A 57,671-nucleotide genomic window follows, 5' to 3' on the forward strand; every position below is an offset into this window, starting at 1 on the left:
GCACCCCGGTGTGCCTATGTTGGCGATGCGGTAATCATATTGGCATTTTGGCGCGAGCTCTTTGTTCGTTTCCTGCCGGTAGTTTGGCGCTGCCTGAATCAGTCTTTGCAGATACGGAGTGTTTTCGCTGCAGGTGTCAATAGCATAGATTTTTGCGAAACGATCATACCAGTTCAGGATAAAATCAGGCTCGTGAATAATGGCTCTGCTGCCCGTTGGCGTGGATCGTTTGGTTTCGCAGAGAATGGCCACATCAAATGGCATTGATAATATAATGGCGTCTGCAGGTGTGTTTTGGTTGATCCATTCATGCATGCGCGTCAGGTCTGATTTCGGATAATAAGGTCCGACCATGTATTTTCCCGCCCATGATTTTCTGATGATGCCCGGTACACTGTAAACAAATAGCGATTGCCAGATGACGACGCCAAAAAGTAAAATCAATACGACAGGCTGGTACGGATTTATTTTTAGGAAGCCGGATAAGAGTTTTCCTGCATAACCGGCAATGATAACCGAAGCAAAAAACGATATCCAGATGGTAGTTTTAAACCATTGTAGTTTATAAATGGTATTCCAGTGGAACAATTCGGTGGTACAATAATAAACAACGCAGCCACCAACGATAATGCCAAATAACGTGGCAAACAGCCGGAACTTTTCATTCCTGGTTACAGCCAGCAACCCAAGTGTCACAACGATAAGGCTGATGCTTTGCAGGTAGTTTTTAAGTGGAAAAGCGCTTGCTTTATAATGGCCTGAATAAATGCCGGTGAGAATTTGGTAAAACCGTGGCATATCTGCATTTGCATGCGGCATAAAAAATTGCCTGTAGAATATTGGGATGAGCATATACGCTCCGGCAAGCAGGTATCCTGTTGATATTTTTCCGACGCTTTGCCATTTTTTACTGGTTGGCAGCAAGGCGATCAGCAAGACGATAATACCGTAAAACTGTAATCCCTGCAGTAGCTGATAAAGAGTGGCAAAGCCTATAAGCACACCGGCGGTAAAATATTTCTCCCTGAGAAAATAATAAAAAGCCGCAACACAAAACGCAGAAGAAAATACAGAACAGGTAAGCTCGTAATCTAAGATTTCGTTACCGCCAACTGTCCAGCTGTGCAGGAAGATCAATAGGAGAACCGGAGAGATGTAAGCGGAGTATGGGTCTTTGAAAAAGAATGCTGTGATCTTTCGCGTGTAAGCAACAATGCAGAACGTGCAAATCAGGTAAAATGCGAAACATACCGTCGCGACTGGAAACAAATGCGAAAAGAAACTGATCGTGTTTACGTAAATCTCCCGGATCGTGAAGCGTGTAGTGGCTGGTACGGTGAAATAATCGTACGGATACAATTTGGGGTTCAGCTTCTTAAAGACCTGCGGTAAATGCTCTTCCAGATCACCCATTCCATACCGGTATCCATTCAGGAAAATGGCGGTTATGGTAAAGAAGAAGTTCCATAACAGATCTCCCAAATATTTTTGAAACTTATTGCCGGCGGTAAAATTGGTCACGTACGGATTTTCGTTTACTGATAACTGTTGCTGAAAACATACTGGATAATATTGGCGCCCATTTGCAGCGCAGCCAGATGTTTTTCCGGAGGATCGCGGTGTACGTCAAAGTCTTCCCAGCCATCGCCAAGATCACATTCCCAGGTATAGAAACACACCAGGCGTCCTTTGTAAATTAATCCAAAGCCTTTCGGAGGTTTGTTGTCGTGCTCGTGAATTTTAGGTAAGCCGTTCGGGAAATTATATTTCTGATGATAAATAGGATGAGTGAACGGAAGTTCCACCAAAGTCAGTTCCGGAAATACTTTTTTCAATGCCGGACGAACATAAGGATCCAAACCATAGTTGTCATCGATATGCAGAAATCCGCCAGCTTCTAAATACTTGCGCAGATTTTGTGCCTCAGCTTCTGAAAGATCCCAGCGGCCGTGGCCGGTCATATGCAAAAACGGATAGTTGAAAATATCAGGACTGCCGACTTCTACCTGTCCTTCCTGCGCCTGCAGATTGGTGTGTAGTTGCTGATTGCAGAATGCAGCCAGGTTTTTGAGTGAAGTAGGATTAGCATACCAGTCGCCGCCGCCATTATACACGAGCAGGCCCAGTTTCATAGGTTGAGCCATCGCACCGATGTGCAGCAGACAAAAGAATAGGATGAGTTTAAACAGTTTCATTACTGGATCATGTTAAAATAAGCACATGCCGCCATAGCTGCCGTTTCCGTGCGTAATCTGTTTGCACCCATCACAATTGGCTGGCAACCTTGCGTGATACATAAAGCTACTTCTTCTGGCGTAAAATCCCCTTCCGGACCAATAAATATTAAAGTTTCTTTATGAGGCTTCATTCTTTCGGCGATAGAAGTGCGTTCTTCTTCGCTGATGCAATGGGCAATGAATTTTTGTTCTACTGCATTAAAGCGTTTCAGGATGGCGGGAAGTTCAGCCGGCTCTGATAATTCCGGTAAATAATACTGTTGTGATTGTAACATCGCCGAGATAAGAATATTCAGCCAGCGGTCATGGCGGAAACGTTCACGTTCGCTGCGGGTCGCCATTAATGGAATGATAGCGGTTACACCAAGTTCGGTCGCTTTTTCCAGCAACCATTCGTTGCGGCTTGTATTTTTTGTAAATGCAACGGCCAGATGGAACTGAGTTGTTGCAGGTTGAAATTTTTTAACCTCATTAAGTATTACGCTACACTTTTTCTTTTGCGCGTTCGCGACGGTTGCAGTTGCAAGAATTCCTTCACCATTGGTTAATCTCAGTTGCTCGCCGTTTTCCATCCGCAAAACCTGCACGATATGTCTTGCTGTATCTTCCTCCAGCCAGATTTCCGCGCCCTTCGTCATTGTTCCCTTGTGAAAAAAAATAGGTGTTGTAATCGCCATGGGGGAAAGTTACATTTTTTTCTGGCGCGAGAGTTAGCGNNGCTGCGCTAACTCTCGCGCCAGGCCAGTATAGGATATAAAAAAGCGATCCGCCACAAATATAGTGGGGATCGCTTTTTATGTTTTTCAGCGTTCAGCTTTTGGCGTTCAGCTTTATGCTTTTAAACTATTTAGCAGCGCTAAAACGTTTAGCAACTTCATTCCAGTTTACTACGTTCCAGATTGCGCCCAGATAATCAGGACGTTTGTTCTGATATTTCAGGTAGTAAGCGTGTTCCCAAACATCGATACCGAAGATAGGCGTACCTTTTACTTCAGCGATATCCATCAGTGGATTGTCCTGGTTAGGTGTAGAAGTTACTTCCAGTTTGCCGTCTTTTACGATCAGCCAGGCCCAGCCGCTACCGAAACGGGTCGCACCTGCAGCATTCATTTTTTCTTTCAGACCATCCAGTGAACCGAAAGCAGCGTTGATTGCATCTGCCAGTTCGCCTGTTGGTGCACCGCCGTTAGGGCCCAGTACTTCCCAAAACAGAGAGTGGTTATAATGACCGCCACCGTTATTGCGTACAGCAGCAGGGTATTTAGAAATATTAGCCATGAGATCTTCCAGAGAAAGATTTTCAGCATCCGTACCAGCGATCGCCTTGTTCAGGTTATCAACATAAGCCTGGTGGTGCTTGTCATGGTGGATTTGCATGGTTTGCGCGTCAATATGCGGCTCCAGCGCATCAAATGCATATGGTAATGCAGGAAGAGAGTGTGCCATAGTAGTTAGTTTTTTAAATTTTTAGAAGCTCAAAGTTAATCGGCAACGACGTAACACGCAAAATTGAAACTGCCAATGCCTGTATTTATAACAAGAAAATCATGCCCGGGTTGCAGGTATGAGCATTTTTTCGCTTTTAACCTTGCCCGTTTTTTTGCGTCTTACTACATTTCACGACCGCTACGCTATATGAATAATCGGTGAAATTCCGCGTCAGTTCTAGTTATGGCGGTCGCGCAGCTACTTTATCTGCGTATATTTGAAAAGCTTTTTTAGCAAACAAGACTGCATGAGTTTACCTTCACTGTCACTTCGCAGGCCCGTACTGGCAATAGTGTTAAATATCATTATCATCATTTTTGGTGCTATTGGTTTCCACTTTCTGGGCATTCGCGATTATCCGTCTATTGATCCGCCGATCATTAACGTGCGCACTTCGTATGCGGGCGCCAACCCCGATATTATTGAGTCTCAGATTACCGAGCCGCTGGAGAAATCCATTAATGGTATCGCAGGTATCAAAACAATCTCGTCTACGAGTACACAGGGCTCCAGTAATATCACGGTAGAATTTAACCTTGGTACTGATCTTGAAGCCGCTGCGAATGATGTGCGCGATAAAGTATCCCAGGCGGTAAGAAGTTTGCCGCAGGATGTGGATGCGCCGCCGGTAGTAAGTAAAGCGGATGCCAATGCACAGGCTATTCTTTCCATGACGGTGCAGAGTACCACCAAAAATGTGATGGAATTGTCCGACTATGGAGAAAACGTGCTGGTAGAAAAGTTGCAGACTATTCCCGGGGTGAGTAGTATCCAGATCTGGGGACAACGGCGTTTCTCTATGCGTCTCTGGCTTGATCCTGTGCGAATGTCCGGTTATGGTATTACGTTTCAGGATGTTCAGAATGCACTCAATAATCAAAACGTAGAATTGCCTTCCGGTAAAATTTCCGGCTATCATACGGAGCTTTCTGTGCGCACATATGGACGTTTGCTAACCGAGCAGGATTTCAACAGCCTGATTGTAAAGAACGTGGATAGCACGGATATTCACCTGAGAGATATTGGCGAAGCCGTTTTAGGTCCGGAAAATGAAGAAACGGCGCTGAAGGAGAGTGGCGTTCCGATGATCGCTTTGGCGGTAATTCCGCAGCCAGGGTCAAACTATGTGGCCATTGCCGATGAATTTTACAAGCGTTATGATCAGCTGAAAAAAGATATTCCGAAGGATTTCAAAGTAGATATTGCACTGGATAATACAGCATTCATCAAAAAATCAATCGATGAAGTAGAGGAGACTTTGATTGTGGCGTTCTCGCTTGTGATCATCATTATTTATCTCTTCTTCCGCGACTGGCTCATTGCCTTCCGGCCATTGATCGACATTCCTGTGAGTTTGATCGGTGCATTTTTCATCATGTACATTATGGGCTTTACCATCAATATCCTCACCCTGCTAGCCATCGTATTGGCAACGGGTTTGGTGGTGGATGATGGTATCGTCGTCACGGAAAATATCTTTAAGAAGATAGAGCAGGGCATGGATAAACACCGGGCTGCACGGGAAGGTAGCGAGGAGATCTATTTCGCCGTTATCTCTACTTCCATTACGCTTGCGGTTGTATTCCTGCCGATTGTGTTCCTGCAAGGTTTTACCGGTCGGTTGTTCCGAGAATTTGGTATTGTAGTTGCCGGCGCTGTATTGATCTCCGCATTTGTATCCCTCACATTGACGCCGGTGCTCAACGTACTCATGACGCGCGATGTGCATAAACCATCTAAGTTTTATGTAAAAACGGAGCCATTTTTTACAGGAATGGAGCGCGGCTATAAAAAGATTCTGGTGTGGATCATGCGCCGGAAATGGATGGCACTTGCAGCTATGGGAGCTTGTTTTGCGATTATCTACCTTATCGGTGCCAATATTAAAAGCGAATTGGCGCCGCTGGAAGACCGCAGTCGTTTTAGCTTTCAGGTAACAGCGCCGGAAGGTACATCATACGATGCCATGGATAAATACATGGATAAGGTTGTAAACATGCTGCTCGATAGTGTTCCGGAAAAACAGATTATACTCTCCATCACCGCGCCGGGCAATGGCGGCACAGGTGCGGTGAACACGGGTCGTGGTAACGTAAGGTTGGTAGAACCAAATATGCGCAGCCGCACACAGAATGACATCGTGCAGGTAGTAAACCGTAATTTTCAGAAACTAAACTTTGGACGTGCATTTGCCATTCAGGAACAGACCATCGCGGTACAACGCGGCGGTAGTGCTTTCCCGATTGCATTTGTGCTGCAGAATATCGATTTTGATAAACTCACTGTGGCGCTACCGCAATTTCTTGATGAAGCCAACCAGAATCCGGTGTTCCAGGGTGTGGATGTAGATTTAAAATTTAATAAACCCGAGCTGACCATTACGGTAGATCGCGCGAAAGCTTCTCAATTGGGCATTTCCGTTCAGGATGTTTCGCAGACGCTTCAATTTGCGCTGAGTAACGGCCGGCTTGGTTATTTCACCATCAATGGTAAACAGTATCAGGTAATCGGCCAGGTGTTACGTGCCTACCGCGATGCGCCGCTTGACTTGAAACAATATTATGTGCATACCAGAAGTGGTCAGGCTATTTCGATAGATAATATTGTGCAGATTAAAGAGACAACCAGTCCTTCACAGATCTATCACTACAACCGTTACAAATCGGCGACAGTATCGGCCAACCTTTCTCCGGGGCATACCATCGGCGATGGTATCAAAGCTATGCAGGCGATTTATGCCAAGCTACAGCAGAAAGGTGTGATTGATGACAGCTTTACGACATCATTGGCCGGTTCTTCACAAGACTATGTGGAAAGTTCTTCCAATACTTCATTTGCATTCTTGCTGGCGTTGGTATTGATTTATCTGATTCTCGCGGCACAGTTCGAAAGTTTCATTGATCCGCTGATTATCATGCTCACGGTTCCTTTGGCAATTGCCGGTGCCCTGCTGTCCTTGTCTTTATTTGGGCAAACGCTCAATATCTTTTCTGAAATCGGTATGATCATGTTGATCGGTCTGGTAACCAAAAATGGTATCCTGATCGTTGAATACGCCAATCATATCAGGGAGAAAGGAGCGCCGAAAACAGAAGCAGCCATTTACGCGGCTTCCATGCGCCTTCGCCCGATTCTGATGACCAGTCTGGCGATGGTATTTGGTGCCTTGCCGTTGGCGCTTTCGTTGGGTGCGGCTTCTACCAGCCGTATTCCGCTCGGTATCGTAATTGTTGGCGGCGTCATGTTTTCGCTGGTGCTTTCATTGGTGATTGTACCGGTAATGTACACCTTCTTATCACGCAGAAAAACGGTGGTGCCTTCTGCGATTGAAAAACTGAATGACTAAAAAAGAATGAGGAAAATATTTCTGATCATATTAGCGCTGATTTCCGGAATGGCTGTACGGGCGCAAGAGCGGCTTACGTTGCAGGATGCGATTGCACGTGCATTGGAGTACAACTTCGATATCCGGATGGTGACTGTTTCTAAACAACAGGCCACTGCTAACAATACGGCAGGTAATGCGGGTATGTTGCCGAATGTTTCCGGATCGGGTGCATTGAACGGCGGGAGTACCAATACCTATTCCGAACTTGCTGCCGGCGGCACGCAGGAACGTAAAGACGCACGTTCATCTTCTTACCAGGGCAGTCTTAATGTGAGCTGGACATTATTTGACGGGACAAAAATGTTTCTCGTTAAAAAACAATTGAATGAACAGGAGGATTACGCGGATCTGGCGTTGAAAGCACAGGTACAAACGACGATTGCACAAGTGATACAGGCCTATTCACAATTGGTTTATCAATATCAGCAACGGGTAGCTATTGATACAGCTTTGTCGCTGGCAATGGTGCGTATGAATTTATCGCAGGCGAAATTTGAAACTGGCGCTTCACCCAAAACGGATTGGTTGCAGGCGCGGGTAGATTACAATGCCCGTCAATCTGATTCCATGTATCAGGTGGCCAATATCAATGCTTCTTTTGGTACGCTCAATGTATTGATCGGTGTAGATGCGTATACTAACTGGATCGTAGATGATACGTTGATTTCTGATATGAGAATGGAGCCGAAAGATAAAGACTTGCTGAAAGATGTAAATTTTGGCCTGGCTGCAGCGCGGAAGTATGTAGACATCTCCAACCTCAATGCTAAAATTCAGAAGACTTATATGTTGCCTTCACTGGTTGCCAATGGCGGCTATAACTACAGCCGGAGTACCAGTCAGACAGGTTTTGCGCTCTTTACGCGTGCTTATGGTCCGAATGGATCGTTGAACCTGAATGTGCCAATCTTTCAGGGAGGTAATTTGCGTCGTCAATCGAAAGTAGCGTCTTTACAGGCTTTCAGAGATGAACTGAATTATGAGAAACAGGAAACAGATTTTGGACGCCAATACCGTACGGCCTGGAATACCTATGTGCTGGCTGTTGGCGCTTATAAACTAGAGTCTGAAAACATTAAATACGCAGAGGAGAATCTGTTTATTCAGAGAGAACGTTTTCGCGTAGGAATTGCCACCACACTGGAAGCCCGCCAGGCAGAGAATGATTATGTAACTGCATTGGTGAGATTATACACTACTGCTTACAATCTCAAACTCGCAGAAACCGGTGTAATGGCGCTGGAGAATGGGCTGGTGAAGTAGGTGAATGGGCAATGGTGAATGGTCAAACCTGAAACGTCAATACTCGTGTTGTTGTAAGACGATTTTTATTACTCATGTCATTGTGACGAACGAAGTAAGCTGCACAAAAACATAATACACGTAGCGTACGTCATGCCGACGATAGGAGACATCCCGCGGAATGTAGACTGTACAATCCCACGGGTCATCCTGATAAGAAGGGGGATCTGATTTCGCGCAGGGAAAAATTAATTGTTATACAGGCGCAAAAACTACACTGGCGCGAGAGTTAGCGTAGCGCTCTCGTGTCTGAAAATTTCGCCAGTCTCCTGACTGGCGCAGTGTGCTTAAGTCACTTAAAAATAGTAGCAATGTCGATGAACGGAGCGTCGCAACTATGTTTAAGCGGAGTGAGTGTTGTTTGCTGCAAAGGCCTGTTTGAGTCCTTCAATGATGCGAGTGCAAGAGGTCAGTCGGGAGACTGACATGTAAGCTCAGACACGAGAGCGCTACGCTAACTCTCGCCAGCGAATAAACACAAATCAGCTATCAGGCATAAAAAAAATCCCCGACGGTACCGTCGGGGATTTTTCACTAAATATGTTTCTTAAAGTATTCCAATGTGCGTTTCAGACCTTCTGCGCGATCTACTTTCGGCTCCCAGCCAAGAATAGATTTTGCTTTGGTAATATCTGGCTGACGTTGTTTCGGATCATCTTGCGGCAGTGGTTCGTAAACAATTTTCGATTCAGAACCACAAAGCGCTACCACTTCTTCTGCAAACTGCTTCAGCGTAATTTCTGCCGGATTACCGATGTTGACAGGTTGTGTATAATCTGACATCAGCAAACGATAAATACCGTCAACGAGGTCATCTACATAACAGAAAGAACGTGTTTGAGAACCGTCACCGTAAACTGTTACATCTTCACCACGCAGCGCCTGGCTCATGAATGTTGGCAGTGCACGACCGTCATCGAGTCGCATACGCGGACCGTAAGTGTTGAAGATACGGATGATGCGGGTCTGCACACCGTGGAAGTTGTGATAAGCCATCGTCATGCTTTCCATGAAACGTTTTGCTTCATCGTATACACCACGCGGACCAATCGGGTTTACATTACCCCAATATTCTTCCTGCTGCGGATGCACCAGCGGATCGCCATACACTTCAGAAGTAGAAGCTACGAGGACGCGCGCGCCTTTGGCTTTTGCAAGACCCAGGAGATTGTGCGTACCCAGTGAACTTACTTTGAGCGTCTGGATTGGCATTTTCAAATAATCGATCGGGCTTGCCGGAGAAGCGAAATGCAAAATGTAATCGATCTCACCCGGAACGTGTACAAATTTGGTTACATCATGATTGTAAAAAGTAAATTCTTTCAGCGGAAACAGGTGTTCAATATTTTTGATATTGCCTGTCAGGAGATTGTCCATCCCTATCACCTCGTAGCCTTCTGCCAGGAAGCGATCACAAAGATGAGAACCTAAAAAACCGGCGGCTCCGGTAATCAGTACACGTTTTGCCATTCGTTTATTTTATTTTTTTAATGTTTTATAAGCTTCCTCTAGCTCCTCCAAAGGAGGAGTACTCCCATTGCACGGTTCATTGTTATTTTGGTGACAAATGTAACAAGCTGTTTTGATAATTGACAATTATTCATGTTATCCAGAAATAATGTAGAGACGTAGCATGCTACGTCTCTACAAATATTGTTGTTACACTACTTTTTTGTTTTTGACTTTCTTAGTCGTTCGTTCCTCTGTCGCGGATCAGCGTTTCTTTAGGTTGTTCCAGTTCATTGTGGATTTGTGAATGAACTGTTTTACGACCCATACTTTCGTAGTAGAAACCGAGCTCTTCCATTTTTTCCAGGCTGTATACGTTTCTGCCATCGAAGATAGCAGGGTGTACCAGTGCGTCTGAAATACGGTCGAAATCAGGATTGCGGAATTCGCTCCATTCTGTAACGATCACCAGACCCGAAGCACCTTCCAGTGCGGCGTACATACTTTCTGCAAAGTGTACTTTTTCACCGTAGATACGACGAACGTTATCCATCGCTTCCGGATCAAATGCAGATACAGTAGCACCTGCTTTCAGCAATTCATCGATCAGTTCCAAAGCCGGAGCTTCACGGATATCATCCGTTTCTGGTTTGAATGCAAGACCCCACAAAGCAAAAGTTTTGCCGGAGAGATCGCTGCCGTAGTATTCACAGATTTTTTTACCCAGAATCGTTTTCTGACGGTCATTTACTTTCATTACCGTGCGAACAATCTGGAAATCGTAATCATATTCAGTAGCTGTTTGTGCGAGCGCCTTAACGTCTTTAGGGAAACAGCTGCCGCCATAACCCACGCCCGGAAACAGGAATCGCTTACCAATGCGGGAATCGCTGCCGATACCAACACGAACCATGTCTACGTTAGCACCTACTTTTTCACACAGGTTTGCCATTTCATTCATGAACGAAATACGCATTGCGAGATAGGCATTACCAGCGTATTTGGTCATTTCAGAGGAACGCTCGTCCATGTAGAAAATCGGGTTGCCCTGACGTACAAATGGCTGATACAGTTCATCCATCAGTTTGCGTGCTCTTTCGGAATTAGTACCGATCACCACGCGGTCTGGTTTCAGGAAGTCTTCTACCGCTACGCCTTCACGCAGAAACTCTGGGTTAGACACTACGTCAAACAAAGAACGGTCGAGGTTCAATGCCAGTACGTTAGCTACTTTTTCAGCGGTTCCTACGGGTACGGTGCTTTTATTTACAATCACCTTGTAGTCGGTGATTATTGTGCTGAGTTGGCTGGCAACATCCAATACGAACTGAAGATCAGCTGAACCATCTTTACCTGGAGGCGTTGGCAAGGCCAGGAAGATAATCTGACCGTGTTCTACACCTTCTGTAATGGAAGTGGTGAAGCGGATACGCTGTTCTTTAATATTGCGTTCCAGCAAAGTGTCGAGCCCTGGCTCGTAGATGGGTGATTTTCCGGCCCGGAGCTGTTTTACTTTTTCTTCGTTAATGTCTACACATACAACGTTATTGCCTGTTTCGGCAAAACATGTGCCAGTCACTAAACCTACATATCCGGTTCCTATAATGGTGATTTGCATAAAAAATATGTTCTAAAAAAACCGGCTCAAAAGTAGTTATTAATTTCTTTTTATTCCTTCCTGTCGCCTTCCGGCAAAAAGAATTTTCCGTGATCTTTTCTAAGCCGCGTCTATAGGCTTTTTCATGGTTTTTGGGGATGTCCGGCGTTTAATCATAATCAATAAAAAAATATTATAAATAAAATCGGATTAAAATTTAAACCTATGAATTAATCATGGGTCTTAGATTCAAATTTCAAATCATGAGAAGCTCCAGATTCTTATTCCTGAGTACGGTGCTCATTACGGCGGGACTATTTACGTTTACCGCCTGTCACAAGACCTCCTCCGACGACGACGTAAAGCAGATTGATCAGGAAGCAGGCGTTGCTTCTGATCAGTCCACTCTTGAGAAAAATTTCAGCGATGTACAATCAATCGCTGACGAAGCCGGAACCACCGGCAGCGCCGACCTGAGGGTTCTTGGCGGCGGCTCTGTTTTGGGTGGTTGCGCTACGGTTACCCGCGACACTGTTTCTGTTCCACACACTATTACGGTTAATTTCGGAACCGCGCCTTGCCTTTGCCAGGATGGCCGATACCGCAGCGGCGAGATTCTAGTTTCTTACACCGGCCATTATAAAGACAGCGGTTCGGTGCACTCCATTACATTCAGCAATTATTTTGTAGACAGTAACCAGGTAATCGGCACTAAAACAGTGACCAACATGGGCAAAAACAGTAGCGGTCAACCTTACTATGATATTCAAATAAACGGCGGGGTAGTATTAGCCAATAACAACGGTACTATCAGCTGGACAACCACGCGCACCCGTACCTGGGTGGCGGGCTATAACACACCGGCATGGAATGACGATGTTTACAATGTTACCGGCAGCGGATCTATTACCCGTGCCAACGGAAATGTGGTAACTGTTGATATCACTTCACCACTTGTTGTTGCGCTTGCCTGTCGCTGGATTGAACAGGGAACGGTACAGGTGACACTAGCCAACGGAAATACCCGTGTGCTGGATTACGGTAATGGAACCTGTGATGCGCTCGCAACCTACACCGTAAACGGACATACATACAACATTAGCTTGCACTGAGAAAATAAGCATCATCTATTGTTTTAGGGATTAATAAGATGTCCCCGCAGTCTTGCGGGGCTTTTTTTTGCGTGTAAATGCTAGTCCTTTTTCGCAGGCATCGAAATAAAATAAGTTGTGCTGTTCGGATTCTTTTTATTCTGCGAATTGTTGGTGTCGTTAATCAATAAGAAATGGCCGTCTACTATCGCAAAGCCTTCCCAGTTGACAGGCATAGAAGCATCGATATTGGTGAAATGCTCCCAATGATAAGTGCTGTCGTTAGTTTTCGTAAAAGAAATAATCTGTGCGAAGCTGCGTGTTTTTCCTTCTACCACAGCATTGACGTTTGGATTGTCTGAAGTGCAATGGCAATCCAGATATTTATCATCCTTCATCGTGCCTTCGTAGCAAACATTCACGCCGAAATAGCCGCCGGATTTGGTTGCTTGTATGTCTGTAATGCGAAAACACAGAGGCTTATCGAGGTAAACAGGTGTTGCAGGTTTGCTGAAATCCGGATCTACTTTGAATCCCACCGGTTTATTTGCTTCGCCTTCATATTCATAGATGGCGAGCAGTTTTTTTTCTTTGGGCAGATAGGTAAGGCTTTCATACCCAGCATTGCCAACAGGTCCGCCGTCGCATTTTTTCAAATGCGGCAGGCCAATTCGTTTTGAAAGTGTCAGGACATTTTTTGTAAGTTTTCCCTTAAACAGAAAACAGGAATCTTCCGTTTCTGAAGTTGTTTCCATTGAAAGATAAACTTCATCGTTGATGCAGGTAATTGCTTCAAATCCTTCCGATTTTTTTACATCTAATAAACGTTTTGGGTCAATGATTTTTATTGTTTTAAAATCGGTTGGTGTAAACGTCAGATGTTTTTCTTTTAATCGTTTCAGCGACAGCACTTGTATTTGTGAAACATTTGCGTCAGCTATTTTATCGGCATGCTGTGGTAAGAATAATAGTTCTGCATTATTGTGGATAGCAAGCCCGGAATATTCGAAGCTGCCTTTTTCCATCCCGCCGGAAAGTGTGATCTGCTGCGCTTTGGCGTGAAAAAAAGCAAGGCATAAAAATGCACTTGCTCCTATGATTTTGTTCGAAATTGGAAATGGCATCTTCGAAGTTAATGCTAAGGCGTGAAATAGAGATTGGCTTCCGCTTGCCGGCGTGTTACCAAACCTTGAACTTTCTGACCGTTGGCGTATACCCATTTCAGAAACTCGTCTTTAATGCTCGGATCTTTCGGATTGGCATTTACTTTAGCGCGCAGCGTACTTTGTTTGAGTGAACCGGCTCCCAGGTTGTAGGCGAATGAAATGAGTGCTCCAAACTGGTTTGGTGTCAGGTCATCGCGCAGCAAAAGATCGATTTGTTGTGATTTCTGCTTTACTTCATAAGTCAGAAAATCAGTTGCCTGTTGTTCGGTGATTGCCGGATCGCTCATCGCTACTGCTTTGCCGCCCATGTAAGTTGGCGGGTATTGTATGGTTCCGTAGCCGATGGTGAACACATTCGCCCGATCGGCGGCGCCGTGGTAAGGCTTTAATTCCAGTCCCTCAAACTTCTTGATGAGGTTGATGCAGTTTGTATTTACGGTGATCATGGTTTTGTGTTTATGAATGTAAATTTTGTAAATACAAATGATAATTTCAAATAGGATGGAGGAAAATTTTACGTTAAATAATTGGCCAGCAGAGCCAGTTTACAGTGGATGTTGTTTGTTTTGATTTTCCGATTGCCGGAAATCAAGTATTAAAAGCTGTATCTTTGGTTATTATTATTTAAGGAAATATAAGCCCGCTATCGTTATGTTGAAAAAAGTTGTCATATCAAAAAGCAATAAAAAAGCTTTAGAAATACTTGCTGATCTGGATCGCAAGAAGAAAGAGCTACGCGAAAAAATAGAAAAGAAAATGATCGAGCAAAATGCATCGATTAGTAAGCGCGCTTCAAAATAGAAATATTGGGAAAATATTCTTTTACCGTTGAAGATGATGTAGATGGGCTTTCTTATAATTTTAGAACTCCCGTTTGTAGTGTAGTTGTTTTTTTTAATCCGCATGCCTACGGTGAATATTTAGAGAAATACACGTTCCTTTCAAAAAATACTTGGGGACTCTCGATATTTAGCGTCCCTCATATTTGCGACAATCATTACAGTGCCGATGTTCGAATAAGAAATACTATTATTTCCATTATTGAAGATTTCTTCGAAGGTCAGGGTAGCGACTCCGTGTTGCTTTATCATTGTGATTCTGCTGATGGAAAACAAGGGAAAAGAAGTAAGAAATTTGAGCGATGGTATCAAAATTCCGGATTAACTGATACTATGGAAAAGCACGAAATAGAATTTACCGTTGAATCGGACAGTGATGAATCCCAACAAAATTATTTTGGATTTATCGGTGTAAAATCAAATCCACATTTCACTGAGGTTAAAAATGAATTTGACGAGTTCGCACGCAGTTTGGCATTTTTAGATAAGTAATGCGGCATGAATGCATAATTCTATAGTCATGTCGACAGAAGGAGACACCCACTATAACACAAGTTTAGTTGAAACAGGAGTACGCACCACTTACAAACAGCTCAGTAAAACTTCACATGCTTTTCTAATTTCATCTTCTGTAATCGTTAGTGGTGGTGCTATGCGAATACAATTCGAAGCAAATAAAAACCAGTCTGAGAATAAACCTTTCTTCATCGCTTTTTCGAGCGTCGCCAATACCTTATCCATATCTGCAACCTCAATCGCCATCAGCAAACCTTTACTGCGTACAGCTTTGATCGCGGGATGAACTAACAGTGTTCTGAATAATTTTTCTTTTGTGGCAACCGTATCGATTAATTTTTCCTCGAGCAAAGCCTGCATACCCGCCATTCCTGCGGCGCAGCTCACCGGATGTCCGCCGAATGTGGTAATATGTCCCAATATCGGGTTCTCTGTGAATGACCACATATTTTCAAACGAAGAAACAAACGCACCCATTGGCATGCCTGCGCCCAAAGCTTTGCCGAGCAACACAACATCTGGTACTACGCCATAATTTTCAAACCCCCAAAGTTTACCCGTACGCCCGAAACCACATTGTATTTCATCAAAGATCAACAGTGTGCCCATCTCAGTACATTTGGCACGCAGCTTTTGTAGCCATTCGATGTTTGGCTCTATCACGCCAGCTTCGGCCTGTACGGTTTCAATCAATACACAGCCGGTTTGAGTGTCTATAGCGTCTATTAATTCCTGCGAGTTGTAATGAAATCGATTCACACCAGGCATCAGCGGACGAAAAGCATTACGCCAGTATTCATCGCCCATAACGCTCAATGCGCCTAGTGTAGCGCCATGATAACTGTTGATACAACTGATGATATTCGGACGGCCGGTAACTCTTCTCGCTAGTTTCAAAGCGCCTTCTGTCGCTTCTGCACCTGAATTGGTGAAGTATACGCAATTCAGCGAAGCCGGCATATTTTCTGCAATCAGATTGGCGTATGCAACTTGTGGTGTCTGCACTAATTCGCCATACACCATGATGTGTAAATATTGGTCTGCCTGATCTTTAATCGCAGCAACCACTTTTGGGTGGCGATGCCCTACGTTACAAACGCTGATGCCGCCAATCAGATCAAGGTAGGCCTTGCCTTCATCATCGTACAGATAATTGCCTTCCGCCTTTACGATATGCAATCCAACCGGAGCTGGTGAAGTTTGCGCTACACGCTGCTGAAATAATTGACGAACGTTCATTTTATTCGGTATTTCTAATTAAAAAGTCAAAATTCAAAATTCAAAAGTCAAAAAACAAAAAGCGAGGGTCGAGTTGTGAAACGTCAAAAGGGAAACGTAAAGTTCATACCGCGTAATTTGGGCTGTAGAGATGTAGCAGGCTACGTCTCTACAATAATGTTGACAAACATGATCAATTGTCTGTTGTCAACTGCCCATCGTCCGTAGTATCCGGATTTTGACTTTTAACCTTTGACTTTTGACCTTCGGCCGGTTTCAGCCCCAGTTCTGCTGCCTTCTCCAACATAAATGTATAAGCGGCATCGTAGGAGTTAGCAATATGACCATCGAGGATGGCTTCACGTACAGCTGTTTTTATTACGCCCACTTCACGCGAAGGTGTCAGGTTGAAAATTTCCATAATCTCCGCGCCGTCGATAGGTGGTTGCCAGTTCCGGATCTTGTCCTTTTCTTCTACCTCTTTCAGTCGTTCTTTCACGATCTCGAAATTGGCGAGGAACCGTTTTACTTTCTGTTTGTTTTTCGAAGTAATGTCACTTTCACAAAGCACCATCAGATCATCAATATCGTCGCCGGCATCAAACAACAAGCGGCGCATTGCAGAGTCCGTAATATCCTCTTTTGAAAGACTGATGGGACGAAGATGGAGCAAAACCAGTTTTGCCACATACTTCATCTTTTCATTTTGCGGCAATCGCAACTGACGGAAAAGTTTAATCGTCATCCGTTCGCCGACAGAATCATGTCCGTGAAACGTCCAGCCGGTGCCTGGTTCAAAACGTTTGGTAGCGGGTTTGCCAATATCATGCAATAAAGCAGCCCAGCGCAGCCACAAATCATTACTACGTGCAGCAACATTATCCAGCACTTGTAAGGTGTGGTAAAAATTATCTTTATGTCCTTTACCTTCAATCATCTCGGTGCCTGCCAGATCCGCCAGTGCAGGGAAAAATTCCTGCAGCAATTCTGTGCGGAACAACAGATCGAAACCGATAGAAGGTATCGGTGCATTCATTATTTTGTTTAGTTCATCGGTAATTCTTTCCTGCGAAACAATTTTGAGTCGATGCTTATTTCTTTTGATCGCTTCGAAAGTCTCCGGAAAGAGATGAAAATCCAGCTGCGTCGCAAAGCGGATGCCACGCATCATACGAAGCGGATCGTCGGAGAAAGTAATATCCGGATCGAGCGGCGTACGTAGTATTTTATGTTCGAGATCGTGTAGCCCGTTAAATGGATCTACGAGTTTTCCAAAATCGTCTTTGTTCAGACTGATAGCCATTGCATTGATGGTAAAATCGCGGCGATTTTGATCATCCTGCAAAGTGCCAATCTCTACTTCAGGTTTGCGGGAATGTTCACGGTAAGATTCCTTGCGCGCGCCTACAAATTCCACTTCAAATCCATTGCTCAGTTTGATTTGAGCAGTACCGAAATTCTTAAAAAAATTGACCTTTAGTTTTGGCTGGAAAAGAGCCGCCACTTCATGGGCCAACGCAATACCGTCACCAACGCAAACGATGTCTGCATCTTTGGTGTTTCGGCCAATAATTTTATCACGTACAAATCCTCCGATCAGATAACAGGGCACATTGAGTTTTTGCGCAGCGCTTCCGATCTGCGTAAGTAATTTCTGCTCTTCTGGAGTACAAACAATATCCATCGTCTAATTAAAAAGTCAAAAGTAAAAAGTCAAAAAAATAGGTAACGAATCAGCGTAGTCTGGTAATGTTTCCTTCGTCATCAATTTTAATAATCTGCGAAGGCGCTTTCGGCGTTTCATCATCCTGCCGGTAGTTCACCACATAGCCTGCGTTTTGTTTAATCTCATCAGCTATCTGGCTGAAAAATGCTGCAGTTGGTTCACCGCTTAAATTTGCAGATGTAGAAACCAGTGGCTTTCTAAAACGTTTAATCAAAGCTTTGCAAAACGGATCATCTGTAACCCGTATCGCCACAGAACCATTTTCATGCACCAGATTTTCCGGAAAGCCGATGGCTCCTTCATAAATAACGGTTGTCGGTGTTTCGAAGTTTTCAACAATGTCAATGATATCAGGATGCGGTGCCGCGATATATTGAATTACATCACGGGCATCGGCCAGCAACACGATCAGACTTTTTTCTTTCGGGCGGTGTTTCAATGCAAACACACGCTCGATCGCGTCCTCGTTCAGCGCATCACAACCAATGCCCCAAACTGTATCAGTGGGGTAAAGGATTGTTTCACCGTTTTCCAGCGCACGGATACAGTTTTTTATATCGTTTTCGAAGTCCATCCTAATAATTGTTGATTAGTAATTTCCATCGCGCAGCGAAAATGTCCTTCCGGACAAGCTTTGCGTCCATGCAAACCGCACGGTCGACAATACAGCCGTTGTGAAATTTCCACAATACGGCCATTTTCACGTACCGGCCCAAAACCGAATGCCGGAACCGTAGAGCAATAAACAGCTGTCACGGGCGCATTCACAGCCGAGCAAAAATGAAGCGGCGCGGAATCGTTTACATAATTCATGACTGCACCTTGCTGTAACGCTGCAGATTGGAGAAAGCTCACTTTTCCGCAAAGGCTTTCCGCATTTTTATGTTTTGTTCCGGACAGAATAGAATCAGCAATTTGCTGATCGCCGCCAGGCCCGCCTAATAGGTACACTTTGTAGTTTTCCGGTATTTCGTCCAGCAGTTCAATCCATTTTTCTACCGGAAACTGTTTCGTAAACCAAACTGAAGACGGTGCGATGCAGATATAAGACTGTGTCTGCAGCGGTTTTACTTTTTCATAGTCGGTTGCTGATGGAAAAAGTGCTGGAAAGGCTGCTTTGCTATCTGTAAAATCAGCAATCAGTAATTGGTTACGGTCCGTTTCGTGGATTGGATTGGCTGAATAAGGTTCGGAAATAATATGTTTTACCTTTTTCGTATATGCAAACGACAGCGGATTTTTATCGAACCCGATTCTGTTTTTTGCGCCCGATAAAAGGGTAATCAGGCCAGATGCGGCATAACGATGCAGATTAATTATATAATCATATTTTTCCGCACGTACCTGCATGGCCATTCGCCAGAGATTGCGCTGCTTCTGCTGTTTTTTGTCCCAGATCAGCACGTTACGGAGATGTGGATTGCCCTGCAGCAGGTTTTCATTTCCTTTGCGCAACAGGAAATCGATGGCCGCGTCCGGGTAAAAAGCATGTAACTTTTCCACCACAGCAGTAGCCAATACCACGTCACCAATAAATGCGGTTTGTATGATCAGAAATTTGGGCATCGGGTGCAAAAATACTATTCCCGGGGTCTTAACACAGGTTTAACGTTAAAAACAATCGTTAAAGCCCAGCGTTTACTGTTAAAATTGCAGTCTTTTAATCAGAAATATGATGAATTAATTAAGTTCACTATTTAAATTTGTAAACTCGACGGAGGTATTTGAACTTTCGACCGCTTTTAAACTAAATACAATAAATAAGAATAAAATGAAAAGAGTTATCCTTTCTCTCGGCCTCGCAGTTATGACCACAGGTGCTGTTTTCGCACAGGACAAAAAAACTGTACAGACAACAACTACGGCAGCTGCAACTTCGACGCTCACTTCTGATAACATGAACTTCGTTGCAGACAATCATGATTTCGGTGATGTGCAGGAAGGTCCTACTGCCGATTATGAATTCACATTCAAAAACACCGGTAAAGAACCAATTATCATTCAGCGTGTACAGCCATCTTGCGGATGTACAACGCCTTCTTACTCTAAAGAGCCAATCGGTCCGGGTAAAACAGGCACAATCAAAGCTTCTTACAACACTTCAGGTCGTCCTGGTCAATTTACCAAAACATTGACTGTAGTGTCCAATGCCGGTACTAAAGTGCTGACTATCAAGGGGACTGTGGAAAAAGCACCGACAAGCTCTGTGCCTGAAAGCAGCTCAATGATCAAAACAAACTAAATCAATGCAGGAAACGGTAAATGACAGAAAAAATTGCATTTGTAATTGAATATCTGTTAAATTGCCGTTCCAAAGAATAAAAACAAAACACTCGTTTATGAAAAAATTGTTTGTAACCCTTTTTCTGGCTGTTGCTGCCTATGGCGTAAACGCTCAGGCTCCTGCTGCTGCTGCTCCGCCGCAAGCTGCTCCTGCCGCTAAAGACAACAAAAACGCTCCAAAATTCAAATTCCAGGAAGAAACGCACGACTTTGGTACCATCAAAGAAGGTCCGGTTGCTGAAACTACTTTCGAATTTAAAAACACCGGCAAAGAACCGCTGATCATTCAGAGCGCAAGCGCTTCTTGCGGTTGTACTACCCCAGAATGGCCTAAAGAACCAATTCTGCCTGGTAAAAAAGGTAAAATTGTTGTTCACTACAATACACAAGGTCGTGTAGGTCCTTTCACAAAAGATATCTACATCGTATCTAACGCAGTGTCTGAAAAAGAACGCTACGAACTGCATATCAAAGGTACTGTACAAGCGGCTGCAGCTGCACCAGCTCCTGCGACTCCAGCAAAATAATTACATTAGTATATAATGTTTTCAGGCCGGTCTCCAAAGGACCGGTTTTTTCATGCGCATACGCCAACGTTTCCAGCTGACGAATTTGTCTTTATAAACATAAAATCACTGGTATGAAGAAGCTCGTTACTACCTTTCTGAGCTTATCGCTGTTCGCTTTTGGCGCACGAGCGCAGGCGCCTGGCAAGGAAAATCCAAATGCTCCGAAATTTCAGTTTAAAGAAGTCTCTTACGATTTCGGCAAATTGAAGGAGGGCGTTACGGTACAACATGTGTTTAAGTTTAAGAATACCGGCAAAGAGCCGCTAATCATCCAGTATGCATCTGATGCCTGCGCCTGCGCATCGCACGAATGGCCGAAAGAGCCCATACTGCCTGGAAAAACAGGTGAAATTATCATTACTTACCATACTAAAGGAAGACCGGGTCCTTTTTCGAAAGTGGTTTATATCCAGTCAAATGCTGTAACCGACCAGCCAAGGCTCGAGTTGCATACAAAGGTTGCGTCATTTCCAATTGACAGTTGAAAATGGACAATTGACAATTACCCGTGCTATGCTAGAAAAAGACGAAAAAATGAATGCATTGTCAATTGTCAACTGTCCATTGTCAATTGAAATAAACCACTAATTTTGCGCCCATGCCAGTAATATCACATCGTGGGGCGCAAATGCCACCATCTCCGATACGTAAGCTCGTACCATTTGCCGAAGCTGCTAAAAAAAGAGGTACAAAAGTATTTCACCTGAACATTGGTCAGCCAGATATTGAAACGCCGCATTCTATTTTGCAGGCAGTAAAAGACGCTGATATCAAAGTGTTGGAATACAGCCATAGCGCAGGCTTTGAAAGCTATCGTAAAAAGCTGGTAGAATATTACAAGCGCAACAATATTGAAATAAATCACAATCAGGTGATCGTTACAACCGGTGGTTCTGAAGCGATTGCATTTGCAATTCAAAGCTGTATGGATCCGGGTGATGAAATCATTATTCCAGAACCATTTTATGCAAACTATAATGGTTTCGCGGTTAGTGCTGAAGTGCGGGTGGTACCGATTCCTTCTACTATCGAAGAGAATTTCGCATTGCCGCCGATTGAGGCGTTCGAGAAAGCGATCACGCCACGTACCAAAGCAATTATGATTTGCAATCCGAATAACCCGACCGGTTATTTGTACAGCAAAGAAGAACTGGAAGTACTGAGAGAAATCTGTCTGAAGCACGATCTGTTTCTGTTTAGCGATGAAGCTTACCGTGAATTCTGCTATGACGGTCGTAAACATATCTCCGCGCTGACGCTGGAAGGTTTGGAAGAAAACGTGATTCTGATGGATACGATCTCTAAACGATACAGTGCTTGTGGTGGCCGTATCGGCGCATTTGTTACAAAGAACCAACAAGTGCTGGATGCCGCAATGAAATTTGCACAAGCTCGGTTGAGCCCACCATCTTTTGCTCAGATTCTTGGCGAAGCGGCAGTAGATCTGCCTGCTGATTATTTTGACGAAGTACACGCAGAATACAATTCTCGTCGTGATTTGCTGGTAAAACGTCTGCAGGCGATGGAAGGTGTTACTTGTCCGATGCCGGGTGGTGCATTCTACGCAATGGCAAAACTGCCGGTAGAAAACAGCGATAAATTCTGTCAGTGGTTGCTTGAAGAATTCTCCCACAATGGTGCAACAGTGATGATGGCGCCAGGCTCGGGTTTCTATGCTTCTACAGGCAAAGGAAATAACGAAGTTCGCCTTGCTTATGTACTCAATTTAGAAGACATCAACGCTGCAATGGATTGTCTGGAAGCAGCGCTGAAAGCGTATAAAAATTAAAAAGTCAAAATTCAAAAGTCAAAACCGGTTGATGCTGGTTTTACGATAAAAAAGTAGAGACGTAGCGTGCTACGTCTCTATCTTTTTATTGATCATTCATTTTTTCATGATTTGGAATTACTCGCGCTGGGAGTTCTCCTCCTTTGGAGGAGCTAGAGGAGGCCCATCTCCACATCCGTAAATTCAAATTTCCCTCCATCAAAAAGTCCTTTATCACTGAGTTTTAATGACGGAATTACCAATAATGCCATAAACGATAAAGTCATAAACGGTGCATGTAGTTTTGTGCCGAGCAATTTCGCTTTTTCGTCGATCGCTGCATATTGCGCAGCCACCTCATAACCGTCGCCAGTGGTCATCAGGCCGGCTACAGGCAATGGCATACTGGAAATTTCATTAACATTTTCTGCTACTGCAATGCCTCCTTTATTTTCAATCAAAGCATTTACCGCTGCGCAGAGTGAAGCATCGTCTACGCCAACTGCAATAATATTATGGCAATCGTGGCCCACTGTAGAGGCTAACGCGCCATGTTTGAGTCCGAAGTTTTTAATGAATGCAATAGCGATCGGTGCATCCGCTTCGTAACGATTCACCACCGCTATTTTTAAAACATCATTGGATACATCGCTAACCAGCAACCCGTTTTCCACTTTGCCATCCATGTGCAATTCATTCGTTACGAGCTGACCCTCCACGGCATCAATAACGCGGATTTTGGGACGATTGTTTTTCGCGCGTAGTTCAAATTGTATCGGTTTTTTCGGAAGCGCCTTGAAGTTATTGATCGTTTCCGCTGCTTGTAAAGGCAACAGTGAGCGGCCTTTTTCTGCGACAAGTTTTCCTCCGATATATGTTTGCAATACATCAAAATGTGCCGGGTTATTGATCACGATAAAGTCTGCGGGATCGCCTACACGCAACAACCCTACGGGAATTTTATAATGCAGGACGGGGTGGACGCAGGCTGCGTTCAAAACGTCGAACAAATCGTAACCCTTAGCCAGCGAGCGTTTCACCAATGCATTAATGTGATGTAAAACCAGGTCATCAGGATGTTTATCGTCACTACAAAACATGACTTTTCCCGGATGTGAATGAAGTAGCGGTGCTAAAGCTTCAAAGTTTTTGGCAGCACTGCCTTCCCGTATCAAAATCTGCATGCCGGCTTCTATTTTGTCTAGCGCTTCTTCCAGCGTAAAACATTCGTGATCGGTGGTGATGCCCGCTGCCGCATATGCGTGCGCCTGTTCACCACGCAGCCCCGGCGCATGGCCGTCTACAGGTTTATTTACTTTTTTTGCGGCATCGATTTTGGCCAGCACTTCAGCATCTTTAAATAATACACCGGGATAGTTCATCATTTCTGTGAGATACCAGATGTCCGGATGTTGTAGCAATTCTGCTACAGTTGGCGCATCAAGATGTGCGCCCGCTGTTTCAAAAAAAGTAGCCGGCACACAGGATGGCGCACCGAAGAATATTTTAAAAGGTGTTTGCTTACTATTGTCGATCATGTACTGAACGCCTGGTACGCCACATACATTTGCTATTTCGTGCGGATCAGAAATAGTAGCAACGGTGCCGTGTACTACTGCAAGTCTCGCAAACGCAGTTGGGATCAGCATCGAGCTTTCGATATGCACATGTGCATCTACGAAACCGGGTAAAATATACTGCTGCGGCACATTTTCTTTTTCTGTCACAGCGGTAATGATACCATCTGTAACGGTGATTTCCGCAGGGTAAATTTTTCGTTGAAAAAGATCGATATACCGACCGGCGATGGAAAAGCTATTCATGGAAAAACTGGCTTATTATTGAATGAAATTTTTGTTGTGTGAGTCGTCCACTTTGAAGTTGATAAGCTGGATCATCAGCATGCCCCGCTTTTTGGCTTCTTCTGCTTTTTCTCCGGCAAACAAACTGTCGACAGTACTTTTCCACAATCCGATCCAGCTTGCGTAATGCTCTTCTTTAAGCGGGAATTTTTTATCAATGGCAATGTGTGTCGCAATGGTATTGCCTGAGTAGCCTGGCTCACCAAATAATACAGTGCCCCAGAAACGATACATTTTGGGTAAATGATGTGACCAGTCTTCGATGATGTTGTTGAAAATTGGACCAATGGTGTTGTCATTGCGCACGCGGTCATAAAAACTATCGACCAGCAATACCACGTCGTCCTGTGTTGAAATATCTGCCATTGTATGGTGAGTTGTCAGTTGTGAGTTTGGTGAAACGTCAAAAGTGAAACGTCAACGGCAAAATTAGAAATACAAAAGGAAAAAGAGGGGAATGGAAAATTGTTAATGGTGAGTAGGTAGCAACATACTCATGTCGACTAAGGAGACATCCCGCGAAACGAGTGTGTGCATAAATCTGGCAACTGTCAATTGCCCCGGGCTTTCTGTTTTGCGTTTTTCGCTTTGTGTTTAGACAGCATGCTACGAACGAAACGGTAGCCAAGTTCCACAGCTTTCCATTTCACGTACCCGCCAAGTACTTCTTTTGAGACTTTAAAGGCACCTTTTTTTATTTGAGGGGAAAACTTTGTGAATAATGGCAGGCCTACATCTATAAGCGTATTGACGCCGAAGCCAGAAGTCAGGAGATCTGATGCAAGTGCAATATAATCGATGGAAGCGTTGTCATTTCCTTCCTGGTAACTACCGTCTTTTTTCTTTTTTTTCTTCTTGCGGAAAATACTTCCAATGCCGCTGCCAACGGAGCCCAGCACGTCATCGAATGAAAGGAGATCCTCTTTATCCAGTGCACGCCGCTGTTTTAACAGTCGCTGTTTTTCTTTTTTCAGCTCGCCAACCGTATGCAGTTTTCTTGGATAAAGTTTCATGTCAGGCCGTTAATAAAATGAATGAAGGAAGATGATCAGGCTTTTTCATCATCATCGTGGTCATCCTCGCCGTTTTCGGTAAGAACTCGTATGAAGATGCCGGAAAATGCACGGATCAGGCGTTTGCGCAATGCAAACATCAAAAGAAGGAGGATAATATAAATACCCGCCGTTGCGAAAAATCCACCGGTACGCGTATTTAGTACTTCACATAGCCATTCTCCCAGGCCAATTCCCAAAAATATCAGGATAGCCATCGCAAATAAAAGCATAGCGAAGGTGAATAGTATGTAACTCAGTACGTTAGACGTACGGTCTATAAATTCCAGTTTAAAAAGCTGGAAACGCAGATCAACGTACTGAGTTATTTTTTCTTTCCACTTATTAAAGATATCTACCACGTCCTAACCAGGGATTAAGCGTTGTAAATTTCTTCTTCGAGGTCATGGCCTTTTTTGCTGAATTTAGATCTCAGGCTGCTGAGGCGGTCTTTCAGCTTTTCCATTTTTTCGGTGCGTGCATCTTTGTCTGTTGCCAGTACATAACCTACTGCAGCACCTACCGCTGCTCCGATCAATAAAGTGGCTACTGTTTTGCCTGTGTTTGCCATAATGTTTCAGTTTTAAAATGTTAAACGTTAGTTTTCACGGTAAAAGTAATAAATATCATGCCACGCTTTGGCAGCGAAGATGATATTTTAATGATTTCTTACCATATTTGACATTGTTAATATAATAAAAAAAATCCGGCCATAAGAGCCGGATAGAATATATTTTTTATGAGAGGAGCGGTTATTTATAATACGCGTTTTCTTCGATGTAGGCCCGCACGGCGTCAGGTAGAATATACTGCACCGACTTGCTTTCTTTAATCTGACGGCGGATATAAGTAGCAGAAATATCGAGCATAGGTGCTTCCAGCACTGTAACATTCGGACTTTTCAGCTCTGTTACTTCAAACCCTGGCCTTTTGTACACCAGCAGTGCGTATTGCGCCAGCAATTGTTCAAAGTTTTTCCATCGGTGAATATTCTGATAACTATCCGAACCCATGATTACACTGAATTTTTCCAACGGAAATTTTTCAGACAGATAAGTGAGCGTATCTATTGTGAAAGAAGGCTTTGGCAAATGGAATTCCACATTGCTTGCCCTGAATTTGCGATTATCTTGGATGGCTAATTCCACCAGGTGCAGGCGGTCATATTCATTGAGCAAAGAATGAGAGTCTTTCAGCGGATTGTGCGGCGAAACCACAAACCATATTTTATCGATATCGCTGTGATCAATTATGTGGTTGGCAATGATAAGATGGCCAATATGGATGGGGTTGAAACTGCCGAAATACAAGCCGATGTTCATGACGTAAAAATAGAAGATTGATTCATTGAAATAAGCCGCATCACCAATGATAACAGCTAAATAAAGCGGAACTGGCTATTGTGGCACTACCCAGATCTTGTCGGCATCCTGCTTGCGGATGCTCAGATAATAGCCGGCAATTTGTATGGCCATTGGGTCGCCAAGCGGGGCAATCATCTCTACCCACACCGGTTCTCCCGGTACACAACCCATTTCCATCAATGTGAGCTGGAAATCGCTTTCTTCGTGCTTTTTAATTACCGCGCGACGGCCAGTAGGTAACTGGGAAAGGCGTACGGCTGCGTCATCTACACTTTGCATCGCCGCAAAACTACGGAAGTTTAGGCTGAAGGGGGAAAAAATTAAACACCTTCTTTATATATAGATAATATTTCATTAGAGTATCGGCAAAATGTTACGACCTTTGCGCAAATTTTGAAGTATGCCCGCTCAGTTTTTCGAACAGGAGATTAAAGCCCGACTCAAGGATAAAAGAAAGCTTTCTGCGTTTCTGGATACGCTTGTACACGAGCATCTCGAAGTGAAGAAAATAGCGCTACGTTATATTTTTTGCAGCGATGAATATTTGCTGGAAATCAACAAACAGTTTCTGAATCATAATACGCTGACGGATATAATCACGTTTGATCTTAGTGAAACCGATAATGATCTGACCAGTGAAATTTATGTGAGTGTGGAACGTGTGGCGGAAAACGCGGAAAAATTCAACAAAAGTTACAATGACGAGTTGCACCGTGTAATTTTTCACGGAGCCTTACATTTGTGCGGATTTAAAGACAAAAAAGAAGATCAGAAGGCAGAGATGCGGAGACAGGAGGATTTGTGCATTGAGCGATATTTGGGGTGAACGGTGGTGAATGGTCAATGCTTGTCAAACGTCAATCCGTAGAGAGATTGCACGCAACGTCTTCTTAAAATAAGTGCGAAGGACGCGTTGAGCGTTCTCCTCCTTTGGAAGAGCTAGAAGAGGTTAAATTTTTAAAAGAAATGAAATTAGAAACCATATATGAAGATGATGATCTCATCATCGTAAATAAGCCAGGCGGATTGTTGGTAATACCGGATCGTTTTGATGCGACATTGCCATGTCTGAGACGCTTGCTGGAAGCTCAATTGAACCAGCAGGTATTTGTCGTACATCGTCTTGACCGCGATACAAGTGGTGTTATTTGTTTTGCGAAAAACGAACAGACACACAAATATCTGTCACAATTGTTTCAGGAACATGATGTGCTGAAAATGTACGCCGGCCTAGTGCATGGTCGTGTGGTTCCAGAAGAGGGCAGAATAGAAACACCGATTGCGGAACACCCGGCTGTGAAAGGAAAAATGATTGCGGCAAAAAAAGGTAAGCCTTCGATCACCGATTATCGAGTAGTAGAACAATGGCCTTTGTATTCACTGTTGCAATTTCAGATCCATACAGGCCGCACGCATCAGATTCGCGTGCATATGCAGTCGATTGGACACTCTATTGTTTGCGACGAATTGTATGGCGATGGTAAGCCGTTTTTACTCTCAGTCATCAAACGTAAATACAAGCTTTCTGACAAAGAAGAATCAGAACGTCCGCTGCTGAACCGTTTAGGTTTACATGCATATCGATTGGCATTCGTGAAAGAAGACGGTACACAAATCGTTGCGGAAGCGCCAATTCCGAAAGATATTGCAGCTTGCGTGAACCAGCTGAATAAGTGGTGCGCAACAAACTAATTGGCTGTTGACAATTGACCGTGTTGGTGTATGCTTCGACTCCGCTCAGCATGACATACGAGTATTCACCAATGAACACTTACCATTGACAGTTTTGAATTTTTACTTTTGAATTTTGACTTAATAATATAGAAAATGAAATCAAATATCAATATCCAGGTAGCGCTCGACGAAGACAAAATGCCGGAAACTATTGAATGGAGTGCACCGGACGGTGGTGTTCCTGAATTGCAGAAAGCAAAAGGCATGCTGCTCGGTCTTTGGGACGGCGAACAAAAAACAGCGCTGCGCATTGACCTGTGGACAAGCAAAATGATGGTAGACGAAATGAACGATTTCTTTTATCAATCTATCTTCGGAATGGCAGATACTTATGCACGTGCTACACGCAATGGTGAGCTGGCAAACGAAATGAAAGACTTTGCGCGCGAGTTCATTAAAAAAGCTACAGAAAAGCTGCAGCAGGAAGAAGAAAACAAATAAGAGCTAAAATTCTAAATAAGCTCTAATTTCAATTTTTACTTTTGTTTAAAATCTTGAAACTATGTCTCTGGAAAGTAGGGTAATGGAAGAAATAAAAACTGCAATGAAAGCGAAAGACGAAGTGGGCCTCCGCACGCTTCGCGCTATCAAAGCAGCGATTCTTATTGAAAAAACAGCAGAGGGCGGCGGTGAAGTGCTGACAGAAGCTGATGAGTTGAAAATGCTCAACAAAATGGCGAAACAACGTCGTGATTCAATAGAAATCTTCGTTAGTCAAAATCGTGAAGATCTGGCGTCGAAAGAAAGAGAAGAACTGGCGATCATTGAAACTTATCTGCCAAAACAACTGACGAATGACGAACTGGTTGAAGCGTTAAAGCAAATCATCGCTCAGGTAGGCGCTAATTCAGCGGCTGACATGGGCAAAGTCATGGGTGTTGCGTCTAAACAACTGGCTGGTCAGGCTGATGGTAAAGCAATTTCAACAGCAGTGAAAACATTGCTCGCTTAAGCTACCTTATGGTACTCGACGCAGTAGGAATTATACTGATCATTTTATTTTTCATTCGCGGCTACCGTAAGGGACTTATAGTAGCCGCGTTTGCTATTATTGCCATACTGCTTGGTGTAATCGTTTCGTTGAAACTATCACAGGCATTGGCATCTTTCCTTCTTGAAAAAGGAATTGTAACCTCAGGCTGGGCGCAGATTGTGAGCTATATTGTTTTATTTATCGGCGTTGTTTGGCTGGTAAGAACCGGTGGCAAGCTGATTGAAAAAACGGTGGAGGCTGTTTGGCTTGGACTGTTCAATAATCTCGCAGGTGGCGTCATTTATTCAGTGATGGCGATAATCGTATGGAGTTCTTGTCTTTGGTTGGGCAATCAGGCGCATGTTTTTTCTCCTGAGACTATAGCTTCGTCAAAAACATTTTCCTGGTTTTCTCCTGTAGCGCCTTGGGTTTTCAGCCATATCGGCGATGTAATGCCTTTTGCCAAAAATGTATTTGCCGAGCTGCAGCATTTCTTCGATAAAGTAAACCAGCAATTGCCGGAACATGTGGGTGCTCATTGATAATTACGATTCATTTACCTACATCTTATTGCATTATTTGCTGCAAACCGGCAACGAATGTGTTGTTTATCGCAATGATGAAATTTCGCTCGAACAATTAATTGAACTGAATCCTTCCCGCATCATTATTTCTCCCGGGCCAGAAACGCCTTTACAGGCGGGTATTTCACTGGATGTGATTCGCCATTTTCATGATAAAATTCCAATTCTTGGTGTTTGTTTGGGACATCAGGCTATCGGCATGTTCTTTGGCGCAACACTCAAACATGCGCCAGTACCTATGCATGGAAAAATCAGTACAGCACATCATTCTGGTCATCCTTTATTCAACGGGATAGAAAATTCTTTTGACGTGATGCGGTATCATTCGCTGGTCATTGAAGATTTAGAAAATACCGGACTGAAATCGATCGCACATACCGGCGACGGCTGTATTATGGCTATCGTTCACGAAAAATATCCTTGCGTCGGCATTCAATTCCATCCCGAAAGTGTAGGGACGGGAGCGGGGCTGCAAATGCTGAAAAACTGGAGTTCAATCGCTGATGGCTGATCGCTGATTTCTGATTTGAATTTATAGAGATCTCACGCGCTATGCTTTGACATTTGACGTTTCACAACCCTTGGCCATTTTCCCTTGACCATTCACCACTTCACCATTTCCAAGTCACCGATCCATGAATATATGCTACGATGCTGCCGTCTTCATGTTGCACCTGCAGCTGGCCATTGGATAATGTCTGCAAAATGGTCGCTTTCCACTCAGAATCCTCGTTGGTGAAGGCCTGATGCTCGTGTATTTTGTATAAAAGTTTGTTATATTTTGCAATGACCTCTTCGTTAGGGAGCTCAGCGGAAGTGAGTGTAAGAATATTGTCGCGGATTTGCCTTGCAAGCTGACCTACATTATAAGTCTTGCCTGAAGCGGTTTTCAGCGAACCGGCATTTGGTAACGCTGCATCAAAACTTTCTTGTAATACATTGACCCCCAGTCCAATAACTGCATAAAGCCATTTGCTGCCACGAAGCACGTTTTCAATGAGGATACCTACTGTCTTTTTGTCATTGATAATGATGTCGTTTGGCCATTTGATACGCACATTCCAGTGTTCATTCAGATCTTGTAAAACCTCTGCGATAGCGACTGCCACAGTGGCGCTAAAAACAAACTGGTGTTCCAAACCCAATGCAGGTGCGGTTATTACACTCATTAAAATGCTTTGGCCGGGAATGTCCTTCCACAGCCGGCCACGCTGACCTTTGCCATTTGTCTGTTCCTGCGCAATAATTGTCAGTCCGGGTTGTGCCGTATCGGCATCTATCAGCACCATGGCATAGTTATTGGTGCTATCAATAGTATCAATGTCAATGATTGGCGCTTCTTTCAAGGCTTGCAAGTTTGTTGCCAAAAGATTTTATAATTTTGATAGACTGTAAAGATATTCCCAACCAAACAGATAAAGCAATTTGGAGAAAATAATAACTGCTCTGCAGGGGCGCAAAAAAGCTTCTACTCATTTAACTCGTGACAGCAAACTGTTCACGACGATTCTGGAAGCTATCCGTGAAAAGAAAGGAGAGTCTATCGTATCCCTCGATTTGAGAAAAATTGATGAGGCAGTAGCAGACTTTTTCATTTTGTGCGAAGCCCAGTCTCACGTTCAGATTAAAGCAATAGCCGATAATATAGAAAAACAAGTAGCGCTCAACTGCGAAGAAGATCCGTACCATGTGGAAACCGGTGAGCAGTGGACACTCGTAGATTATGTAAACGTTGTAGTGCATATCTTCAATCATGAGCACCGCAAGTTTTACGATCTCGAAAGTCTGTGGGCCGATGCAGAGCATTTAGAACACAATGACTGATTTTAGTTTTTAGCTAATAAGATTTTACTACGAAAAATGGAAGAAAACAAACAGAAACCCGGTCTTACGCCGGGAGGTGACAATAAGAACCCTCGAAAAGGCCCCCGGTTCAATATATACTGGATCTACGGCCTTATTTTCCTTGGGCTGATTGGTGTGCAATTTTTTGGCACCAACTTCACGCCAGGTACGGGACAACACAGTTTCCTCGAATTTAAAAACGATTATCTCTATCAGGGAAAAGTTCGCCAGGTAGTTGTAGTTAATAATTCTGAAGCCGAAGTTTACCTTAAAAAAGGAAGCACGCCTGCTGCGTCCGATAATAAATTCAATATGAACAACAGCGATAACTCGCCGGCGTTCACGTTTAAAATCGGTTCGGTAGAACAATTCAGAGATGATATGCATGATGCAGTGCAGCAAATGCCTGCAGGAACGGAACAACCTGCAGTGTTGTATGATTCCCGCGGTAGCCTGCTGAAAGATATTTTACAGTCATTCCTGTTGCCGGTAATCATTCTGGTTGCGATGTGGTTCCTGATTATGCGTAAAATGGGCGGCGGCGCTCCTGGTGGCGGTGCCGGTGGTATTTTCAATATCGGCAAATCAAAAGCACAGCTTTTCGAAAAAGGTACACGTGTCAATATCACATTTAATGATGTTGCAGGTCTTGATGAAGCAAAAGTGGAAGTGATGGAAATCGTGGATTTCCTGAAAAATCCTAAAAAGTATACAGCACTCGGTGGTAAGATTCCGAAAGGTGCATTACTGGTGGGTCCTCCGGGTACTGGTAAGACGTTGCTCGCAAAAGCAATGGCCGGTGAAGCACAGGTTCCTTTCTTCTCTATGTCAGGTTCTGATTTCGTGGAAATGTTCGTAGGTGTTGGTGCAAGCCGTGTGCGTGATTTGTTTAAACAGGCACGTGAGAAATCTCCTTGTATCGTATTTATTGACGAGATCGACGCTATTGGTCGTGCTCGCGGTAAAAACATGGTGATGAGCAATGACGAACGTGAAAACACGCTCAACCAATTGCTCGTAGAAATGGATGGTTTCAGTGGCGATAGCGGTATCATTGTTCTGGCGGCAACTAACCGTCCGGATGTACTTGACTCAGCTTTGTTGCGCCCAGGCCGTTTCGACCGTCAGATCTCTATTGATATTCCGGATGTAAAAGGCCGTGAAAAGATATTTGAAGTGCATCTGAAACCGATTAAGAAATCAAAAGATCTCAATATTCACAAATTGGCTGTTCAAACACCTGGTTTTGCGGGAGCTGATATTGCCAATATCTGTAACGAAGCAGCGCTGATTGCGGCACGTAACGGTAAAACAGAAGTGGATATGAACGATTTCAACGATGCCATCGATCGTGTGATTGGTGGTCTCGAAAAGAAAAATAAAATCATTTCTCCGGATGAAAAACGTGTGATCGCTTATCACGAGGCGGGTCACGCAGTTTCTGGCTGGTTCCTGGAACATGCACATCCGCTGGTAAAAGTAACGATCGTACCGCGTGGTGTGGCTGCGCTGGGTTATGCTCAATACCTGCCGAAGGAAATGTATATCCGTAATACAGATCACCTGCTCGATGATATGTGTATGTCTCTTGGTGGCCGTGCGGTGGAAGAACTTGTGTTCAACAAAATCTCTACTGGTGCGCTGAGCGATCTGCAACACGTAACACGCATGGCTTATGCAATGGTTTCTGTTTATGGTATGAATGATAAGATCGGTAATATCTCGTTTTACGATGCGCAAAACGAAGGTAGTCTTACAAAACCATACTCTGAAGAAACCGGTAAAATGATCGATGATGAAGTTCGGAAACTGGTTGATGGCGCTTATAACAAAGTGAAAAACCTGTTGAATGACAAAATCGAAGCAGTGAAAGTGATCGCAGAAGAATTGCTGAAAAAAGAAGTGCTGTATAAAGACGATATGGAACGCCTGATCGGTGCCCGTCCGTACGAAGAAGCACCATCAGTAGACGATGCGCCACCATTGACTGGTATGACCGGCGGTAACGTGATGAATACAGAAAACGCTTAAGTACAAAAAATAAAAACTCAAAAAAAGCGATAGGTTCTACCTGTCGCTTTTTTATTTTTGTTGAAAGTTGTGTTGTATGCAATCGTTCAAGACTTCAAAGGCAAAAGAGAATATACTTCGTAAAATCCGCAAGGGGCTGCATGAGGCGTCAACGCCGATGCCATTTCCGGAGGTGGATAAAGAATCTATAGCTAAAGTTTTTGCGGGATCAGATATGTCGCCGGAAGAACGTTTTGCAACGGAGTTTATTAAGCTGGGTGGAAAGTTTGTATTCTGCGAAAACGAACAAGAGCTGCTTGATGATTTGCACGTATTGTATGATCAGCGTGGCTGGCAACAGCTACTTTGTTCCGAACAACGGCTGCTGAACGTCTTTCAAAATAATAAACTGGACTTTGTACAACAGGTAGATCCCAAGGCTGCAGGTGCCGACGCCTGTATTACTTCCTGTGAAATGCTTGTGGCACGCACCGGTTCTGTCGTATTCAGCAGCAAAGAATATCATGGCAGGGTAGCGCCGGTTTTTTATCCGGTACATATTATTGTAGCGTATGCGCATCAGGTAGTAGATGATTTGCAGCAAGGCATTACGCTTATGAAAGAACGTTATGGAAATAATCTTCCTTCCATGATTAACTTAAATACAGGCCCAAGCCGTACAGCGGACATCGAAAAGACTTTGGTTGTCGGAATACATGGGCCGAAAGAAGTCTTCTGTTTCCTGATTAATTCTTAAGGATTTTCTCGCGGCGGAAATGGCACAGAGATTTGCACATTGCATATATGCTTCGACTCCGCTCAGCATGACAACGTTATACACGCAAGATGTATTATTATAACAAAAAGGGTCAGATGACTTAGAGTCGTCTGACCATTTTTTATAGCTTTAGGCCTTATGCTTCAGGCTTTCAGCTTTATGAAGCGTTTACTGCCACCACAGGAATATGTGCCAGTCGCACCATCGCTTTTGTATGGCTTTTATGAAATAATTTTTCGAAGAAAGAATGTTTGCCCGGAATAATAAGCAACCAGTCGATCTGTTCCTTCTCAATAAAATTCATGATCTCCTGATCTGGATCTGAACTCGTTTGATAATGATACTGCGGATTCGCCGCGATGAGTAAATTATAAACCGGGGTTTGTTCAAATTTAATTTCCTGTTGAGGCCCGCCGGCATTTACATGCAAGACATGTAGTGCAGCACCCGTTTTTTCAACCAGATTTAAAATATCCTGTGTGGGAAAATTGGACGGAATATGTGCCAGGTCGCAGGCAAAGCAGATTTTTTTCACGCCTTCATAGCGAACACCTTGCGGAATAGCCATTACTGTTGTCGTAAAACGTTTCATTGCGGTGACTACAGAATTACCCAACAGTATAGTCCCATCGTTGCCAGAATTGCCCACAATGATCATCCATGGCGCACCTTGATCTTCAATATATTCTTCCAGACAATCAACAATATCGCCATATAAAACTTTTCCGCTGATCTCAATACCGGGATTATTTCTGCGTTGCATGGCAACGACCTCTTTAATGCGGTCTTCTGCAATATCACGCCCTTCATCCATCGGCATAACAGGCAAAGGCGTATCGCTAAATGCTATCGGAATTACAAAAGAATGGACGATTACAACTGAAGCACCAGTTGCTTTGGCAAGGTCGCATGCATAAGAAATGGCGTTATTGGCAACTTCCGAAAAGTCTGTGGCGGCTATAATGACAGGCATGTCTTTGTAATTATGAGTGATGAATTAAGAGGAATGAGTGCTTATGTTGATTGCACATAAAACTAATCCACCTAAAAATTAGTTGAAAATAATCATACCGCAAAAGAATTATGAGTTATGAATTATGAGATGAATTGCCCCTGTTGAATAGCTGACGTTTCCGCTTGATGCAGCCAACAAGAAAAGCGGCGTTATCTTCAACTGAAGATAACGCCGCAAATAATATGAGTTGTCGGTGTCGAAGAATTAACCTTTTAACGGTTTAATCAACTAGTCCTTTTTCTTAAATACGGAAAATGCTTTCTGGAAAACCTGCAGTACCGTGATGATAAGGATTTTTATATCCATACCGATGCTGCGGTTTTTCAGGTAGTAAATATCCCATTGAATACGTTTACGCAATTCGCGATCGATTGTGATTTCGCCGAGATAACCTTTGATTTGTGCCATGCCAGTCATTCCCGGAACAGCCTCGTGACGGAGGTTGTAGTAAGGAATGGTTTGTGCGTAGTGACGCGTATGATACAACATGTGCGGACGCGGCCCTACAACGCTCATATCGCCGAGAAGTACGTTGAACAATTGCGGTGTTTCGTCAAGGTGCGTAAGACGGAGGAATTTACCAACCATAGTAATTCGTTTGTCATTCGCAGTTGCTTGTTTGGTATCCGCGTCATTGTTAATATACATGGTGCGGAATTTGAAACAATCAAACTCGATGCCTTGATGACCAGTACGTTTCTGGATAAAAAAAACTGGACCTCTGGAAGTTAGTTTGATGAGCAACGCGACAATAGGAACCAGCCATGACATAACCAAAAGGATGAAAATCATTGAAAGCGTGATATCCATGATTCTTTTGGCACGAAAATAAAAGGAAGGTTGTTGATATACCATGTAACGCTGGCTGATCTCCCGGAACATTTCTCGTATTTCGGCAGTATCAGAGTGGACCGGCACCAATTTGGTGTGTCGTTCCGTCGTGGATGGTATTTTAAATATGATAGGTTGTTCCATTACTTATATATAAAAACGGTCTAAAGGATGAAAACCCCTATTTATTCTCAATGATTTTTTGGTTTTCGGGTGCGAAGATGCGAAAAAAAAATCACATTGAATTAATACGAGCTAATTTGGAACGGTTTTTAACGGTTGGATAGTATAAGTTCCAAAAGATTTGTGAAAAAAATGTGAAGTAAATAATCCCTGCCTGGGTTTGTAATGCTGCTTCCTGCAGCATAAACAGAGCTGATACAATTTGAAAGAGTACAAAAACAGTTTTGTTTTCTATTTTTTTGAAACAAAAGAATGGAACAATGACAATTGCAAGGAAACAGAGTAGTCCGGGAATACCCAACATGAGTAGGGACTGGAGATACATGTTGTGGAGATTCATGTTGTATAGTGCGGTTTCCGGATGAGGCTTTTGGAAAGCCGAGAGACCGAGATCTTTCATTTTTTTGTTCTGGATATCATGTACACTTCCGTTTCCACATCCTGTTAACCAAAGATCTTTTTCTTTGATATTCTGTAATGCAACACGCCAAACAAACACTCTTATAGTAAGATTGTTGAATTCGAGTGTTTTGTCGGTATAATCGCTTTTGAAAAGTTGACTGAAATTATTTTTTTCAATGTCTTTGTATCGTTGATTTATAGGATTGCCTGTGAAAAATATACTTATGGCGATCGCTACTATCGTCACCACAGCAACTGCCATCTTAAAGAATGATATTTTTTTTACTTTGAAATAAACAGCATATCCTGCTGGTATTATGAGTACAAAAAATAACACGATTAAAAGCCTCGAGGAGAGCAGAATAAAAAAGACCATTTGCAACGCAAATAATAGCCAGCGCCAGATCGCATTTTTCCCTTTGAAAAATTTACTCCAGTTAAAAAAAAGTAGCATAAAAAGGGAAAGTATAGCGAACCAAGCAATGTAAACGGCATTAGTTTCTAGCCCCTTTACTAGTGTATGATAGAAAAAATAATTAACGTTATGTGTGTGACGGTACAAAAAGACGGCTTTTCCCATGCAATAAATTGCGGACGCTGTAATCCCTAATACATAGCTGAGGAATATTTTTTCCAGTTTTTCACCGTTGAGCTGATCACCGGCAACGATACACAACGGTAACAGCACAAAGCTCATTTTCGATTGCAGGTCGAATGCTGATTCCCCTTTATCTGTGCTGTAAGCATAACTTATAGCATGTAAAATGTAATATAAAATCCAAACTATAGCTCCAAAAGATATCAATCTTCTAAGCTTTTGAGGGAAATCACCGGAAACGATCCAAGCAAGAGCGACAAAAATAACTGATATGGAGCCATAGATGAATGGCATTGAAATAGCAAATGCCAATACGCATAAGGAAATTAAATAAAATTGGGGTCTCCAGCGAGTACGATGCATATTAGCAAATGTACAGATTTAGAGATAGGTGTGAAGGCTTTTAGCATGGTCTAAAACTGTTTTCTATTTATTTTCTTACCTTTGCGGTTTTTCGCCCATGGCCCTTCGCGTAAAAAATGGATTTTTTAGTAAAATATTCTCAGCAAGTGTGCAAGCACTTGCCGTGCAATTTTTGGGAGTATTATTCTTTTATATTACTTCATTTTACCTCTCTAAAAATGATTTTGGTATTATCAGTTGGTCAAATGCGACAGCTATTACCATTACTACGCTCGTAGGATTAGGGATGGAGCAAGTAATTATTCGGAGGGTAGCAGCATCTAGCACTTCGAATTGGGCTGCGGCTGCGTGTTTTCTTCATAATGCAACATTTTCCTTGGTAGCAGTTACCATTTTATTTCTTTTAAAGTTCATTTTGGGTGACGTTGATAAGTTGGTTTTCCTGCCGTATTTCTTTATCGTGCAGTCGCTGATATTTATAGCGACGCCTTTAAAGCAATTTTTGAATGCTAAAGAACAATTTACTCCATACGCCGTAATTGCATTAGTTAGTAATGTCGCCAAAGTGCTTTTGTGTCTGGCCTGGACATACTACCGTCCTTTTTCTATTTCGGCGGTGTTGCTTATAATGGCGTTTGCTGGCCTACTGGAGTTGGTTGCATTGTTTTTATACATTGCAGCGAAGGGAGGGTTTGTGTGGAAATTTAAATTCAGCGCTTACAAAAAATTGCTGAAGGAGTCCATGCCGCAGTATATCGCCGTGCTGTTTGATTCGAGCCTTTCGCGTGTGGATTGGATCCTGATGGGGATTCTGAGTACCAATACCGCCACTGCCAATTACAGTTTTTCGTATCGGGCTTTTGAAGTTTTGAAGCTGCCGATTGTTGTCATTGGAACTATTTTGTTACCCCGTTTTTCAAGATTGCTGCAAAAAAGTGACGATTTGAATCAATCACAGCATGATTTGATCAATCAGATTTTTTCTCTTGAAATTGCATTTGCGGTTCTGATAGTAATGGTTGCGGATATTGGTTGGTCGCCTTGGGTAGATCAGCTCACTGGGAATAAATATGGTGCCGTAAATGAGCTGACTTTCACATTGCTTTCTGCGTGTATTCCATTTCATTTTGTAATAAACCTTATGTGGGTGATTAGTTTTGCCAGTCGCAAGTATAAAAGTGTTGCCAAGTTAACGATGATTACGGCCGTGGTAAATTTGGTCGCTAACCTGGTGTTTATTCCGTTGTTTAAAGAACATGGTGCGGCAATTGCATTTCTTGGTTCAAGTATTTTGCAAATGGTGCTTTACTTCTATACCCTGAAGCAGAATAAAATCCTAATTGATCTGAAGCCTTCCCTGCTTTTTTTGCTGCTTGCAGTAATTTTAGTGACGGTCGTAAAATATTCCGGAATACCAATTGCGATGCAATTGCTGATAGCGGTTGGTGGGTTTTGTGTTTTTGCGTTAACCCGGAAGGAAACTCGTTTGAGTAAAATAAAAAATACACTTATAAGCTTGAAGTAATGAACATACTGCTTTTATGTGATGAATATCCCCCCGGAAAGCACGGCGGGATTGGGACAGCGGTTCAGACCTTAGCGCGGGAATTGGTGGCTGCAGGGCATATAGTTGTTGTTGCAGGGTTTTATGATTACTCGTACGGTGGACAATGCCATTTTTTAGATAAAGGAGTACAAGTCTATCGTTTTAAAAGAAAATTGAAAATCCCGTTCAAAAAAGTTGAGATAGTTGGTAAAGCAATAAATAAGCTGTACATGATTTCCGGAATATGGGACCTGGAGATAAAGAATAGTTTATTGAAATATCATGTTTTTTTAGAAGGCCTGATTAAACAGTATGAGATCGATCTTGTAGAACGGCCGGATTTTAATGATTATATAAGATTTTGCCGGAAGAAAAGAGTACTGGAAAAACTTTCTGTGCCAGTAGTCGTGAAGTTGCATGGATCAATGACGTATTTCGCCGAAGAAGCTGGTAAGGAAATTAAGCCCTATATCAAGGAAACCGAGTACTGGTATTTAAAGGAGGCAGAAGCGATTTCGAGTGTAAGTAGCTATACCGCGATGAAAACAGCAGAATATTTTAGGTTGGATCGGCCAATTGAGATTTTATACAATGGAATCGAGCCTCAGGAGGAAACCGTATATGATAAAGAATCCGGGACGGTAGTATTTACAGGAGCTTTATCTGAAAAGAAAGGAATTTTTCAATTATTGAAAGCCTGGAACATTGTAGTGAAGAAAATGCCTGACGTCCGTCTGTCTGTTTTGGGGAAAGGCGATATTCAAAAGGCAGCTTCTTTTCTGGATGGAAAAGCAATGGAAACGGTAACGTTTATGGGACATGTAACCCGTGATGAATTATTTATGAAGATGAAGCAAACAGAAGTTGCTGTTTTCCCGTCTTATGCTGAGTGTTTCGCATTAGCCCCGATGGAGGCGATGGTAAATATGGCAGCCGTAATTTATACGACAAGAGCTTCAGGCCCTGAATTGATAACTAATGGTGAAAACGGGTTATTAATAGATCCTGACGATGTACAAGGCATCGCTGACGCGATAATTCGTCTATTGGAGGATGGATCGGAACGAAAAAAAATTGCTATAAATGGCAAACGCCGGATAGAAGAAGCATTTCTTATTCAAAACATTGCTCAAAAAAATCTCGACTTCTACCGAAAAGTAATCCAGAAAAAAAACAGGAATAATTATTTTAATTAAAATTAGATATGCTAGAAAACCCACAAATTCAGACAAGCCCATCGACATTTAAAAATAGACTTCAGCAGATTGACTGGGTGTTATTGTTGTTTTTACTGATTCTTTCGCAAGACGGACTAATTCCTAAAATAGCAGCAGTTGCCTTTTTGTACATATTTCGGTTTGATTTGAAATTCGGGTTGAAAAATGGTCGGCTTCCATTATTCTACCTTTTGCTGCCGGCTATCGAAATATTGAAATATTTCCTCTTGGGGAAATCGTACCTAGGAAACTGGAGTACATTGTTTGCAAGTTCGATGTATTGGATTTTGAGCTTTCTGGTTATCCATCAGATGCGATTGAGCGTTGAAAAGAAAGGAGTGGAGAAAGTACAGAACGCTCTGGGAATTTTTACGATAGTTAATTTTTTGGTGTGTGTGGTACAATTCATTTTGGTAATGAAAGCAACCCATGCATTTAACCCATATAAAGCAAATGTCGTTGCTCCCGATATTAAATTTCCGAATATCATGCACCCCTATGGGCAATCTTCGGGAGATCTTATCAGGGGACTTTTTAGTGATAATCACTACAATGCAATTATTGCTCAGTTTCTTTTTCTTTTCCTCCTTTTCAGGAGAAAATACCTTCTTTCATTTCTCAATCTGCTGGTAATATGTGCTGTATGCTATAATCTTGTTACGTTGCTCCTGTTTATGATATTAGGGCTGTCCATTTTTTTGCTGAAAGGACGTAAAGTAAAGTTTGTTATATGTGCATTTATAGTTTATATAATCAGTTTTTACGCGTTTGTAACGCCCGAAAATATAGAATATCTGAATCAAAGGATTAGTAAATCTATTTATTCACTAAAGGAAAATGGGGCAGAAATTCATGTAGACAAAACTATCGAAACTGAAAAAGCCCCTGTCGTTCAAAATGATTCCGTGGCTAACCCAGCACCTAAGTTGGACGCTTTAACGGTTGGCGCAGAGAAATCGATATATACCTTTGATAAAGTTTCCGGAAAAAAAATCTCATATGAACAAACCCGGAACTTTCTAAAAAATAATCACCTTTATACCCTAGCGGGTAGTGGCGCTGGTACGTTTTCTTCCAAACTGGCTGCCAACTTATCTGGCATTTACGGCCCTACTATTTTAAATAAGAAGTTACCCAAGCCGGATTATGACGTCTATTATAAAAATCATGGAGCAATTATTACGAGTCTGGAGAGTCTCCCGATTGGTTATCACTCTGTAAATAATTTTCCAAATAGTGTTTATAACCAGCTTTTAAGTGAATACGGCCTGGTTGGTTTGGTTGTATTCCTGGTTTTTTACCTCTGGTTTTTTATCCGGAAGTACAAGAAGCTCAGTTTTTCGCTGTTTCTGTTACCGCTATTACTGATTTATTTTAATTACGCCTATTTGTTTGAAACATTAGATGTCGTCGTATTTTTTGAATTATTGTTCTTTTGCGATTTGTATAAAGAGAAGTTAGAAGTTGAATAAGTATGTCTTTAGTATCTGTCATTATTCCCGCATACAATGCTGCGCCATTTCTGCAAACCACCATACATTCTGTAATGGCGCAGACGTATACAGCTTGGGAATGTATTGTTGTAGATGATGGTTCTACCGATGATACCGCTAAGATTGCTGTGGAATTTGTGAATTCCGATTCCAGAATTAAATACTTTCATAAAGAAAACGGCGGATTGTCTTCCGCACGCAATTTTGGGTTAGAAAAAAGTACTGGTGTATACGTCCAGTTTCTTGATGCGGACGATATATTATTCCCGGAGAAATTGGAAAAAATGGTAATGGCTTATGCCATTCTGGACAAAAAGGACGTCTTGTTTTGCGATTACATATACGGACTCGCAGATGATCCTTATCAAAAATGTGAAACGGAGCATAAATTGTTTCGCGATTATGGGAAGGAAGGTCTCGGTTTTGATTTTAAAAAGATTTATAAGTATTGGGACGTAAAAATTACAATACCTGTTCATTGTTTCCTGTTTCCTGCGGACGCAATAAAAGGGCATCGATTTGATGAGTCATTAAAATCAAAGGAAGATTGGGATTTTCATCTGGGTATTTTGCGGTCTCTACACAACTATCGCCCGATTAATTTTATCGGATGCTCTTATCGGAGTTCGGATAATAGTATGAGCAGAAATCAGACAACAATGATCTTGTCTTCCATCTATGTGTTACATAAACGGAAGTATAATTATTGGACTTATACTTACAGACTCGCCTATTATTTTTGTCAGAAAATTCTGTTGCAGTTAAAGGGCGAACAGATAGATGGTCAAAGAATACGTTCGGTATTTAAAGCCCTACATGGAAGATATGCGGGGTTGCAAATGTTCTGTTGCTTTTTACTGTTGCCTTTTGCGTTTACTCAGAAGGCGCTTAATTTTATTAGAATTCGTTCATAAATTTTATCTCGGAGATTTTGGATTTAGTAGCTACTATTATTTTAAACTGGAATGGAGGAACCGATACGATAGACTGTTTAAAAACAGTAATCGATATGGAGAGTTGTGCGCATATAATAGTATGGGATAATTGCTCTACGGATAATTCTGTTGCTGAAATTAAGCAATGGTTATCGGAACGTAGTGTCTCATGGAGGGAAATTCAGGAAGAAGAAATTGTGCAGCTGCGGCATTCTGAAGGAAAGGTTTCGTTAATTGTTGCAAAAGATAATTACGGATTTGCAAAGGGAAATAATCTCGTCCTGAACCAGATAGTTACAGCTAAATTGTACGACTATGTATGGTTATTAAACAATGATGCAACGGCAACTCCAGATAGTCTTAATGAGATGATCAGGAAGATGAAAGAGGACAAAAAAAACGCATTTGTTGGTTCTGTGACGCTGGATGGAAATAATAAAGATTTAGTGCAATGTTGTGGGGTTCGGTATTTTAAATATTGGGGGGTTTCCAAGCTTCAATATAAAAATTGCCGTTGGAGTGAAATTGATAGGAATGAAGTAGCAGAAAACAAAACGGATTATCAGAATGGCGCCAGTTTATTAATCAAGATAAGTGCATTAAGAGAAATCGGGTTAATGGATGAACGTTTTTTTCTTTATTCGGAAGAGCAGGACTGGCAATACACAGCTGCTGAGTTTGGTTATAAAAATGTACTTGCCATTGATAGTGTGATATTTCATAAAGGGAGCGTGAGCACAGAAGGTAAAAAACATTTATTCTATTATTATTACAGCCGCTCGGCTATACTGTTTTCCCGCAAACATTATTCGGCGTTAGTTTCATCGATTGCTACTATCTTGTTGACAGGCATAAGTATTGTTCGTACGAGAATGAATATTAAAAGCCTGAAATGGGCAATAAAAGGGATAAGCGAAGGCTGGTCAAAAAGTAAATAATGAACTTTAATAAGGTAACGCTTTTCGGCTTTGAATTTATTACAGCAAATGATGTTGGTGAAATCACCGATGCGCTGATGCAAGCCGCTGCTGCGCATTTCGATGGTGACGTAAATTTCCTGATTACACTCAATGCATTTCTTGTCGTAAACTTTCTGGACAAAAAAAATAAAACGCTGCTGGAAAAATACAAGCAGTCGGCTTATGTACTACCTGATGGAATGCCCATCATCTGGTTGGGAAAGATGCGTTATAAAGTAGAGTGGAATCGCCTTACAGGTAGTGATCTTTTTCCTGGATTATGGAAGGAGGTAAAGGAGAAAAAGTATCACGCAACTTTTGTGCTGCCTAACAACCTGCTGGCGGAATCATTCAATAAAGAATATAACCTTTGTAGCAGCTTCGTTCCTAAATTCTTTAATCCCGATGAAAAGGAATATATCCAGTCATTTGCGGAAGAAGTAGCCGATAAAATCATTGCAAGCAAATCACGTTTTTTGTTTTTGGGTCTGACTTTTCCTAAGCAGGAAATGCTGGGCGCAAAGATTGCTGAGTTACTGAAGGAGAAAAATTACAATGAGGGTATATTGATTCTCTGTCTGGGTGCGTCCTTCGAGTTTTATTTCGATCTCAAAAAACGTGCTCCGTTGTTCTTCCAAAAAACTGGTCTTGAATGGCTATATCGGTTTGCACTTGAGCCGAAGCGGTTATGGAAACGATATACGGTTGACAATATCAGATTTATAAATCTCTCGATAAAAGAGCTCACTCGAAAAAGACAAATTAATTGATTTACAAATCAAAGTTTGGGTATCCAAACAAAAACGGCTGAAAGAAAATCTTTCAGCCGTTTTTTATATCGTCAAAGTCCGAAACTACTTTTTCTCGATCACGTATAAGTCTTCATTGTCGCGCTTCATGCGGTAGTGTTCTCTGGCATATTTCTCCAATCTTTTAGGATCAGAAATCAGCGCGTTATAATCCTTTTCCATGCCCGCAATTTCAGCATTCAGATACCCGATGTTATCCTTAGTATCCTGCAGCTCTTCCATGCGTTCTTTCTGAGAAAAGAAATCATTCTGGTCGAAGAACATCATCCAAACAACGAAGATCGCCGTCGTGACCAAAAACTTATTGCTTAAAATACGAAGCAGCTTCATCTTTTTCTAATTGACAGTTGACAATTGACAATGGACAGTGAGGCCTCCTCTAACTCATCCAAAGGAGGAGCATTCCAAACGCGAGCATCCACAAATTACAAAATTGACGTTTCACGTTTGACGTTTGACTTGTCACCCTGAGCGAAGTCGAAGGGCACAACTCACCATTCACCATTGATTATTTACCGAATTTAAGCGCTTTTCCCGGATAATAAGCATTCGCACCCAGTTCCTCTTCAATACGGAGCAGTTGGTTGTACTTAGCCATACGGTCAGAGCGGCTCGCAGAACCAGTTTTAATCTGTCCGCAGTTCAGCGCTACAGCCAGGTCAGCAATTGTGTAATCTTCCGTTTCGCCAGAGCGGTGGCTCATGATCGTGTTGTAACGGTTGAATTGTGCCATTGTTACTGCATCAATCGTTTCGCTCAGCGTACCAATCTGATTTACTTTTACCAGCAGACCGTTAGCAACGTTTTCTGTAAGGCCTTTTTGCAGACGTTTTACATTCGTTACAAACAGATCGTCACCTACCAGCTGTACTTTGCTGCCCAGTGCTTCAGTGAGGAGTTTCCAACCTTTCCAGTCATCTTCATCCATACCGTCTTCAATGCTCACGATCGGATATTTTTTACACCATTTTACCCAGTATTCCACCATTTCTTCGCTGCTCAGTTTAGCACCGCCAGATTTGTGGAAATGATATTTTTTGCTTTTAGAATCGTACAGTTCAGAGATCGCTGCATCCATTGCAATAGAGACTTGCTCGCCCGGTTTGAAACCAGCTTTCTCAATTGATTTCAGGACGATTTCAATTGCCTCTTCATTGCTTTGGATATCCGGCGCAAAACCACCTTCATCACCAACGTTTGTAGAATAACCTTTATCCTTCAGTACTTTTTTCAGTTCGTGGAAAATTTCAACGCCCCAACGCAGACCTTCACTGAAAGTAGATGCGCCTACAGGCATTACCATAAATTCCTGGAAGTCGATTTTGTTATCAGCGTGCGCACCACCGTTCAGAATGTTCATCATCGGAACAGGCAATGTTTTCGCGTTAGCGCCGCCAACGTAGCGGTACAGTGACAAGCCAGTAGCTTGCGCAGCAGCTTTAGAAGCCGCCAGACTCACCGCCAGCATTGCGTTAGCACCCAGTTTCGCTTTATTTTCAGTACCGTCCATTTCAATCATCATAGAGTCGATACCGCGTTGGTCCGTAACGTCCCAGCCGTACAGCTCTTCAGCAATTGTTTCATTTACGTTTTCTACCGCTTTCAAAACACCTTTGCCCAGGTATTTCTTCTTGTCACCGTCACGCAGTTCTACAGCTTCGTGCTTACCGGTAGATGCTCCTGATGGTACAGCAGCACGGCCCATGTGGCCTTCACTGGTATGAACGTCAACTTCTACAGTAGGATTGCCGCGTGAATCAAGTACCTGACGGGCAACGATATTTGTGATAAAACTCATAAAATGTTTTTTCTGATTTGGATGCAAAAATAGTTAGTATAGGTTAAAAAGTTAGGTTAATAGGTTAATAAGTTGAAAGGCTGCCAGGTAAAAGGGGAATTGGTTAAAAAGTTAATTGGTTAAATCAGTCATTATATTTCTTTTTGGCTGCCAGCGCTCGTCCTCCGGTTAAACGGAGTTGCGACGCTCCGTTCATCGGTGGTGCTGCTATCGGGCTTTCCCGCATATTGTGGAGACGTTGCATGCAATGTATCTACCAGATCATAAGGGAACATCACAGCATCGGGCCGTGCAACAAAACCCGAAATCAGATCGCCACGTCGTACCTCCTCGCGATGACCCGCGGAGAAAACACAACCACACGGTCATCCCAATTAATGACTAAATCGGTTTATTGCAAACTTTCTTCGGTTGCGAGCATTGCGGCTATTTAGCTTTCCCGCATATTGTGGAGACGTGCAAAACACGTCGAGGTTGCACGGCAACGTCTCTTCAGATAAAAAGGGTCAGGCATTACATAATCCGCCACAAATCTCTTCGCCAGTTCTTTGGTTCAAGGAGCAGAGAAATGCTCATCAAATACTTGCAGGCCTGTTTAAAACTGCCTTCCCTTGGTACGTGCACACCCACATGGTAGTAATGAAGACTATCTGGTTTGCAGCAGCAGCCCGTCATTGACATCGTTTCCAGAATTAGTGAATTCCCGTCAAGGATACCATCATCACAGTCTGGGGACTGCATACAACGGTAATAGCTTCCCTCAAGCAGGTCGTGGAATGTATTCCATTGTTTGGTAGTCAGTTCCTGAACGCTGCTATCGATTACAGAACCGTAACGAGTTTTACGCGTTTTGCCATGTACGATTATTGAAATGTCGGTCTTGCATCCAGCGCATTCGTCTTGTATCCATCTGCTGGTGAGCATCCATTTCCCATTGATATCTTCCAAGCGGAAAGTGAAATCGGGATGAAATACTAAATCGACCCAGTAGCGGTATACTTCGTGTTTGAACGTATCTATATGTGGCTCACGAACTGATCGTATAAAAGCTGATTGAATAGAATCAGCATAATGCCACAACGCTTTTTCATTCGCAATACTGTCCTCTCTTTTGCTATGCGAAACAGTTTTAGGTTGCTTATGCTTGCAAGAACAAAACACACAAAGTAGAATACACAACAGGGAAAGGTATTTCATATGAGACGTTTTCTGGTTGTATTAAGCTAATAAACGACAAAACCAGAGAACATCAAAACGCGAAATCAGATCGCCACGTTGTACCTCGCGATGACTCGCGGAGAGAACACAACCACACCGTCCCGATGAAAGAGGGATCCCGCGAAATGCGTACCTACATTTCGCGGGACGTCTCCTTTGTCGACGTGACATGGAAAAAAACACCCCACCGTCATCCCGATGACGAGGTACGAGGAAGTGGGGATCTGATTTCGCGCCGGGAAACACTCATAAATCATCAATCCTAACTCATCACTAAACAGCTATATTTGCTATAATCAATAATACGCTGACGCTATGGCAAGTAATCACAAAGCACATCACGGTAAGAATCTGCGCAAGTTTCGCGAATGGAAAGGCTGGAAACAGGAAGCATTAGCTTTTGAGATGGGCGACGATTGGAGTCAGAAAAAGATTTCCTTGCTAGAGCATAAAGAGACAATTGAAGATGCCATTTTGGAACAACTATCTTCTGTTCTGAAAATACCGGTGGAAGCGTTCGACGTACTGAATGAAGAACCTGGCGTCAATTTTATCAATAGTACATTTAACGAATCCCCGGTAAACCTAAGTTCTGGTGACCAAAACAATACTTTTAATCCTTTAGAAAAATGGCTTGCTGCTTTGGATGAAAACAAGCAACTCTACGAACGCCTGCTTCAAGCGGAGCGCGAAAAAGTAGAAATGCTGCAGCAACTGCTTAAGAATAAATAAACTTCAGTTAATAAACTGTTTCTCAATGGCCTGACTATAACAAGTCAGGCTTTTTTGTGGATAACCACTACCTATCGATTTGATAGGTCCACCTATGGTAAAGTGTAGGTCCACCAATGGTAAAGTGTAGGTCCACCAATGGTAAAGTGTAGGTCCACCTATGGTAATGGGTAGGTGAACCTATAGTAAAGTGTAGGTCCACCTATGGTAAAGTGTAGGTCCACCTATGGTAAAGTGTAGGTCCGCCTATGGTAAAGTGTAGGTCCACCTATGGTAAAGTGTAGGTCCACCTATGGTAAAGTGTAGGTTCACCTATAATAAGGTATAGGTCCTCCGCGAAACCTGTTCCCCACGTCCTCGTTCCTCGGCCTCGGGACGGCTCATATTTTGTGTTCTGCGCGAGTGGTTTGCGGCGCCGCCGTTCCGTTGTAAGAAATAATCTTCTGCGCTTTCGCGTAAACCCACTCACGCAAAGAATTCACCATTGACCATTCACCATTGCCGATTTTCTTAAATTCGCCTTATGATCTACCATTTCGTTGTAGGCGATGAAGCCGCAAAGCCACTGCAGGAAGCAATTGAAGCCGAACCATCTATGGCCGGCGAAGTGGTGGTGCTGCGAGATGTGCTGAGCGTAGGCCCGTTGCAAAAAGCCGAAGGGCAAACATTCAGCGAACTGCGTAGCGCGTTTTGGCAGGATGTAACCGGCAATGACAAAGTGAAGATTGTAGTAGACGATATGGAGCGCTTGTTAGAGATCTCCAAAGCTATGTATGAAAATGAAGACGTGAAAGCCTGGTTCTGGATGGCGCCGATTCCGGCCGATGTCTGCGCTTATCATTGGCTGCTGCATTATATGTCGAAACACATAGGGCGTTTTTATCTCATCAACATCGCAGGGTTGCCTTTCCTCGACGAAACCGGAAAAGTATTTTACCCGAAAAGCTTCAGCTATATACTTCCGAAAGAAATTATCAAAGCACGCAAACTCGCCCGACCGGTCACACCATCAGAGGTAGAAGTAGACGGTGAAGAATGGCGTAAGCTGGTGCAGGAAGATACAGGGATTCGCACTGCGGAAGGCGGTAAAAAGTTGACATCGCGCTCGGAAGATTTTTATGATAAAATTCTGACGGGTTTTTGCACGCAGCAATTCCAGAAAGCGTCCAAAGTGATCAACGCTGCCATTGCCAAACATGGCGTGCCTACCGGAGATACCTACCTCGGCTGGCGCCTCCGCAAAATGGCCGAAGCCGGACAAATAAAATTACAAGGCGATACATCCAAAGCACTTAAAGATTTTGACGTAAAACTATTTTCGGCAGTTGTTACAGAAAATAACACATCATCATGACCTTCAAACCACTCCAAACTACCGGCCACGACGAACGCGGCTTTACCGCAGAATATTACCATCCGCGGCTGGGCCAGCATCTGATCATTTTCCGCAAAGCGGGTACCGTGAGCGGTCGTCATTATCACAAAGGGTTGTCCATCAATAAAAATCCTGAAATACTCATCCTGCTTTCCGGCCACTGCATTGCTAATTGGCGCGAAGCCAACGGAACGGTAAAACATACCAAAGTGGTCATTGGTCCAACTATGATGGAAATTCCGGCATTCGAATGGCATGAAATCATTGCCGAAACCGATTGTACTTTCCTGGAATTAAATTCTTTAGCAGAACACGCGGCCGATACATATCGAACAGACTAATATTAACGTTTTTATCCGCCAGCAAAGCCATAATAAACGTAACTTTGCCGCCATGAATTTTGAATTGCCATTGGTGGAGGAAAAAATTAAACCACACCAGGTCACTGCATTACATTTGATAATAGGGTTTACGCTGTGTGGTATTGGTGGAGTCTGTTTTTTGCTGGGCGCCTATTTACAGTTCTGGAGTAAAACCATTTTTCATTCGGCAGCCATTCCCGGTGGATTTTATCTGCTGGCGGGCTTGTTTATCCTCGGGGTTGCGTTCTACCGTAACCGTTGGTTACAGCAACCTGCTGTAAATTTCAAATTCCGTATTCTGGAACTTGCTTTGGTGCTGGCGCCGGCTTTGTATGTAGCTAATCTGAAATGGTGGATGCCTGCAGGTGTTTTAGGTGTTATTGTGCTGGCAGTTTGTTTCGGCATTTATTGGGAACGCCAGAAAAACGTAACACTCACTGTAGAAGTGGCAAAAGAAGGAATTAAACTGCCGGTCATTGCCCGCAAAAGAAATATTCACTGGCAGGATGTAGAAAAAGTGCTGCTGCGTTATGGCACACTCACCATCGACTGTGTAGACAACAGTCTTTATCAGTGGAACATCAGCGCCAATAATGTCAACAAGGAACAGTTTGAGCTTTTCTGCCTGGAACAAATAGAAGAAGGAAAAACGAAGCGCGATAAGAATGATTGGTAGGCTTCGCGTTAACAGGTTAATACGTTAATCGGTTAACACGGTTTAATAGACAGTTGCTCGTGTCATGCTGAGCGAAGTCGAAGCATACTAAGGTGTCACATTGCGCAGATTGCTTCGTTCCTCGCAATGACGCGACGGGGGAAACTCACAACTCACTTTCGAAATTGACGTTTGACCAACATCGACTATTCACTATCGACCATTCACCATTCACATTTTTAATTTTGACTTTTTAATTTTTTATACAGTGTCTCCATACGTTTTATATTCAGACGGTCAGGGTAATATTTTTGAGGATACAAGCCTTTATGTGGTGGGCCGCACCGGATGGGATGCCATGCCGATACCAGAAGAAGATTGGATTGAATTGCCGGAAGGTGGTTCGCTCTATGAATTGCCCGACAGACGCGGCATTGGTATCGACGTGAAAACAGGCGAGATGCGTCTTTGTGAAAAAGGATGGGCTGTAGCTGCATTCATTCCGCCGGCGCACACAGGTTTTTATGTTGCGGCTTTCGAAGCTATTCCTGATGCACAAACGCTGCCATTGTTTTGTTACACAGCAGTAGGTTGGTATGATGATAAATTTTTCGTTCCAGCTACGCGTATTGAGCGCGATATCCGCCAGGAATGCAAAGGTTATGATGACAACAAAGTACAGCTTGGCGTGAAAGATATGCTGGAAGCGTATCCCCACAATCGTCTGGTAAAGCATATCGCAGAAAATTGTGCGCTGACTTATCAGTGCCCGGCAGCAAGAAACTATTTTATGGGTCGCTGGGAATGTCCGATTCCTTCATCTCCGGCTTGTAATGCCAATTGTATCGGTTGTATTTCCTTCCAGCCGGAAACAGAAGAAATTTTCTCTTCGCAAGATCGTCTGACGTTTAAACCAACGGCAGCTGAGATTGTAGAATATACCGTTCCACATCTGGAAACAGCGCCTTATCCGATCGTGAGCTTTGGTCAGGGGTGTGAAGGTGAGCCTTTGCTGATGTGGGAAACCATTCGCGAATCGATCATCGAAATCCGTAAGCATACTAAAAAGGGTAGTATCAATATCAACACCAACGGTAGTAAGCCAGATGCGGTAGCGAAATTGGTAGAAGTTGGCCTGGACAGTATTCGCGTGAGTCTGAACTCAGTTCGTAAAGATATTTATACCAAATACTACCAACCGAATAACTATAAGTTTGAAGACATCATCGAAAGCTTGCGTATCGTACGCCAGAACGGTGGCTGGGCTTCAATCAATTATTTTGTGTTCCCTGGTATGACCGATAGTGTGGAAGAATACGAAGCACTCCGCGAAGTGATCAAATATACCGATCTCAGCATGATTCAATGGCGTAATTTCAACATTGATCCGGATTGGTATCTTGGTAAAATCGGCGTGATGGATACCGGCGAAAGCCTTGGTATGCGCCAACTGATGGATTTAATTCACGAAGAATTCCCTAACGTAAAATTCGGCTATTATAATCCGCCGGCAGAGCGTATGGTGAATTACGATGAGGATTTCGCACACTAGGGGCCTCCTCTAACTCCTCCAAAGGAGGAGGACGCTTAACGCGAGTACTAGTATTTTAGTGAGTTAAAAATTGTAGGTAATAAGTTGTTTTGAAAAATGGGTGCAAGGAATTGCAGGCCAATCTCAAATCAGAAATTTTCAATCTCAAATAAATAAGTTGTTTTGAAAAATGGGTGCAAGGAATTTGCAGGCCAATCTCAAATCAGAAATTTTCAATCTCAAATAAATAAGTTGTTTTGAAAAAATGGATGCAAGGAATTGGCAGGCCAATCTCAAATCAAAAATCTTCAATCTCAAATAAATGTACATCCCTGCATCATTCGGCTGGAAAGACCAGGACGCAATTCTTGATTTTATACGGCATAATAACTTTGCCGTGTTGGTAACGAATGGTGCAGACGGACGTCCGCGGGCTACACATCTGCCCTTCAGCATTGAATTGTCTGAAAATAAAATGAAACTCACCGCGCATCTGGCCAAAGCCAATCCGCAGTGGAAAGAATTTGAAGGGCAGGAAGTGCTGGTGATATTCAGCGGTCCGCATGCCTATATTTCTCCGTCCAATTACGAAAAGCAGCAAAACGTTCCCACCTGGAATTATATAGCCGTACATGTTTACGGTGCCATCGATATCGTAACCGACGAAGCCCGCGGTTTTGAAATACTGGAAACCATGATGCGCGAAAGCGAACCAGCATTTTTGAAACAGTGGGCCACACTTTCCGAAGCTTACAAAAACGATCTGTATAGCGGGATTGTGCCTTTTGAGGTCACCATTACCAATCTGCAGGCCGTACATAAGCTCAGCCAGAACAAAACAGAACGCGAGCAACAAAATATTATCGATGATCTTTCCGTTCAGGAAGATACCGCCGCGCAGGAAATAGCTGCTGCGATGAAAAAAATACATTAATTTACTGTTTCGCCTGATTTAACAATTGCTATAGCTTCGTTCTTTCAGGGTACGGAAGAGAAGAATTAAATTTGAGGACAACGAATTTTCGCAGCATGTTCGCACAAACATCTGACAATAATACAGCCGTAAATACAAAAGCCGCAGCCTGGACTGTAGGCGTGCATGTGGTATTGCTTTTACTGTTCATTCTCGTGAAATACAGCAGTCCTGTAACCGCAGCGACGCCTGTAGAAATGGGTATGGAAGTAAATCTGGGTACCGATGCTGACGGTAGTGGTACCGATCAGCCGATGGCAATAGGTGACCCTGCACCGGATCGTTCGGAAAGAACACATCAGGCGGCAGCGCAGGAGGCCAATGAAGAGAAAGACATGATGAAGACCGATGAAGCGGATGCTCCGGCGATCAAACCAGTGCAACCGAACACGGTAAAAAATCATAACACGCCAACAAATAGTGCAGCTACACCAAACCGTAGCCATACCCAACAGCCTACACAAACTGCAACCAATAACCATCTACAACCGCAACGTCCGCGTTATGTATATAATGGTGCAACAGGTACAGGTGGCAATGGCGCTTCGGAAGATCATCCGGGCACCAGTGAGGGCAATACAACCGGCAATGGTGACAGAGGCGTGCCGGGCGGAACACCAGGTGCTGCGAACTATGTAGGAAGTCCTGGTCCTGGTAACGGTGGTATTAATACACAAGGATTCGGCAGCAGAGGAATTTCACCTTCCGTTTTTCAGGCAGAATTTCATGAAGGCGGTAAAGTAGTGGCGCGTGTTACTGTAGACCGTGATGGAAATATTACGAACATTATCATTAAGAGTTCTCCTAACAATGAACTCACACGTATTGCGAAACAAAAGCTGAGCCAGGCAAAATTTAGCAAGAGTACCGGTTCGGAGCCTGAGCAGATCGGCACTGTGACCATTGTTTTCAAAGCCCGCTCCTGATTTTTTTCTTACCATGCACATGACAAACGATTATCAGCAAACGCTGGATTATCTATATGCGCAGCTGCCCATGTTTTCGAAACTTGGGAAAGATGCTATTAAAAAAGATCTCACTAATACACTCAAACTTTGTGCCGCTTTAGGGCAGCCGCAAGAAAAATATAAGACCATTCATATTGCCGGCACCAATGGCAAAGGAAGCACGAGTCATGCGCTGGCAGCTATTTTGCAGCAAAGTGGATATAAAGTTGGTTTATACACATCTCCTCATCTGGTTGATTTCAGAGAACGGATTCGCATTGATGGAAAACCTGTGAGCGAGCAATGGGTGGTTGATTTTGTGGCGAAACACAAAGAACTGATAGAAACTGTAGAACCATCTTTTTTTGAGATCACAGTAGCAATGGCATTTCAGGCTTTTGTTGATGAAGAAGTGGATATTGCTGTGATTGAAACAGGCCTTGGCGGTCGATTAGACAGTACCAATGTGATTACGCCAATCCTTTCTGTAATTACCAATATCAGTTATGATCATACCGATGTGCTGGGTAATACACTCACAGAAATTGCAGGTGAAAAAGCAGGGATTATCAAGCCGAATATCCCAGTGTTGATTGGCGAGCAGCAAGAGGAAACACAAAATGTTTTCTTCGAACATTCGGTAAAAAAGCAAAGTCCGATCTATTACGCAGAAAGTCTTTGGGATTTGGTTCGTATCAAACAGGATGCGGAGTTTCAATATTTCAAAGCGGTAGAAAACAGCACACGAAAAATTTATGAGATACACACCGATCTGCTCGGTAGTTACCAATATCAAAACATGCGTACGATTTTATCTGCTGCGCAAATATTGCATACACAGGCAGGGCTGAATATTTCTCTGGAAAACACATTCGCGGCGCTGGAAAAAGTGAAAGAACTAACCGGTCTTCGTGGTCGTTGGGAATGGCTGCAGACGAATCCGGCGATCATTGCAGATGTGGGACATAATCCGGCCGGCGTGAAAGAAATCATGCAGCAATGGGGGCAGGTGGAAGCAAAGCAAAAATATATCCTTGTCGGTTTTGTAAAAGACAAAGATGTGAAGGAAGCACTTTCTCTTTTTCCGAAAGAGGCCATCTATTTTTTCTGTAATGCTCAAATTCCTCGCGCACTTCCTGCAAAAGACCTTTGGGAGAAAGCAAAGGAAACAGGTTTGAAAGGCGATTATTATCCGACAATTGCAGAAGGACTCAAGGCAGCCAAACATCTGATGACTTCGGAAGATGCGTTGTTAATCACGGGAAGTTTCTTTGTGGTGGGTGAAGCGTTGTTGGCGCTTGCTTAATGCCAGGGTTCAGAAGATTGAGTCCGGAGGTCAGTCGAATGCTAAAACACATACATCCGAAATATGGAAAACGAAATTAGCTACGTCCCAATGGAAGATGATTTCAGAAAAGCACTTCGTGCGCGTTATTATGTGCCGGTCAGAAAAAATATCATTTTGATCTCTGTTATGGTAATCGCATTTTATGTGATTGTTGTATCCGGCGCAAGTTCTGGAGCGAAAGATGGCTTTCTTGAGTTTTTGGGGAAAAGAGAAGGCGGAGAAACTGTAGCGGTGTCTATGGGAGCACTGTATTTCTGGTTGGCGATAGCGTTGGGCTTTTTCTATTTACTTTTTTTATTCCGTCTGCTCAGGTACAAAATACACTATAAAAAAGACGCGGAGTTTGGACAAATAGTGAAAGAGAAAGTGCATGTCACGGATGTTGTTTATACTCCCGCCGGAATCAATATCTACTGGCTGGATTCCGAATCCATATTGACTTTCACGCCTGAGCCTTACTATCATTTTAAGGTCGGCGATTCGGTAGCGATTTACTACCTGAAATACTCAAAGGAATACCTGGCGTACGACTTTAGTTGATTATTTAGAATTGGTAATTTTAATCTACCCGCAACAGCGCTGAAATATGGGAAATGAAATGACTTATATCCCGATGGAAGATGATTTAAAGTCTGCGCTTCGCGATCGTTATTACGCGCCGCTTGGAGGAAATATCATACTGACAACTGCTGTCGCAATAATCTTTTATCTCGTTGTCGTGTTGGGGGCAGATTCCGCAGCGGTGAACGGTGTTATTAAACTTACGGGAAAAGGAAGTACGTCCTATATTTCAGAATCTTCGTTTTGTTTTTGGCTTGCAGTCGGTATTGTGATCGTCTATATTTTCTGCATCTTCAACTTTTGTTCGATGAATGTACATTTCAAACAGGATGCTGAGTTCGGGCAAATTGTAAAGGAAAAAGTACACATTACATCCGCTTATGAGACGCCAATGGGTTACAATATCTACTGGCTGGATTCCGAATCTATTCTCAGTTTCACACCTGAACCATATCGCCATTTTTACGTTGGCGATGTCGCGACCATTTACTACCTGAAATTTTCGAAAGAATATCTCGCGTACGAAGTTTAGTTTACGATTGACACGGGGAAAGTTCCGGGTCTATAACCGATAACTACTTGCCGCGTCCCTGAAACAGTACGATAAATGTGTATAGGATGATTTTTACATCCAGTGCCAGCGAGCAGTTTTCGATATAGAGCAGATCGTATTTCATACGTGCCACCATTTCATCTACGTTTTCTGCATAACCATATTGCACCATTCCCCAGGAAGTAAGACCAGGTTTTACTTTGTGGATGTATTTATAGTGCGGATGTGTCTGAGACAAAATTTCAATAAAGTGGCGACGTTCCGGACGTGGCCCTACGAGCGACATTTCGCCTTTTAGAATGTTTACAAACTGCGGCAGTTCATCGATGCGCCATTTACGCATAAAACGACCCCATGGCGTAATGCGTGGATCTTCTTTACTGGACAACGCCGGACCGTTCGCTTCTGCATTTACATACATGGAGCGA

The 57,671-nt window shown here is 43.1% G+C and carries 61 protein-coding genes (2 of these 61 cut by a window edge); 34 read left to right on the forward strand and 27 right to left on the reverse strand.

Annotated elements, in window-relative coordinates; translation table 11 throughout:
- The 4 genes from DN068_RS13455 to DN068_RS13470 all read right to left on the reverse strand — a co-directional run.
- Positions 1–1,521: the 5' portion of a DUF6798 domain-containing protein gene (locus tag DN068_RS13455; RefSeq protein WP_110999448.1), read on the reverse strand. It extends 69 nt beyond the left edge of the window; the window shows 1,521 of its 1,590 coding nt (coding positions 1–1,521); the start codon lies at positions 1,519–1,521; its stop codon lies off the left edge, out of view.
- A gap of 14 nt (positions 1,522–1,535) precedes the next feature.
- Positions 1,536–2,195, reverse strand: a complete 660-nt coding sequence (locus DN068_RS13460; protein ID WP_110999449.1) for a DUF4159 domain-containing protein — start codon at positions 2,193–2,195, stop codon at positions 1,536–1,538.
- Positions 2,195–2,914, reverse strand: coding sequence for an RsmE family RNA methyltransferase (locus DN068_RS13465; RefSeq protein ID WP_110999450.1), 720 nt, complete (start codon positions 2,912–2,914; stop codon positions 2,195–2,197). Before DN068_RS13465 ends, DN068_RS13460 begins: the two co-directional genes overlap by 1 nt.
- A gap of 166 nt (positions 2,915–3,080) precedes the next feature.
- The gene (locus DN068_RS13470; RefSeq protein ID WP_110999451.1) at positions 3,081–3,683 is read right to left on the reverse strand and encodes a superoxide dismutase; all 603 of its coding nucleotides are present in this window, start codon (positions 3,681–3,683) and stop codon (positions 3,081–3,083) included.
- Positions 3,684–3,972: 289 nt separating this feature from the next.
- Here DN068_RS13470 and DN068_RS13475 point away from each other — a divergent pair, with 289 nt between their 5' ends.
- Positions 3,973–7,071, forward strand: a complete 3,099-nt coding sequence (locus tag DN068_RS13475; RefSeq protein ID WP_110999452.1) for an efflux RND transporter permease subunit — start codon at positions 3,973–3,975, stop codon at positions 7,069–7,071.
- 6 nt (positions 7,072–7,077) lie between these two features.
- A complete protein-coding gene (locus DN068_RS13480; protein WP_110999453.1) occupies positions 7,078–8,376 on the forward strand; it encodes a TolC family protein in 1,299 nt (432 codons plus the stop codon).
- Between the two features lie 573 nt (positions 8,377–8,949).
- Here the strand turns inward: DN068_RS13480 and DN068_RS13485 are convergent.
- Both DN068_RS13485 and DN068_RS13490 read right to left on the reverse strand, forming a co-directional pair.
- Positions 8,950–9,885: a UDP-glucuronic acid decarboxylase family protein gene (locus DN068_RS13485; RefSeq protein ID WP_110999454.1), complete on the reverse strand. Its 936-nt coding sequence runs from the start codon at positions 9,883–9,885 to the stop codon at positions 8,950–8,952.
- Between the two features lie 217 nt (positions 9,886–10,102).
- Positions 10,103–11,482: a UDP-glucose dehydrogenase family protein gene (locus tag DN068_RS13490; RefSeq protein ID WP_110999455.1), complete on the reverse strand. Its 1,380-nt coding sequence runs from the start codon at positions 11,480–11,482 to the stop codon at positions 10,103–10,105.
- Positions 11,483–11,724: 242 nt separating this feature from the next.
- Here DN068_RS13490 and DN068_RS13495 point away from each other — a divergent pair, with 242 nt between their 5' ends.
- Complete coding sequence (locus tag DN068_RS13495; RefSeq protein ID WP_110999456.1) at positions 11,725–12,573, forward strand: hypothetical protein; 849 nt, start codon at positions 11,725–11,727, stop codon at positions 12,571–12,573.
- Between the two features lie 80 nt (positions 12,574–12,653).
- On the opposite strand, the gene DN068_RS13500 is transcribed toward DN068_RS13495, so the two are convergent.
- Together DN068_RS13500 and DN068_RS13505 are read right to left on the reverse strand one after the other, a co-directional pair.
- Positions 12,654–13,676 (reverse strand): hypothetical protein, encoded by a 1,023-nt coding sequence (locus DN068_RS13500; protein WP_110999457.1) that lies wholly within the window; start codon positions 13,674–13,676, stop codon positions 12,654–12,656.
- A gap of 14 nt (positions 13,677–13,690) precedes the next feature.
- Positions 13,691–14,164, reverse strand: coding sequence for a lysozyme (locus DN068_RS13505; protein ID WP_110999458.1), 474 nt, complete (start codon positions 14,162–14,164; stop codon positions 13,691–13,693).
- 205 nt (positions 14,165–14,369) lie between these two features.
- On the opposite strand from DN068_RS13505, the gene DN068_RS22150 reads away from it, so the two are divergent.
- Positions 14,370–14,519 carry a hypothetical protein gene (locus DN068_RS22150; protein WP_165836393.1) on the forward strand — a complete coding sequence of 50 codons (150 nt, stop codon included), beginning with the start codon at positions 14,370–14,372 and terminating at the stop codon, positions 14,517–14,519.
- A gap of 5 nt (positions 14,520–14,524) precedes the next feature.
- A complete protein-coding gene (locus DN068_RS13510; RefSeq protein WP_110999459.1) occupies positions 14,525–15,049 on the forward strand; it encodes a DUF6169 family protein in 525 nt (174 codons plus the stop codon).
- A gap of 90 nt (positions 15,050–15,139) precedes the next feature.
- Here the strand turns inward: DN068_RS13510 and DN068_RS13515 are convergent, their stop codons facing one another.
- From DN068_RS13515 to DN068_RS13530, 4 genes are all read right to left on the reverse strand, one after another.
- Complete coding sequence (locus DN068_RS13515; RefSeq protein WP_110999460.1) at positions 15,140–16,312, reverse strand: aspartate aminotransferase family protein; 1,173 nt, start codon at positions 16,310–16,312, stop codon at positions 15,140–15,142.
- A 172-nt stretch (positions 16,313–16,484) separates the two neighbouring features.
- On the reverse strand, positions 16,485–17,975 hold the full coding sequence (locus DN068_RS13520) for a CCA tRNA nucleotidyltransferase (protein WP_110999461.1): 1,491 nt from the start codon (positions 17,973–17,975) through the stop codon (positions 16,485–16,487).
- 49 nt (positions 17,976–18,024) lie between these two features.
- Positions 18,025–18,591, reverse strand: a complete 567-nt coding sequence (locus DN068_RS13525; protein WP_110999462.1) for an L-threonylcarbamoyladenylate synthase — start codon at positions 18,589–18,591, stop codon at positions 18,025–18,027.
- Positions 18,570–19,583 carry a glycosyltransferase family 9 protein gene (locus tag DN068_RS13530; RefSeq protein WP_110999463.1) on the reverse strand — a complete coding sequence of 338 codons (1,014 nt, stop codon included), beginning with the start codon at positions 19,581–19,583 and terminating at the stop codon, positions 18,570–18,572. The genes DN068_RS13525 and DN068_RS13530 overlap by 22 nt, the downstream gene beginning before the upstream one ends.
- Before the next feature lie 205 nt (positions 19,584–19,788).
- Between DN068_RS13530 and DN068_RS13535 the strand changes: the two genes are divergently transcribed.
- The 4 genes from DN068_RS13535 to DN068_RS13550 all read left to right on the forward strand — a co-directional run bounded on the left by DN068_RS13535 (position 19,789) and on the right by DN068_RS13550 (position 22,658).
- Positions 19,789–20,259 (forward strand): DUF1573 domain-containing protein, encoded by a 471-nt coding sequence (locus tag DN068_RS13535; RefSeq protein WP_110999464.1) that lies wholly within the window; start codon positions 19,789–19,791, stop codon positions 20,257–20,259.
- Positions 20,260–20,356: 97 nt separating this feature from the next.
- Positions 20,357–20,827: a DUF1573 domain-containing protein gene (locus tag DN068_RS13540; protein WP_110999465.1), complete on the forward strand. Its 471-nt coding sequence runs from the start codon at positions 20,357–20,359 to the stop codon at positions 20,825–20,827.
- Between the two features lie 113 nt (positions 20,828–20,940).
- The gene (locus DN068_RS13545; RefSeq protein ID WP_110999466.1) at positions 20,941–21,354 is read left to right on the forward strand and encodes a DUF1573 domain-containing protein; all 414 of its coding nucleotides are present in this window, start codon (positions 20,941–20,943) and stop codon (positions 21,352–21,354) included.
- Positions 21,355–21,467: 113 nt separating this feature from the next.
- The gene (locus tag DN068_RS13550; protein ID WP_110999467.1) at positions 21,468–22,658 is read left to right on the forward strand and encodes a pyridoxal phosphate-dependent aminotransferase; all 1,191 of its coding nucleotides are present in this window, start codon (positions 21,468–21,470) and stop codon (positions 22,656–22,658) included.
- A gap of 152 nt (positions 22,659–22,810) precedes the next feature.
- Here DN068_RS13550 and ade read toward each other — a convergent pair whose 3' ends face one another.
- From ade to DN068_RS13585, 7 genes are all read right to left on the reverse strand, one after another.
- A complete protein-coding gene (gene ade, locus DN068_RS13555) occupies positions 22,811–24,460 on the reverse strand; it encodes an adenine deaminase (protein WP_110999468.1) in 1,650 nt (549 codons plus the stop codon).
- A gap of 15 nt (positions 24,461–24,475) precedes the next feature.
- Positions 24,476–24,865: a group III truncated hemoglobin gene (locus tag DN068_RS13560; RefSeq protein ID WP_110999469.1), complete on the reverse strand. Its 390-nt coding sequence runs from the start codon at positions 24,863–24,865 to the stop codon at positions 24,476–24,478.
- A 185-nt stretch (positions 24,866–25,050) separates the two neighbouring features.
- Entirely contained in the window at positions 25,051–25,512 is a 462-nt protein-coding gene (locus DN068_RS13565) for a hypothetical protein (protein ID WP_110999470.1), read from the reverse strand.
- Between the two features lie 35 nt (positions 25,513–25,547).
- Positions 25,548–25,913: a phage holin family protein gene (locus DN068_RS13570; protein WP_110999471.1), complete on the reverse strand. Its 366-nt coding sequence runs from the start codon at positions 25,911–25,913 to the stop codon at positions 25,548–25,550.
- A 14-nt stretch (positions 25,914–25,927) separates the two neighbouring features.
- Entirely contained in the window at positions 25,928–26,122 is a 195-nt protein-coding gene (locus DN068_RS13575) for a YtxH domain-containing protein (RefSeq protein ID WP_110999472.1), read from the reverse strand.
- 181 nt (positions 26,123–26,303) lie between these two features.
- A complete protein-coding gene (nadD, locus tag DN068_RS13580) occupies positions 26,304–26,873 on the reverse strand; it encodes a nicotinate (nicotinamide) nucleotide adenylyltransferase (protein ID WP_110999473.1) in 570 nt (189 codons plus the stop codon).
- 75 nt (positions 26,874–26,948) lie between these two features.
- The gene (locus DN068_RS13585; protein WP_110999474.1) at positions 26,949–27,194 is read right to left on the reverse strand and encodes a FeoA family protein; all 246 of its coding nucleotides are present in this window, start codon (positions 27,192–27,194) and stop codon (positions 26,949–26,951) included.
- A 121-nt stretch (positions 27,195–27,315) separates the two neighbouring features.
- Between DN068_RS13585 and ybeY the strand changes: the two genes are divergently transcribed.
- From ybeY to DN068_RS13615, 6 genes are all read left to right on the forward strand, one after another.
- Positions 27,316–27,741 (forward strand): rRNA maturation RNase YbeY, encoded by a 426-nt coding sequence (gene ybeY / locus DN068_RS13590; protein WP_110999475.1) that lies wholly within the window; start codon positions 27,316–27,318, stop codon positions 27,739–27,741.
- Between the two features lie 140 nt (positions 27,742–27,881).
- On the forward strand, positions 27,882–28,607 hold the full coding sequence (locus DN068_RS13595; RefSeq protein ID WP_110999476.1) for an RluA family pseudouridine synthase: 726 nt from the start codon (positions 27,882–27,884) through the stop codon (positions 28,605–28,607).
- Between the two features lie 135 nt (positions 28,608–28,742).
- Positions 28,743–29,090: a gliding motility protein GldC gene (gldC, locus tag DN068_RS13600; RefSeq protein ID WP_110999477.1), complete on the forward strand. Its 348-nt coding sequence runs from the start codon at positions 28,743–28,745 to the stop codon at positions 29,088–29,090.
- A 61-nt stretch (positions 29,091–29,151) separates the two neighbouring features.
- Positions 29,152–29,601 carry a GatB/YqeY domain-containing protein gene (locus DN068_RS13605; protein WP_110999478.1) on the forward strand — a complete coding sequence of 150 codons (450 nt, stop codon included), beginning with the start codon at positions 29,152–29,154 and terminating at the stop codon, positions 29,599–29,601.
- A gap of 8 nt (positions 29,602–29,609) precedes the next feature.
- Entirely contained in the window at positions 29,610–30,164 is a 555-nt protein-coding gene (locus tag DN068_RS13610) for a CvpA family protein (protein WP_110999479.1), read from the forward strand.
- Entirely contained in the window at positions 30,148–30,717 is a 570-nt protein-coding gene (locus DN068_RS13615) for an anthranilate synthase component II (RefSeq protein ID WP_110999480.1), read from the forward strand. Before DN068_RS13610 ends, DN068_RS13615 begins: the two co-directional genes overlap by 17 nt.
- A gap of 100 nt (positions 30,718–30,817) precedes the next feature.
- Here DN068_RS13615 and DN068_RS13620 read toward each other — a convergent pair whose 3' ends face one another.
- The gene (locus tag DN068_RS13620; protein ID WP_110999481.1) at positions 30,818–31,573 is read right to left on the reverse strand and encodes a biotin--[acetyl-CoA-carboxylase] ligase; all 756 of its coding nucleotides are present in this window, start codon (positions 31,571–31,573) and stop codon (positions 30,818–30,820) included.
- Between the two features lie 58 nt (positions 31,574–31,631).
- On the opposite strand from DN068_RS13620, the gene rsfS reads away from it, so the two are divergent.
- The 3 genes from rsfS (at position 31,632) to DN068_RS13635 (ending at position 34,818) form a co-directional block, all read left to right on the forward strand.
- Positions 31,632–32,030 (forward strand): ribosome silencing factor, encoded by a 399-nt coding sequence (rsfS, locus tag DN068_RS13625; protein ID WP_243630246.1) that lies wholly within the window; start codon positions 31,632–31,634, stop codon positions 32,028–32,030.
- A 36-nt stretch (positions 32,031–32,066) separates the two neighbouring features.
- Positions 32,067–34,082, forward strand: a complete 2,016-nt coding sequence (gene ftsH, locus DN068_RS13630) for an ATP-dependent zinc metalloprotease FtsH (protein ID WP_110999482.1) — start codon at positions 32,067–32,069, stop codon at positions 34,080–34,082.
- Between the two features lie 76 nt (positions 34,083–34,158).
- A complete protein-coding gene (locus tag DN068_RS13635; protein WP_110999483.1) occupies positions 34,159–34,818 on the forward strand; it encodes a LutC/YkgG family protein in 660 nt (219 codons plus the stop codon).
- A 178-nt stretch (positions 34,819–34,996) separates the two neighbouring features.
- On the opposite strand, the gene DN068_RS13640 is transcribed toward DN068_RS13635, so the two are convergent.
- The 3 genes from DN068_RS13640 to DN068_RS13650 form a co-directional block, all read right to left on the reverse strand.
- Complete coding sequence (locus DN068_RS13640; protein WP_110999484.1) at positions 34,997–35,812, reverse strand: universal stress protein; 816 nt, start codon at positions 35,810–35,812, stop codon at positions 34,997–34,999.
- 270 nt (positions 35,813–36,082) lie between these two features.
- Positions 36,083–36,829 (reverse strand): sugar transferase, encoded by a 747-nt coding sequence (locus DN068_RS13645; protein ID WP_110999485.1) that lies wholly within the window; start codon positions 36,827–36,829, stop codon positions 36,083–36,085.
- Positions 36,830–36,920: 91 nt separating this feature from the next.
- On the reverse strand, positions 36,921–38,180 hold the full coding sequence (locus tag DN068_RS13650) for an O-antigen ligase family protein (RefSeq protein ID WP_165836394.1): 1,260 nt from the start codon (positions 38,178–38,180) through the stop codon (positions 36,921–36,923).
- A 148-nt stretch (positions 38,181–38,328) separates the two neighbouring features.
- On the opposite strand from DN068_RS13650, the gene DN068_RS13655 reads away from it, so the two are divergent.
- Genes DN068_RS13655 through DN068_RS13680 form a run of 6 tightly spaced genes read left to right on the forward strand, consistent with a single transcriptional unit; the run spans position 38,329 to position 45,151 of the window.
- Positions 38,329–39,756 (forward strand): oligosaccharide flippase family protein, encoded by a 1,428-nt coding sequence (locus tag DN068_RS13655; RefSeq protein ID WP_110999487.1) that lies wholly within the window; start codon positions 38,329–38,331, stop codon positions 39,754–39,756.
- The gene (locus DN068_RS13660) at positions 39,756–40,973 is read left to right on the forward strand and encodes a glycosyltransferase family 4 protein (protein WP_110999488.1); all 1,218 of its coding nucleotides are present in this window, start codon (positions 39,756–39,758) and stop codon (positions 40,971–40,973) included. Before DN068_RS13655 ends, DN068_RS13660 begins: the two co-directional genes overlap by 1 nt.
- Before the next feature lie 8 nt (positions 40,974–40,981).
- Positions 40,982–42,466 (forward strand): hypothetical protein, encoded by a 1,485-nt coding sequence (locus DN068_RS13665; protein ID WP_110999489.1) that lies wholly within the window; start codon positions 40,982–40,984, stop codon positions 42,464–42,466.
- Between the two features lie 2 nt (positions 42,467–42,468).
- A complete protein-coding gene (locus DN068_RS13670) occupies positions 42,469–43,401 on the forward strand; it encodes a glycosyltransferase family 2 protein (protein ID WP_110999490.1) in 933 nt (310 codons plus the stop codon).
- 17 nt (positions 43,402–43,418) lie between these two features.
- The gene (locus DN068_RS13675) at positions 43,419–44,360 is read left to right on the forward strand and encodes a glycosyltransferase family 2 protein (protein ID WP_110999491.1); all 942 of its coding nucleotides are present in this window, start codon (positions 43,419–43,421) and stop codon (positions 44,358–44,360) included.
- Positions 44,360–45,151, forward strand: coding sequence for a WecB/TagA/CpsF family glycosyltransferase (locus DN068_RS13680; RefSeq protein ID WP_110999492.1), 792 nt, complete (start codon positions 44,360–44,362; stop codon positions 45,149–45,151). Before DN068_RS13675 ends, DN068_RS13680 begins: the two co-directional genes overlap by 1 nt.
- A gap of 84 nt (positions 45,152–45,235) precedes the next feature.
- On the opposite strand, the gene DN068_RS13685 is transcribed toward DN068_RS13680, so the two are convergent.
- From DN068_RS13685 to DN068_RS13695, 3 genes are all read right to left on the reverse strand, one after another.
- The gene (locus DN068_RS13685) at positions 45,236–45,520 is read right to left on the reverse strand and encodes an FtsB family cell division protein (RefSeq protein WP_110999493.1); all 285 of its coding nucleotides are present in this window, start codon (positions 45,518–45,520) and stop codon (positions 45,236–45,238) included.
- Positions 45,521–45,698: 178 nt separating this feature from the next.
- Positions 45,699–46,988: a phosphopyruvate hydratase gene (gene eno, locus DN068_RS13690; RefSeq protein WP_110999494.1), complete on the reverse strand. Its 1,290-nt coding sequence runs from the start codon at positions 46,986–46,988 to the stop codon at positions 45,699–45,701.
- 513 nt (positions 46,989–47,501) lie between these two features.
- A complete protein-coding gene (locus DN068_RS13695; protein WP_123985347.1) occupies positions 47,502–48,185 on the reverse strand; it encodes a hypothetical protein in 684 nt (227 codons plus the stop codon).
- A 336-nt stretch (positions 48,186–48,521) separates the two neighbouring features.
- Here DN068_RS13695 and DN068_RS13700 point away from each other — a divergent pair, with 336 nt between their 5' ends.
- The 10 genes from DN068_RS13700 to DN068_RS13745 all read left to right on the forward strand — a co-directional run bounded on the left by DN068_RS13700 (position 48,522) and on the right by DN068_RS13745 (position 57,222).
- On the forward strand, positions 48,522–48,938 hold the full coding sequence (locus DN068_RS13700) for a helix-turn-helix domain-containing protein (RefSeq protein WP_110999496.1): 417 nt from the start codon (positions 48,522–48,524) through the stop codon (positions 48,936–48,938).
- 523 nt (positions 48,939–49,461) lie between these two features.
- Positions 49,462–50,292, forward strand: a complete 831-nt coding sequence (locus DN068_RS13705) for a DUF3658 domain-containing protein (protein ID WP_110999497.1) — start codon at positions 49,462–49,464, stop codon at positions 50,290–50,292.
- Positions 50,289–50,654: a hypothetical protein gene (locus DN068_RS13710; RefSeq protein ID WP_110999498.1), complete on the forward strand. Its 366-nt coding sequence runs from the start codon at positions 50,289–50,291 to the stop codon at positions 50,652–50,654. Before DN068_RS13705 ends, DN068_RS13710 begins: the two co-directional genes overlap by 4 nt.
- Positions 50,655–50,706: 52 nt before the next feature.
- Complete coding sequence (locus DN068_RS13715) at positions 50,707–51,351, forward strand: hypothetical protein (protein ID WP_110999499.1); 645 nt, start codon at positions 50,707–50,709, stop codon at positions 51,349–51,351.
- Between the two features lie 247 nt (positions 51,352–51,598).
- Positions 51,599–52,882 carry a radical SAM protein gene (locus DN068_RS13720; RefSeq protein ID WP_243630249.1) on the forward strand — a complete coding sequence of 428 codons (1,284 nt, stop codon included), beginning with the start codon at positions 51,599–51,601 and terminating at the stop codon, positions 52,880–52,882.
- A 301-nt stretch (positions 52,883–53,183) separates the two neighbouring features.
- Positions 53,184–53,795, forward strand: coding sequence for an FMN-binding negative transcriptional regulator (locus DN068_RS13725; RefSeq protein WP_110999500.1), 612 nt, complete (start codon positions 53,184–53,186; stop codon positions 53,793–53,795).
- A gap of 95 nt (positions 53,796–53,890) precedes the next feature.
- Positions 53,891–54,760 (forward strand): energy transducer TonB, encoded by an 870-nt coding sequence (locus tag DN068_RS13730; RefSeq protein WP_110999501.1) that lies wholly within the window; start codon positions 53,891–53,893, stop codon positions 54,758–54,760.
- Between the two features lie 19 nt (positions 54,761–54,779).
- Positions 54,780–56,087 carry a bifunctional folylpolyglutamate synthase/dihydrofolate synthase gene (locus DN068_RS13735; protein WP_110999502.1) on the forward strand — a complete coding sequence of 436 codons (1,308 nt, stop codon included), beginning with the start codon at positions 54,780–54,782 and terminating at the stop codon, positions 56,085–56,087.
- A gap of 63 nt (positions 56,088–56,150) precedes the next feature.
- Positions 56,151–56,669 (forward strand): hypothetical protein, encoded by a 519-nt coding sequence (locus tag DN068_RS13740; protein ID WP_123985348.1) that lies wholly within the window; start codon positions 56,151–56,153, stop codon positions 56,667–56,669.
- Positions 56,670–56,715: 46 nt separating this feature from the next.
- Positions 56,716–57,222, forward strand: coding sequence for a hypothetical protein (locus DN068_RS13745; protein WP_110999504.1), 507 nt, complete (start codon positions 56,716–56,718; stop codon positions 57,220–57,222).
- 43 nt (positions 57,223–57,265) lie between these two features.
- On the opposite strand, the gene DN068_RS13750 is transcribed toward DN068_RS13745, so the two are convergent.
- Positions 57,266–57,671: the 3' portion of a sugar transferase gene (locus DN068_RS13750; RefSeq protein WP_165836396.1), read on the reverse strand. It continues 1,004 nt past the right edge of the window; 406 of the gene's 1,410 nt are visible here — the last part of the coding sequence; its start codon lies off the right edge, out of view; it ends in the stop codon at positions 57,266–57,268.

It is taken from the genome of Taibaiella soli (genome assembly GCF_003236175.1).
GTDB lineage: Bacteria > Bacteroidota > Bacteroidia > Chitinophagales > Chitinophagaceae > QKTW01.

Coding starts and splice junctions, on each gene's coding strand:
- DN068_RS13460 (WP_110999449.1), bottom strand. CDS start 2,195: ATGAAACTGTTTAAACTCATCCTATTCTTTTGTCTGCTGCACATCGGT.
- DN068_RS13465 (WP_110999450.1), bottom strand. CDS start 2,914: ATGGCGATTACAACACCTATTTTTTTTCACAAGGGAACAATGACGAAG.
- DN068_RS13470 (WP_110999451.1), bottom strand. CDS start 3,683: ATGGCACACTCTCTTCCTGCATTACCATATGCATTTGATGCGCTGGAG.
- DN068_RS13475 (WP_110999452.1), top strand. CDS start 3,973: ATGAGTTTACCTTCACTGTCACTTCGCAGGCCCGTACTGGCAATAGTG.
- DN068_RS13480 (WP_110999453.1), top strand. CDS start 7,078: ATGAGGAAAATATTTCTGATCATATTAGCGCTGATTTCCGGAATGGCT.
- DN068_RS13485 (WP_110999454.1), bottom strand. CDS start 9,885: ATGGCAAAACGTGTACTGATTACCGGAGCCGCCGGTTTTTTAGGTTCT.
- DN068_RS13490 (WP_110999455.1), bottom strand. CDS start 11,482: ATGCAAATCACCATTATAGGAACCGGATATGTAGGTTTAGTGACTGGC.
- DN068_RS13495 (WP_110999456.1), top strand. CDS start 11,725: ATGAGAAGCTCCAGATTCTTATTCCTGAGTACGGTGCTCATTACGGCG.
- DN068_RS13500 (WP_110999457.1), bottom strand. CDS start 13,676: ATGCCATTTCCAATTTCGAACAAAATCATAGGAGCAAGTGCATTTTTA.
- DN068_RS13505 (WP_110999458.1), bottom strand. CDS start 14,164: ATGATCACCGTAAATACAAACTGCATCAACCTCATCAAGAAGTTTGAG.
- DN068_RS22150 (WP_165836393.1), top strand. CDS start 14,370: ATGTTGAAAAAAGTTGTCATATCAAAAAGCAATAAAAAAGCTTTAGAA.
- DN068_RS13515 (WP_110999460.1), bottom strand. CDS start 16,312: ATGAACGTTCGTCAATTATTTCAGCAGCGTGTAGCGCAAACTTCACCA.
- DN068_RS13520 (WP_110999461.1), bottom strand. CDS start 17,975: ATGGATATTGTTTGTACTCCAGAAGAGCAGAAATTACTTACGCAGATC.
- DN068_RS13525 (WP_110999462.1), bottom strand. CDS start 18,591: ATGGACTTCGAAAACGATATAAAAAACTGTATCCGTGCGCTGGAAAAC.
- DN068_RS13530 (WP_110999463.1), bottom strand. CDS start 19,583: ATGCCCAAATTTCTGATCATACAAACCGCATTTATTGGTGACGTGGTA.
- DN068_RS13535 (WP_110999464.1), top strand. CDS start 19,789: ATGAAAAGAGTTATCCTTTCTCTCGGCCTCGCAGTTATGACCACAGGT.
- DN068_RS13540 (WP_110999465.1), top strand. CDS start 20,357: ATGAAAAAATTGTTTGTAACCCTTTTTCTGGCTGTTGCTGCCTATGGC.
- DN068_RS13545 (WP_110999466.1), top strand. CDS start 20,941: ATGAAGAAGCTCGTTACTACCTTTCTGAGCTTATCGCTGTTCGCTTTT.
- DN068_RS13550 (WP_110999467.1), top strand. CDS start 21,468: ATGCCAGTAATATCACATCGTGGGGCGCAAATGCCACCATCTCCGATA.
- ade (WP_110999468.1), bottom strand. CDS start 24,460: ATGAATAGCTTTTCCATCGCCGGTCGGTATATCGATCTTTTTCAACGA.
- DN068_RS13560 (WP_110999469.1), bottom strand. CDS start 24,865: ATGGCAGATATTTCAACACAGGACGACGTGGTATTGCTGGTCGATAGT.
- DN068_RS13565 (WP_110999470.1), bottom strand. CDS start 25,512: ATGAAACTTTATCCAAGAAAACTGCATACGGTTGGCGAGCTGAAAAAA.
- DN068_RS13575 (WP_110999472.1), bottom strand. CDS start 26,122: ATGGCAAACACAGGCAAAACAGTAGCCACTTTATTGATCGGAGCAGCG.
- nadD (WP_110999473.1), bottom strand. CDS start 26,873: ATGAACATCGGCTTGTATTTCGGCAGTTTCAACCCCATCCATATTGGC.
- DN068_RS13585 (WP_110999474.1), bottom strand. CDS start 27,194: ATGCAAAGTGTAGATGACGCAGCCGTACGCCTTTCCCAGTTACCTACT.
- ybeY (WP_110999475.1), top strand. CDS start 27,316: ATGCCCGCTCAGTTTTTCGAACAGGAGATTAAAGCCCGACTCAAGGAT.
- DN068_RS13595 (WP_110999476.1), top strand. CDS start 27,882: ATGAAATTAGAAACCATATATGAAGATGATGATCTCATCATCGTAAAT.
- gldC (WP_110999477.1), top strand. CDS start 28,743: ATGAAATCAAATATCAATATCCAGGTAGCGCTCGACGAAGACAAAATG.
- DN068_RS13605 (WP_110999478.1), top strand. CDS start 29,152: ATGTCTCTGGAAAGTAGGGTAATGGAAGAAATAAAAACTGCAATGAAA.
- DN068_RS13610 (WP_110999479.1), top strand. CDS start 29,610: ATGGTACTCGACGCAGTAGGAATTATACTGATCATTTTATTTTTCATT.
- DN068_RS13615 (WP_110999480.1), top strand. CDS start 30,148: ATGTGGGTGCTCATTGATAATTACGATTCATTTACCTACATCTTATTG.
- ftsH (WP_110999482.1), top strand. CDS start 32,067: ATGGAAGAAAACAAACAGAAACCCGGTCTTACGCCGGGAGGTGACAAT.
- DN068_RS13635 (WP_110999483.1), top strand. CDS start 34,159: ATGCAATCGTTCAAGACTTCAAAGGCAAAAGAGAATATACTTCGTAAA.
- DN068_RS13640 (WP_110999484.1), bottom strand. CDS start 35,812: ATGCCTGTCATTATAGCCGCCACAGACTTTTCGGAAGTTGCCAATAAC.
- DN068_RS13645 (WP_110999485.1), bottom strand. CDS start 36,829: ATGGAACAACCTATCATATTTAAAATACCATCCACGACGGAACGACAC.
- DN068_RS13655 (WP_110999487.1), top strand. CDS start 38,329: ATGGCCCTTCGCGTAAAAAATGGATTTTTTAGTAAAATATTCTCAGCA.
- DN068_RS13660 (WP_110999488.1), top strand. CDS start 39,756: ATGAACATACTGCTTTTATGTGATGAATATCCCCCCGGAAAGCACGGC.
- DN068_RS13665 (WP_110999489.1), top strand. CDS start 40,982: ATGCTAGAAAACCCACAAATTCAGACAAGCCCATCGACATTTAAAAAT.
- DN068_RS13670 (WP_110999490.1), top strand. CDS start 42,469: ATGTCTTTAGTATCTGTCATTATTCCCGCATACAATGCTGCGCCATTT.
- DN068_RS13680 (WP_110999492.1), top strand. CDS start 44,360: ATGAACTTTAATAAGGTAACGCTTTTCGGCTTTGAATTTATTACAGCA.
- DN068_RS13685 (WP_110999493.1), bottom strand. CDS start 45,520: ATGAAGCTGCTTCGTATTTTAAGCAATAAGTTTTTGGTCACGACGGCG.
- eno (WP_110999494.1), bottom strand. CDS start 46,988: ATGAGTTTTATCACAAATATCGTTGCCCGTCAGGTACTTGATTCACGC.
- DN068_RS13695 (WP_123985347.1), bottom strand. CDS start 48,185: ATGAAATACCTTTCCCTGTTGTGTATTCTACTTTGTGTGTTTTGTTCT.
- DN068_RS13700 (WP_110999496.1), top strand. CDS start 48,522: ATGGCAAGTAATCACAAAGCACATCACGGTAAGAATCTGCGCAAGTTT.
- DN068_RS13705 (WP_110999497.1), top strand. CDS start 49,462: ATGATCTACCATTTCGTTGTAGGCGATGAAGCCGCAAAGCCACTGCAG.
- DN068_RS13710 (WP_110999498.1), top strand. CDS start 50,289: ATGACCTTCAAACCACTCCAAACTACCGGCCACGACGAACGCGGCTTT.
- DN068_RS13715 (WP_110999499.1), top strand. CDS start 50,707: ATGAATTTTGAATTGCCATTGGTGGAGGAAAAAATTAAACCACACCAG.
- DN068_RS13725 (WP_110999500.1), top strand. CDS start 53,184: ATGTACATCCCTGCATCATTCGGCTGGAAAGACCAGGACGCAATTCTT.
- DN068_RS13730 (WP_110999501.1), top strand. CDS start 53,891: ATGTTCGCACAAACATCTGACAATAATACAGCCGTAAATACAAAAGCC.
- DN068_RS13735 (WP_110999502.1), top strand. CDS start 54,780: ATGACAAACGATTATCAGCAAACGCTGGATTATCTATATGCGCAGCTG.
- DN068_RS13740 (WP_123985348.1), top strand. CDS start 56,151: ATGGAAAACGAAATTAGCTACGTCCCAATGGAAGATGATTTCAGAAAA.
- DN068_RS13745 (WP_110999504.1), top strand. CDS start 56,716: ATGGGAAATGAAATGACTTATATCCCGATGGAAGATGATTTAAAGTCT.